A 57,671-nucleotide genomic window follows, 5' to 3' on the forward strand; every position below is an offset into this window, starting at 1 on the left:
TAGAAAAAGTTTTTGAGGCTTTATAGGTCCTACCTTGTACAAGAGTATGAAGTGTTAGAAGGGAAGTCAGAGAATGGATAATTCAAAATATGAACTCTATCAAATGAACACAGAACGTGTGAAAGATGATGTACTTGAGAAAAACCGCTATCTAGAGCGCAAGTTATCTGAAAAGGAGCAAAGTTTCGAGTTGGTCAAGATGGTTCATTTTGATAAGTCTATTGATCTGAAAGTGCTCAACGATATCATCATCGGATGCACTGGTTGTCTGCATAGCGTCATGTTATATCAACACCAGGTCATCACCGATCTTGACAAGCAATCCGACTTATACATGCAGATTATCGACAACAAGGACGAACTAACAGGTCATGATGGATTTTTTGTCGCAGATAATGTGATTCCTGAGTTTACTGTCGTCGTCTATCCGGTGGAGACCTCCGACTTACTGGCAGAAAGCAGCCAAGTGGTCAAACATATCTTCATGCTCTACCCTAATCGGTTTATGAATGTCGAGGTGCTTGATTTTGTAAAATCCTTTATGATTGTAAACGATGTTCTGATCAATATCGTTCTCACACGTTCAAAAATGCTTGATCTGATTGAAACAGATCCTATGACATCCGTGCTTAACCGGTCTTCATGGGCCGATAACCTGACAAATCTCGTTGGACTTAACGAACCCTTCTTCATGCTTTTTTTCGATCTTGACAACTTTAAGAACATTAACGATACCCTCGGCCACCAAGCAGGTGACGAGGTGCTGATCAATGTCAGCACTTGGCTTAGAAGCACGTTCAGAGGTTCCGATAAGATCTTCAGACTAGGTGGCGACGAGTTCGCTGTCACAGGCAGCATCAACATCGAGCAAGTGGATGGATTGGTCACAAAACTAAAAACACTGAACTCGCGCTTCAACCGCTCCATTCAAGCAAAGGTCTCAGAACCCATCTCCGTGTCCATAGGAGCCCTGATCGCTCATAAGAAATACACAGAAAACGAACTCTACACGAAGGTGGACAACTTACTGTATCAGTCAAAGCAAAAAGGTAGAGATACGATCACACTGATCCTTGAACTACCCAACTGAAAATAATTTTTCCGCATTTAAAAGGAGTCATCGATAACTTAGTCGATAACTCCTTTTTTTAGACTTTAGGCCCTAAAACAACATAAAACACAGCGATGCGATTACCGTAAGCGGTAGTGCGTAAAGAACAAGCCAAGCTGCGGATATCCCATTTTTGAAATGATGTTTCAAAAGTGATTGGGCGATAGGATTCGGTGAATTCGCAATAAGCGTCAATCCGCCTCCTGTCACTGCTCCTGCAACCACAGCGTATTTCATCGAGTCAGTCAGTGATGGCACAAGACTGCTTAGGTAGGTGATTGAAGCATTGTCGTTGAACGAGGTCAGAACAATCGCTACCACATGCAAGGGACCTTCGCTGAGATTGCTCAGCACCGGCTGAATCCACCATCCCTGCAGTCCGCCGTGAACGACAAGTCCTGAAAGGAAAAATGCTACCATGAGGGCAGGCTTTAGATCCATCCTGTTCTGATAAAATGCAGACACTTGGAAAAATCCGAGATAAAAGAGAAATCCAGCGATAAAGAGAATGGGTTCGTGTGCGTTTCAAGGGTGCATAACATAAAGAAGATATGCATCGCCATAATCCAGTAAGGCACCTTGTCATCCCTACTGTTCCAGTTGGGGTCCCTATACAGGGGCCGCTGCTCGTTGGGGAGAAGTCCAGGAATCGTTCGTTTCATTTCGTCCAATTTGATATTTTCAAAACGTTGGTCGAGCGTATGTGAAATATTATATCTAATCAGTTCCTCGTCGCTTAACACGTCCATGGCTTCGGACTTGATTTTTTCTTTGATATCCGCACTTACCTGTAAAAACCTGTCGGTAAAACCAAGGCTTTCATCAATTTTGTGTTCTTCAGAGTCAAATATCGTCTCAAGTTTTTTCTTGCTGATGAACTTTCGTTGTATATACTTCTGATACTGGTTGGTCTCAAATGACGTTTTCAAGCCCAGAAGCTCTTTTTTAAACAGGAAAAAGAAGAAGACATTGTTGAGCGTGATCGCTAGAATCGCTTTCCAACCGAAGTTCAAGAGCATGAAGGCATTGCTCCAATCCCATGCTCCTGCGACCATCAGAATCGGCGGTGAAGCGAAGTTGGAGAGCGTTCCCCCTATGGAAATATTGACAAGTAGCAGAGAGAGCATTCCATATTTGATCTTTTTAGATGGATTCAAGACAAAGAACTTTTCAGACAGCAGCATTGCCGTAACAACCATGGCAGCGGGCTCGGTGATGAAAGAACCAAGTAACGGACCAAGCGTCAGTATTGTAAACCACCATGCTTCAAGCGAACCGCCAAATAGCTTGACGACCCTCCACAAAATCAACTCGAACAGTTTCAAAATCGGTCTGCTGGATGCCATGGTCATGATCACAATAATCAGGAGAGGTTCGACATAGCGGGCACTGCTCACGTATTCCACAAATGTGTGCCAGTCATAATAAAAAGTAGTTCCTATACCAAGTACAATGGTCCATATGCCAAAAACAGCTTCAATTTCTCCACAAAAGTGGAGCAGTCCGGCCATCATGGAGGTGGCCATGGGATCCACAAGTCCCTTGATTTTTTTTTCTTCAAACAGGTGGTGGTAATGTTCCGCCTTTTTGTTAAACCAGCTTGTAGAAAAGGAATGAAGGATCGCCAAGATAAACACGACCGTCGCAAAAAGATTGAAGGGCTCTAGTTCTATTCGATGGGCGAGCATCTCAAGTATGCCCGAAAGGTTCGCATCGTCATATGCATCTATGGGTACTGGAATTTTAGTAAGTATCATAACTAAGTTTAACAAGACAATACCTCCAAACCTTCATTTATCGAATATCTGCTTCATTGTTACCCTAAATTAACGGATTAACGTCAATAAAAATAAAAACCAGCAGGTACGTAATCTTAAACGTAACTGCTGGTTCCATATGGTATATGATTGGGACTGGTCAACTAAAGGTGTTCCAACCACAGAGCGGAGCTTATCCTCTTTAGGTGATCAGACTATGAAAGATTTACAAGCTCCAATAAAGTTTCATTGATCGATTTGATGCCTTCTATATCCCTGTTGATTTCATTACTTTGATTGAGCTGAATATGTGTCTGTTGATTTACATTTTCAAAAGTCGCGACATTTTCCTCTAGAATTGCGGCGATCGAAGTCAGATTGCTTTCAACGGAGTTGAACGTCTCAAAGATATGGTCCAAGGACTCGTATTGTGATATCAGTTTACCGTCTACGACACTAAAACTCTCACTCATCTTGATAAAGACGTCTCTGAGTATTTGCATCTGTGACTGCCCTAGTCTTATCGCTTCCTGACCCTTTGTGATACTCTCGATCGCATGCTTCGAAGATTGGTCAAGCGAGTTTACGCTAAGCCTGATGTCACCGGCGAACTTAGAACTTTCATCAGATAGTTTTCTCACCTCATCGGCAACTACCGCAAAACCTCGTCCATGCTCTCCTGCACGCGCGGCTTCGATAGAAGCGTTCAGTGCAAGCAGGCTGGTTTGCTCGGCGATTGCAGAAATTCCATTGAGGAACTCCATGATCTCATTCATTCTTCTTCCCAGTTCAGATGTCGTATCATAAGCGTTTGTAATCGCATCGGTGATCACAGCCATCTGCTGGTCTAGATGAAGGATGGTATCGTCGCTTGAGCTGACATATTCTTTTGTGGCATTAAAACTGATTTCAATCTCCTTAATGGAGTCATGCGCGCCTTTAATCACAGGAGTCGATTGGGTCATCGTCTCACTGATCGCTATGGTTTGCTTAGATGCGTCATGAGCACTTAAGGTCAGTTCATTCATCGCTTCAGAGATTGACGCTGAACTTTCAAGCGACTGCTGGATCGATGTGACGCCTGTCCCTGTCTTTTCTTCCAAATCACTTGAAAGTACTTTAATCTTACTAAAAGTGTCACTTAACTTCTCATGATTCCCTTTGCTTTCGAGTTGTGAAGCTTCAGCCTTCGAAAGTGTCTGCTGGCCCCAATAGGTCAACAGAATCAACACGATAATCGATGAAATATAGGTTCCAAGATAGGCGACGAACTCACCTAATCGGATATCGTCTCCTAAAAGTCCAGTTGGATTGATCAGATAGATGACCAGGAGTGCTATCGAGGTCAGTATACCAAAAATAACTGTATCTTTTACTCTAAAATAAAGGGCCATCATGATGTTTGCCAGTATGTAAGCGTTAAACATTCTCGGTATTCCATCATTCACGATTGAAACACCTATCGCAGCGACAAAGGGAATCGAAACCAACAAGACCTCTTTCACTCGATTTGGTATCGGTAGAGCGAAGAGAATCGATGAAACGATACCTGTGCCTAGGGTGACTTTTAGAATACTTATACCATATTCAACTCCACCGTTTAAAAATGCGACACTAGTCAAGATAACAATGAATAACCAAATAAGACCTAAATTTGCCGCCTGTTGCTTTGTTGGTTTTATCATTTTACGCCTCCGGTAAACAATATTTCCATTGATTACAGTTTATCATAACAATCCGTTCTGTCACCTGTTAATTCTTCACAAAGGATTCGCCTTTCTTCTACCATTCACTGAGCTAATGTAATATTTCTTTTACAAAGCTTACCCCCATCATCATCCCTTCAACTCCTCCAAAATGATGAACTTGGGTCTCTACTTCTTCCTTCACAGCACGACATTCACAAATAAGGAACCTTCATACGTTCACCTCCAGAATTCGAATAGACGCTCCATCGTATAGAGGTGCCCACTCAGCTCCTCTGACAGCCACTGAGGATGAATAAAAGAATACACCTGTGAAAAGTTTATAAGCAAACTCAGCATCACACTCACTGCAAACACCCATGTCACGATATGATTCACGCCCTTGTTCTTCGAATGAATATATAGAGTAAAAATAATGGCAAGTGCACCCAGCACCAACTGCCATGAAAAATCGGCATTATAGCGAATCGCATATCCGAATTTCCAAAGTGTTACGATGATCGCAATCGGAGCGACCACTGAAAACAAACCTACCGAAACGAGCGCTTTTCTCCTCTGCTTATGGGCAATCTTCTGATATGCTTTTCTAGAAAAGGCATAAGCAAACATGGGAAGCCCTCTAAAAAGAATCCCGATGGAGATTGCGTTCAATTGCATATTATCAACATAATTGTATCCGTTAAGATTGAGCCGCTGAAAACTTGAAAATACAAATGGAAACTTTGGCAATAAGCTGGGCATGGCAAGCAAGTAATTGAATAGATTGACTGACATTTGTTGAATGTGGAACTCCATATTGGTTAAGTCGTTAACCGTTAAGTAGTAGTTGACACCGAACTCAAAAATGGAATCAAATCTTGTGTAATTATAAAACATCTGAAATCCACCAAAAAACATATACGGCAACAGGCTTGCAGCTACGTAGCCAAGCACTGAAGGGATTCTGCTTTTACCGGATTTTTCTTGCTCTTTTATCAGTTTAGAAAGCCCCATATACAATGCAGGAAGTGTCGCGATGCAGTAAAGTGCAAGTGTCGGTCTTGATAGAACTGCAAGGGATAACATAGTCGTAGCAATAAAAACGCGAAGTGCTGATATCCTCCCTTTGGACAGGACGTTGGATGCCAGAAAATAATAGATCCCCATCGTTAAGAAGGCGAATCCCGAAGCGATCGAGATTTCATAGATTAGTGGTCTGGCAACACTAAACCATATGCCAGAAGACGCCTGCAATACCAACAGGCCCATCATTGCCATATTGGTTCTAAGACGCCAAAACCACTTGCTTAAAACAAACATGTAGATCTTCGATAAATAAAGTATCCCGATAGCACTAAAAATGAATACGAACCAATTCGATGGAAAATAGAAGCCTGTCAGAAGATGATAAGGCATGAACACAAGCACGACAGGTGCGATGCCAAAATAGGAGTAATAGCTTCCGTCATAAAGCCCGTGATCCCATAAAAAGTTCACTTTTGCATTATTCCTTTGTCCCCAATCATACGGATTTTCAAGTGCAAGCAGTTCATCAGATGGTTTCTGTAGCAACTCGAACTGGCCTGCTTCAAAGGCATCCACAAGTTCTTGAGTGATCTGATTGCCTGATGTTGACCTGAAATCCTCTATTAAGGAACTATCACTTCTACTGTTATACCCTTCAGTAATAAAAAATGCGAGGATAATCATAAAAATAGTTATGTAATCGGCGATACGGTAGCTAAGTAGCTTATTTTTTTCTACAGATCTCTTAAGAATGTTAGAACGCACTGAAGCATGGTAAAGAAGCAAAACGCTTAGCCCTACCAAAATCCTTAGCAGTGAGAAATGAAATGGTATCGGTCTATTGATAATCAGCTGATTTAACAATAATCTTTCATCCTGTCTTAGGTTGAAAATCAATTTCAACTTACCAACATCTCCCGAAAAGTGACATGGGATGATCTGGCTTCTTTCATCGCCCCTAATGATTGTCATTGTTACATTTCCGGTACGGTAGTTGACAGTCGTTTCATCCGAATAATGAATTTGGACCGTATTCAGAATTTTCATATTGATCGTATCCACACCGATAAACAGTGTTTTGACCGGCCTATCCACATCAAGAAATTCAACCGTTACTTCACCCGAAGCCTGGTTCATTATTGAGCCGTTCTCCAAAACAAATGCATTAGTGAGAACTGCACGGTCCAGCAGAAGGTCTTCTTCTTTGGCATCCGTAAAAAGCACCGAATACGCATTAAAATTGAATACGATTACTTCAAGAAAAACTAAGGTAATCATACTTTTCAGTAAAAACCTAAAAAAAGAATTTCTCTTATTTGACTCATTATTCATAAATACCAGCTCCCTAATTCGTCAAATACCCACGTTTTTCTACTTTTACCCTAATTAGCATGATTATATTCCTCAGTTTCATTCCAAAAGCGAAAAAAAAGAACGGGCATGATAGGTTTCGCATGCCCGCTCTGTCTCGTTTTGTCATCAAACATGTATAAATCAAATAGGTGTATTTCTTATCTACGTACGATTCCGTGATAGTTTAAGAACACAATTACCGCTTTATTTCGTTCCTCTTCCAGTTCAAAGTGCGAAGCGAAATAATTATCGAGCACGGTCCACTCATTTTGGTCAACACCGCCTTCTACAAGACCACCAAGAAAATCGATGTCCTCACTGAAAATACTCAAATATAGTTCCTGATAATCCTCTGAGTCCATTTTTTTTGCATTGAATCCACCTAACGAAACCGTTAGCTCATCAATCTTGACAAAATCATCTATCGCAGCACCTACATCCTTTGCGGAGAAGAATTCACCAAATTGCATCGTATCCGGAACAAGAAGTACCAGCGTTAGTACTATGATGATCGTACTTACACTCCAAATAAGAAAAATGTTTGGAATTTTCATGATATCGCCAGCTTTCTGTCTATGGATCAAAATGTAAAAAACTTCATTGATTTGGTATTCTTATATATACCCCTAAGCATTCACCATTAACCAGTCAAAAAATAACAGAACCCCTCACCGATTAGTGTTTTTTTGAACCGTTTTTAGTGTACACTGCAACTATAGGATTTTTGTTTAGACAATATCAAAATGACATCTAGGAGAGAAGTATGAAAACCAACGACAGATACCAGCTGAAAATGGCTAGAAATTTACTCAACGAGCAAGTCTATACCACATCAAAACTGACAGAGGACCATTTCACATCACTAGTTCAGACCAGTCCAAATGTAAGTACACTCATTCATAACTTGATTGCTACCGCACCTGATGAAAACCTGCACCGAATATTCGTTATCATAAAAAGTTTCGACTGGGAATAACAGTCATAATAAAATCCGAGATTTCTCGGATTTCTCTTTTACGGTTAAAACTCGACGGTTACCTCCATGGTTATTAATGAAAGTCGCCAAATTATCGGTCCACGTAAAGATGCATCGTAATAGCGTTCCTGATATTCAACAGCTAACACATCTGTAATGCCTATATCGACACCGTGAGCATATGTACAAGGTCAATCTCGTCACAAGAAACAGGATCATTGAAATGCCCCATTGACTCCGCGGCTCTTAAGATTTGCTCGTACTCACCATTAGCCCTCATCCGATGAAATAGACGCTATGGTGATCTAATATATGGATTCCCCTAGTCGAATACTCAATTTATAGTCGTGAATTGAACTTCTCAAGTAACGATCAAATAGCTTTGCCCCCTAAAAGGCGCCGGATCAAATATCGTATTGACCACATACGTTTTCTCCAATTCCCTATGGACAACGATCAAATCCCCCATCAACAGCTTCGCATTGGAGGCCTTTATCCTTATGCCCTTGCCAACTTGGTCGATAACCTCTATGCTGTGTCTGCCGTCAATTTTAAGCTGACCTAGCTTGGTACCAGGTTCAAAACTGAACACATCCGTTTTCATATTTTCAATGAATGCATCCAGACCTTCACTATAACATTCCTTTATCAAGCTGACAGAATCCGTGATGTCGTCATCATAATGGGTCCCGCCACATACATATCCGTATATCTCACCCGAAAAGCAAAATTTGCAATCCTCACACTTGCCTGACATGTAAAATTACTCCTTTTTTTAAATTCAAATCCACCTAATGAACTAATAATACCACTAAAGGAGCAAAGACTTTGATTTGAAATTTATGAATTAACTATGATGTCTTTTACAATACTATTCAAGAAGATACAAATGTTGATGAGTCACAAGGGCCTACTCCTATAGTTGAATCCTGCTTATAATAAAAAAAAGCTGCTCGGATTCAACTAAGTTTATCCAAACAGCCTTATCGACTAGTCTTACCTATTCCATTTTCTCGTACTTATCCATCATTTCACCCTTGGCGACTTGGATATTCTTAAGCGCCACATTAAATCGGGCGACGTATTTTTCAAGCATGCCAAGCTCATAGTCGTCCACAACAGAAATCGCCATCCCAGGCTTGCCATGTCTGCCGGTTCTACCGATTCGGTGCATATAATCGTCCTGCGATACAGGCATGTCAAAATTGATGACGTGAGTGACCCCTTTAATATCAAGGCCTCTCGATGCCATTTCAGAAGTGACGAGTAGTGTCACTTTACCAGTTGTAAACTCCTTCATGGCCTTTGCTCTTTCTTCTTTGGACTGATTTCCAAAGAGAGATGTCGTAGGGTAATGATGATAGTTTAGTTTTGAAGTCACATCTTGAATCAGTTCGTTCTTATTCACAAAGATGATGCATCTGGTGGGTTTTACCGCTGAAACGAGTTTACGTATGTTCTCCACTTTCTTACGGCTATCGCATAACCAGTAGGCATGTGCCACCAAAGGATTGAGTACGCCAGCCTCTACCACCAGAAGATCAGGTGACTTCATCATTTCCTCAGCGCGGGTACGACTTCTATCAGACAAAGATGCCGAAAACAAGAGCAGCTGCCTGTCCCTTTGCGTCGTCTTGATGATAGCCTTCAGGTCCTTGATATGCGAATCCTCAAGTAATTTGTCGCCCTCATCCAGCACAATCGTCTTCACAAAATGGGTTTTAAGCTTTTTAAGCTTCACAAGATCCAGCATACGGCCTGCCGAGCCTACTAGGATATGCGGCTTTTCCTTTAGCGCATCTGCCTGACGGCTAAGCTTAACGCCACCAATAAGGGCCTGAGACCGAATGTCCACCCCTGCAGCCTTCACAAGCAGCTTAATCTGCTCATTGATTTGCAGTGACAACTCGTGTGTCGGAGTTAAAATTACTACCTGCAGATTCTTACTCGTCACATCGATTTTGTGAAAGAGCGGCAGCAAATAGGCGAATGTCTTACCAGACCCCGTCATCGCCTGCGCGATCAGATCGCCACCTTCACTGACAAGACCAAAACTCTGGGCCTGAATAGGTGTCGCCTCACTAATGTTCAATTTTGCCAAAGCCTCTATCCACGGCGCCTGAGCACCGATAGTTTCAAATCCTTGATTATTCAAATCCTACCTTCTTTCTCTTCCTCTATCTAAATGCAGATATAAATTCATCCACACTAAGCAACTTCACTAATACCTCTTTGCCTAATCGCTTATTATACACCCATACTCCCGCTTCTTCAATCCTAAATCCATAAAAGAGTAATTCCTAGTCCACATTGTCCAGCTAGACCCTGTGTCTCCCCCACACTCCGTACGGGTAGGCCTTGTGTCTACCCTCCTATTTGCACCCAAATTACATCAATCACACAAATCAAATTCCACAACGACCAGTAACATTTTTTCAACTTCAACTCCTCAAAAAAAGAGCCCATCACCTGGACTCTTAATTCTAAGTTCCTAATTCATTAACTCATAAGCTTCACGATGCAATCTAAAAATCTCACTGTGTCCAAAAGTCGTTGGATGTGGATCGTTAAATAGGAAGTTGTCATAAAATCGAACGACATCGATTTTATTTGCGCTTTCAAACTCCGAATAAACGTCTACAACCTTGTAGTTCCCTGTAACAGCATAATCCCAAATCAGAGTATTGATTCCTTCACCTTCATTTTCGAGAGTGAAAATATTACATCCATTCTTCTTGGTTTTACATCTTTCTCAGAAGGAAGCTGATACGCTCCGAGACATATTTTCCGTTTTTTTGAAGTTCTATAAAACTCAGACCATGTCTTCGATGGCGAGGATTGTTTCCCTGCCTAGGTTTTTTAGGACTTTTTTGCATGTATGATCTCGAGTAGCTCGCATGGTCGTCTTGCTGAGCTTTATACTTTTATTAACTAAATGATATTTGTCTCAGAGGCTTCTGCAATTACGTCAATGTATCTATTTACATCACTAGCATTTAATAACTTCAATATCACTTTCTTTTTTAAGAACTTAACATTAGACGATTTTCTAATATAGCGTTCAAAATCTACATCTTCAGATTTCATATTTGCAATATACTTAGTGGCTGACTCATGATGTGACTTTAAAGATGCATAGATGCAATGTAAGCAAATACTGATTATTGGTTTTACGTCATCCTCACCAAAATAGGATATGAAAAACTCAATTTTGCCAGCTCGCATAAATGGAATTATTTCTCGCCATAAGTCTTTCAAGTCTTCATCTTTGATTATTTTATCAACATATAATTTTTGCATGCGCCTAAAAATAATTAGCGTTTCATGAAGCAATGTAGTTCCTACCAATTCAATATGCTGATCAGTATTTCTAATTCGAACAAAACGTTGATTACCATCAATAGAGATATTCTCTTTTTTGAACATGTCCCAAGCAGATTCGTCATGCAGTATTGTTCTATACATAACCGTTTGACATTTAAAATCATTATTCAGATTTGATGATTTTGCTTCCTCACGCATCAATAAATCATTGATTGTGTCTTCAATTTCTTTTACCATAGAATGTCGTTCACGATTATTCTGCATTCTATGGAGCACTATATATGCGACAAAAGCTCCAATAGCTGCGTAAATCCAGTTAATGATATCACCAATGCTAATTAAATTTTCGATTAGTACTTTCATTTAAACTCCTTTACTGAATCGCTAGTTAAAGTTCACTTATACAAGAATATATTGCAAAACATATAGTAGCTGATGAGCTCAGCTACTATCCAAAAGCATATTATCAATATCTACTTAAATTCAATTTCGTATATTTTCCACTGTTCATTGTACCGAATCACAACGTCGATACCAAGCGTGCTCATTATCTCTGTAAAGTTGACCATAGTTCCCGACATCGACTTTGCATCCAGGTCGTAATAGTTCACTTTGTCAAACGCCTCACCATAAGTGGTAGTGCCATTTGTCAGCTGAGTAATTGTCGTATTGAAGGTTTTATCAAATGAGTTATGGCTTATTGCCACATTCATCACCTCACCAATTTTATCAACCCCAGAAAAAAGTGCCGAACCAGTCAATTTCATGTGCTCAGCTTCCTGCTCCAAAGCTGTGCCTTTTACATTTGGGTTCGAGTCTTCAAGGTAACTAATGCTCTGTTTTGTTACAGCACTTATGTTCACGAGAGTCTTCAAATCGTCTAAACTGCTGATCATCAGCTCACTGCTAGTCATATTACTATTAACAAGAACAGCATCATTCAGTTCAATTTTATATAACTCGTCATCTAAGTTCAGATAAATTCTGTCGTTATCCAGTTCGCTAAACCATTTTATATGCTCATTATTCTTAAGATATCTGCTGACTAACACAAGTGCCTGCTCGTTTGATGCAAGCGTGCCAGGTGCAAACTTGTTTTCACCGACACCGCTGATCATACCAAGATTGTAGGCTACTGCGATACTCTCTTTCGCCCAACTGCTGATAGTAATGTCATCAGCAAATACATGTGGCGAAACTTCTCCGTCTATAGTTAGTCCTGATTTAACTAGCGTTCTTACTAAGATCGTCGCCATTTGCTCACGGTTTAGTGCTATATCAGGACCAAACATGTTTTCAGCAATTCCATAGGTAATCCCGATACTTGCAGCCTTTAGCACATTTGGATTTGTAGAATCCTTAAAGCTCACTTCAGGATCTATCATTACCTTTTCATTTTTCAAGAACTCATAAAGCGGAACCATGATATCGATAAAACGTTCTCTAGTAATTGATTCCTTATATAGAGAAAAAGATGAATCATTTAGAATGCTAGACTGGTACAACTCATTGATTTCTCGTTCAGCCCAGCTTGAGGTAGACTTATTGTTACTGAGTGTTGCTTCGTTAGTCGTATTTTTATATCCATCAAGTAGTTCTGACTTACTCGGTATTTTGCCAAAATCAATCTGCTCTGTTCGGATATATACCGACTGGTTTGAATCAGCATCGTCAAACTTTTCATCAAAAAGAAAGACTGTTGTAAAATCACCTTGTTCAAATAGATCTTTTTTCACAGTATAAGTGATCTTCCCCTGCTCATATTGCAAATTCTCATGATCCAACCAAGACACCATATATAAGTCGCCCTGGTGGATTAAAGAATGATGTTTTAGGAACGGTAGTACCGTTCCTGACTACTTCTGCAAGTTTGCCATTGCTATACAACAAGGTGAATACATAGTCGTCCTGATCACGATATACATATACGCCTTCAATTTTAATACTACCTGGATAATCCGAATTGAACTGGAGCCCTGTAATTTCAAACCCATATTTTGATTCATTGTTTAATGGCTGGTCTGCAAATGCAACTGTAGATAATAGAATAATTAGTATAAGTATGATTGCTTTTTTCATTGTGTCCTCACTTGTTATTGTCATTATTGTGTCTAAATTAAGTGTAGTTGTGTAAGATTTGAACTTGCTTCAATTGCCCTATGAATCCTCCTTAAATCATATAATAAAGTAACACATAATATGCCAAATACAACAATTATTGAACTGTTAGTAATGTGCTTTGGCTATTTGATAAAAAAGCCACTGTCTTATAAACATTAATGGTTTTTGTCGTTTTTACGAGATTAAAATTCTTTTTGATTGCTTATTGACTTATTTATGTATCCTATTCGCTTTTTAACATCTCAATTTTTTTATAACAAAATATTACATGTGGCATGTATAAAAAGCCCTTACTTTTTAAGAGTAAGGGCTTTGTGAGCTTACTTGTAGTTTAAATGACCTTCTGGATCTTGCATAAACTCTTTTAGGTAATCCATTACGTCTTCTTTTAGTTCTGCTCTTCTTAATGCGAATTCTAGGGTTGCTTGAACGAATCCTAGTTGATGTCCGATGTCGTATCTTTTGCCGCTAAAGTTGTAGGCGTAAACCGCTTCGTCTTTTGCCTGGCGCTTTAGGGCGTCTGTCAGCTGAATTTCGCCACCTGCTCCTGGTGTTTGGTCTTCTAGGTATTTGAAGATACTTGGCGAAATGACGTATCTTCCTAGAACAGCAGTTTGACTTGGTGCATCTTCTTGCTTTGGTTTTTCAACCATGTCGTTGACTCTGCCAAGTCTTGCGTCGATATCTGTCTTATCGATGATGCCGTACTTGCTTACTTCGCTTAGTTCTACCTGTTGAACACCTAGCACTGTGCCCCCCATCGCTTCGTACTGGTTGATCAGTTGCCCGATAGCGGGTTGTTCTGAAACGACAACGTCGTCTCCAAGCAGTACTGCGAAAGGTTCATTGCCGATAAAGTGCTTAGCGCATAATATTGCGTGTCCTAGACCTTTTGGATCGATCTGTCTTATGTAATGTATGTTTGCCATACCTGTACTCGCCTGGACTGTAGCCAATTGGTCGAGCTTGTTGCCTTCTTGTAGTCTGAGCTCTAGCTCGATGTTTCTGTCAAAGTGATTTTCGATAGCATGTTTGCCGCGACCTGTGATGATGATGATATCTTCAATGCCAGCTGCGACCGCTTCTTCGACAATATATTGAATGGTAGGCTTATCTACAATCGGTAGCATCTCTTTTGGTTGGGCTTTTGTTGCCGGCAAAAATCTTGTGCCAAGTCCTGCAGCTGGAATAACCGCTTTAGTGATTTTCATTAAATTCTCCCTATAACTGAATTTTATTGTCATTCTTTTTTATTGTATGTAAGTATCTAGACCTAGTCAATCGATTAACAAAATTTCATACTTAATTCATACTTTAAGAACTTTTATTACCATTTAAGTATAATCATAACCCAAGTATTTTACAGTTACTTACTTTTCACTGAATACCTTTAGAGAACCGAAATAGACTTCAGACCACGCTTTGATGCAAAATGCTTGTTATTTTTTTGCTGTTACATGCGTTTTTTTGAGTTTGCTTCCAGAAGCAGGGTATAAAATGGTTACAAACTAAATGGACTAAATATACTTTATTAGCCTTGATAGGAATCGAAAGAGAGTTGACTATGGATATTGTCATCATCGTCGGAGCATCCATTTTAATGCCACTGCTATTTGAAACTTTATGCGAAAAAAATATGATTCTTTATCTAAAGAGCGCACTTATTATGCTTTTAGCATCGATGATCTTATATCCATTTTTTGATTTGTCTTTTAATGTGCAACTGCTGTCATTTTCTATTGCAAGCATCTACCGTCTAAAAAATCCGCTTTGGGTATCTAAGGCGCTAATGATTTTAAGTACTGCGGCAACCGCCGAAATGATTCTATTATCTGCAATCGCCATTTTTAGTAATGTACCTGAGCTGATTCAAATGCCCTTCTATTTTTTTATTTTCAGCCCAATCTTCATATTACTCGAAATACACTTTAAACTTTTAGGAAAATGGCACGACCATTATACCACCTCAGCACTTCAATTTACTTTCTTCATTTTTCCACTGCATATTCTCCTGTTGCTTTATGTTGTACCTCTTTCGAATATCGTCATCGCCAGTCTTTCACTTGTTATTTGGTTTACGGACATGGTGATTATTGCTACTGCGCTTAGCATTGATTTACGCATTCGATATTACATCTCGCGCCAGCATCAAGTTTTCAGCAAATTAAATCCTCAACTCCTCGAAGTAATTCAAAGTGAAAGTGAAGTATTGCAAAGGATTGATCATGCTATAAATCAGCAGTACGATACTCCCCCTCCTGCCAATTTGGTTCATGAGTATTTGTCACAAAATATTTTGAAGCATTTAAGCAATAACGATTATATGAATGTAGTCAGCTACGGATTGCTCAATCAATATGACAACCTAAAACTTCATTTGGATTTTCCTGATGATTTTAGCGATTTTGACTTATTTGCAGCTTTTGTAGCACTTATCTCGGATATTTTTGCTGAGGTGTCCGACAGTAGCAGACTGACAATGTCATGGAATTACAAAGAGTCACCCTATTTTGTCGTAACGATTGATAACAATATACTACCAACTGCAGACTTGTCACGATTATTCAGTTCGAGCCTGACTGTTTTTAAAAGTCGCCATCTGAATCAACAGCTTATCAGAGTCTTTACCCTACAAAATGTCACAAGGAAATTAGGTTTTATTGTGGATATCAGCGATACCGATAAAGTGTACCTGACTTTTAAAAGAGAGGTGCGATCATGATAATCTATTCAGTATATAAAGTGATTTTCTTGACACTGATCGCCCAACTGGTTACTGGAGATATTTTAAAGCGGTGGGCCAAGTGGCTGCCCTATGTATTCGCCTATTTGATCTGTGACGGCACTGCAGTTTATTTAGAACACAATTATGTTATCACTGAATTTGTTCCTTTTTTGTTCTTCTCACTTGGTGAATCGTTACTGTTGATGGCTTTGTTCAACGTTCATTTTACTCGTGGATTCTTGCTGCATCTGGTCATCCTACCCGGCTATATTTTTCCTGAGGTCTTGTTTGGATTACTCAGCAGAGTGATTTTTTTACAAACTCGGACTGTAGAGTACTTAAGCCCACTAATTACTTTACTGAATTATATTCCGACTTATGCTCTGATTTTGCTCTTTAGAAAACAACTAAAGAAGTACATTGAGCAAATATTGGCTATTACTCCGGATTTCACGAGCTATATCTTTCTGGTCGGTCTTAATATGTGGTGGCTGCTGATTGTATTTTATGATGCACTTTTCAATTTGGGGTACCAAGAGAATAGAACAATCTATTTTCTGATTCATGTGTTGATCGTCGCACTCATAAATATCATCACTGCGAATATCATCCGACTTAAACATAGTAAGATAACCGATGAATCTATCCATTATCAGTTGAATACTAAAAAATCGATGATGGATGACTATTTAGCCCAAGTACATGACCTGAGAAATGTCGAACAGGTACTCACTGCTTATTCATCATCCGAAACTCCAAAAACCCTTATTGCGATCATGCTAGAACTTAAAGCACTAAAAGCCGAACGTGAAGGAATTAAGGTGTTGGAAGCTGAAGAAATCGCAGAAATGCTACTCGAAACAAACACTTCTTTGATCAATTCAATGGATTTTGCGGTTATTGTCGGTATCATGATGGATAGCGCCATCGACTGTGTGAACACTCATATTGAAGTGAACAACGAAATTAGGGTTGGAGTATCGCTACCTGAGTTGACACTCTTCATTGAAACTCAAGTTACCGAAGAGGCTACTCAAAAGCTACAACAGGTATTTGATGATAATTCCTCCTGTGATATCAGTAAACACGAAACTAATTTTGGCCTTAGCGCTGCAAAGCAATTGGCCGAAAAAAACAGTGCTGAGCTATCACTAAACATAAATGGTCCTTCTGCCCGACTATGCCTAAGTAGTAAAAGAACCTCTCTTAGTTAGGATTTAATATTTCGAAAGTATTACAACTTTATCCATTTTTAACGAAACACCAGTTGATAAATGCTGGTGTTCTTTTATTTTGAACACAGAACGGCAGTTGCGATTTTGTCAATATACCTTTTTGAGCAGTCTGCTTGCTGCATACTTGCAGGGCAAATCGCTTGATTTGCGACGAGCTATTTTATATGATGCCTTACAAAAGGAGGTATTATCATGAATGATCAGTTAAAAGACCCTATTTCGGGCAAAGTTATTTCGGCAGCAATTGAGGTGCACAGACAATTAGGGCGAGGACTAGACGCTAAGTTTTATAAGGTGGCCTTGTTTAAAGAAATGAAACTTAGAAGTGTGGATTGTATGATGGATAAGGAAAGTGATGTGCTATATAAGGGTGATGCGATCGGTAAACAAACCTTTGATCTGCTTGTTGATGATCTTGTAGTCAGTGTAAAAAACAGTCAGGAAACAGTAGATATCTTTATCCCTGAGATACGATCAAAAATTAAGGCGGCTAATAGGACTACAGCGCTTATCCTCAATTTTGGCCATTCCAGAATGCTCGATGGAGTGAAACGTGTCATGATAAAACAGAATTATGGTGACTAATGTCGAATTATTCGACATTCTTTTCACCTTTTTACTTCTTTATATGGACTGTTTTGTATAGCGTTTGCTGTGTTGTTTTGGTAGGATTTACTAAACGCTAAACTCAACCTCGGAGGTTTCTATGAAAAAAATTATTGCACTTATCCTAATGGTCTTACTAGTCAGTTCATCTCTAACCTTTGCACTTACTGATATAGATAGCCACTGGTCCAAACTATATGTAGACGATTTAATCACCCGTGGTGCCATCAATGGGTATCCTGATGGTTCATTTAAACCTGACAATAAAATATCGGTTGCCGCCTTCACAAAAATACTGGTTTCATCCATGGGCTATACAGCAATCGGCAATTCCCCCACAGGACACTGGGCGCAGCTTTATATGGATAAAGCAAAGGAATTAGGACTGATTACAAGATCGGAGACTGAATTTACTAAACTGGATTCTGACATCACACGGGGTCAAATAGCGCGAATGATCAGTAGAGCAATGACAGAAACCTTTGACGATTTAGATAGCTTCAAATCGCAGATTACAGACTACAACACAATCGCCTTTAAAGACCAGGCACCCGTTTTATTAATGTACCGAAGTGGAATTATCACAGGCTACACCGATGGTTCATTTAAAGATACCCAGCTCGCATCTCGCGGTGAGGCATCTACGATGCTTGTGAGATTTTTAGATGAAGGGGTTAGGAAGGTTCCTGAGATTGTAGTTGCTTATCAAAGTGATATTCAAATCGAAGAATTTGATGATCCTAACAAAGTTGCATTTAGTGTAATTATTGATATTTTTAGACCGTTAAATGATCAGTATGTTGATTTAAAATCCTATCTTCTAACAAAAGTTGATCAGAAAACTACATATGAGATTATTGAATATGTTAAGACTAAAACTAATCATCATGATTCACTACCTCTGAAATCGTTTGAATGGGGTAATTCCAAAATTCAAGTTGGTTCTAACATCAGTAACAGCTGGATTACAATAAGAGGATTATAATGCGTAAATGTATAACAATTGTATTTTTTGTGCTTATCTCTATTTCAATTTCTTATGCTACTGTGAACACTGAAATTATTAACCAAGTAAACAAAGAGATTTTTTATTTATATCAAATCCCTGAGTATTATTTACAAAATTCTAATTCAGCTAGTCTAAATGAAAATACGTTTGATCAATATAATACTTTTGCTTATGGCGATATGTTTGGCACCTGCAAATACTCAAATCTAACCAATATATCTGAGTACCGCTATTTAGGTAAATCAATTGATAATCAAAACATACCAAATTACAACTATTCTTACGATATGAAAAGTAGTATTGATTTTTCAGAAATGAATTGGATTTATTCGCCTTATAATAGTCTTATTATCACTTCAGATTCAAGATTTGACTGGGTTTTTAATAATACTTTTAACAGGTATCGTGATTCACTACTCCTAAACTCCTTCCTAGCAGGCATGCACGAACAGCATGGGAATCCGCTTAGGCCAACTGGGGATCATTTTGATGAGACTAAGGATGTGCCGTGGCAAGAGATTTTTCATGTGGTGACTCCACCTACAAAAACTACTTATGGGCTTGCGATGCTTTGGCATATTAGTGATTTGGATGGAAAGTTGTATTACATTGATGTGGCACTTCAGCCCTTTAATAAATTAAGGGGAAATATCATTATCGAGTATAAGGATATGACAACCGGTGCCCTTGTTTATCCCTCTGAAACGCGTTTAGTAGATGATGGCCAATCTTTAAGTATCACTGCAATCGATATTCCAGGTTTTAATTATAAGGGCGCAGGCGTCGATTATATTGCAAATCCAACGATTACAACTGTAAGCAAGTCAGTGGATGTGCATTATGCCTATGAGTATAAAAAGCAGACACTCTATGTTACTTTTTATCTTGAAAAGGACACGGCTAGCCCAAATGCTGATTTATCGGGTTCTATCGAAATCAGTAGTGATACTTTTGATGCAAGTAGAGCGATACCGACAGGTGAACTTGTAACAATAAGTGCTACTATCGACACTCCGACTGTATTCAATTATACAAGTGTTCTCAACACTGGCGTTGAGTCTTATAACGTCGAGGTTGTCAAACCATATACCTTAAAGTGGAATGAAAAGACAAGGCACACTTCATACCATACCTCACCTTGCGCCGATACAAATGGCGACTCTGTCGTTGATGATGCAGATGACCCTTGTGGTGGACATACCACTACTTCGAATGATCCACAATCAGAAAACGGCGTTGAACGTCAAACTTATTCCGTTGACAGAAGTTATTCATATTATACGATTTATGAGCTTAATCACTTTGAACTGGACCTTGTGAATGTCTATAACCCTAAGTTAAGCTACTTAGACCCTGTTTTACTAAGGGCGAGTGCACTCGGATTCGTTCCTGAAGACATTGAAGTTTTGCAGCAGACCGGTTATATTAACAGACCAGACGCTCTAGGGACTAATGCTGCATGGAACGCATCGCTCAATAAATATATCGTCACTCTCCCAAAATCGACTTACCGCAGATCGTCAAAACCCAGCTTTGATTTTTTTGATGAGGCTGATTCTGCTGTAGGTAAGATAAAGGTTCGAAACGATCGAATACTAGTTAATGGCATCCATGTTTTAAATGATGACTGGCACTTAGGAAGTACTCCTCTACCGGCACCAATCCCTAAACTAAGGAGTGCTGTTCTGACACTTAAGGATTATCTGATCTCACATAGAATTTTTAATGGGTATGGTGAGACGACCGGGTTTATAGAGTATACCTTCAAGCGACAAATCAATTCGACCCTACCCTTACCTTCTGTCGCAGTAACCGGCAATCCCCTAAACATTCATACGCCCGTTGTTTGCGATGTATCCGCAAACCCTGAAGACGACTATGATCAGCGAAGTGATTTATCTGGCGGGCGTGTGAATGTTCCCCTTGATTATGTGATGACTGTGAATTTTGATACTGAAAATTGGCACATCGCAAATAAAGGGTATGGCTACAGGGACTATGGTATTTACAGTAAGTATAAACGAATTAGTTTTCCATTTGATGTGTATGTAAGCAGCAACAAAAATGAGTTAATCGGCACGCCCGATACTCTATTTTACCTAAAGAAGAACAACTGGCATGTGGTGCCGATTAGCGAAAACGCAGTATATTTTAAAGTGCCTCATTGGTGTGATGAAGGAGACTATGTGATTAATACGCAGGTGGTTTCCCTTAATCACCGTAGTCCTTCAGGATACGAGCTTAGGGCCAATTTAGATTTTGGCAATGATATTGCTGCACAGCAGATACCGATTGTTGTCAGCGGACGGATTTTTGATTTTGTCGTGACCGGTGTCAGTGATAAAAGATGGTTGAACCAGTTTAGTGATCTATCGACTTACTTTACTGTCGGATCTAACAACAAGAATGGAAGGCTCAGTAACCGATCAATCGGCGCTGGCGGCGCTTGGCCATATACACTGCCGATAGCACCAGGTAAGAACACGGATACCGGCCTAGAGGATGCAAGTGTCAAGTTGGGTTATCCGGTTCAATTTGCCTTAAAGACGATTGGCGATTATTTTGGTATTGATGACCTGATCATCCTGCGTCCCGAATTTTATAGAGTCGATCAAAACGGACTGAATAGAGAACCTGTCGACTTATACTATCTGACAGGTCAGCAGTATGTGAAAGTCGGCAGCGTCCATGATCAGCTGAAGCATCGTATTTCGCTAAATGGATTAGCTAGAAAGGTCAGTGCTACTGAACTAATTCGTACTGCCGATACGATAAAAGCGCTTGGAGAATCCATCACAGGACTTACTAAGGAAGCCTATTTGAAGAGCACTCTCGATACGACCTATGTTTGCAAGCCAAAAACCATCGTTCTTTCGAAGGCTCTAAGAACCTTTATCGGATCATATGCAAACTTGCCTGCCGGGGTAGACAAGCATAGAGCAATCGCCGGTGTTCAGATGTGGTATGGAGAGTATCTTTTACCCAATAGCGCTATTGTCGTTCCAAAGGGTGCTGATCTTTTTGCAGGTTATAGGGATAATACAACCTCCATATTTGAAGATGGTTTTCTGATTGTCCACATGAAGATTGATGCTGTGAAGGATATGAAGGTGACTGATCCTAAGTTAAGCTATGTTACAGATACAGCGAATGAATGGCTTATAGAAGGTTATGATACTTCCAGTCTGACCTATGAAGCGGTTGCCGGCGATGTGATTCTCTATGAGATCGATAAGCACGCTAGCGATGATTTGGTCTCGGAATAGACAGTCGATAACGCTAAGGGTTAACAAGTTGAATTGTCCGAATTGATCGGTAATTATACCTAACTGACTGGACAACCGCATTTTGAAGGATTACAATAGATAGTAGGTGCATGCAAACATACCTTAAGCAAGGGGGTTTTTTAATGAATGATGAAAAAAACAAAGTATTAGCGGCGTTGGCTTATCTGCTATTTTTCATTCCGCTGATCGCTTGTCCAGAAGATGAATTTGCCAAGTTCCATGCAAATCAAGGTCTCATTCTCTTTATTATCGTAATGGCCAACTCGATTGTGATGCCATGGATTCCAATTTTAGGATGGATCGCAATGCCAATCATCGGAATCGCTTCTTTCGTATTGTTTATCATAGGAATCATTAACGCACTTAACAGCCAGAAGAAAGAGCTACCGTTTGTAGGTGGATTCAAAATTTTGAAATAGAACTTAAAAGCTGATCCTATATAGGAGCAGCTTTTTATTTTTAATGCTTTTTAAACTGAGGAAGGTAGGCTATGTTTTGCTCGATTACCTGATCTAGCGTCTCTTTTAAGATTTGACCTGACCTTGTAAGTGGATGTATTGTCAGTGCATGTAGCGCTTTTCCGTAATCACCTGTCATGGCTGCTATGATTGTCTCGCGTTCATAGGTTTTTAAGAGTAGCAGTTCTGCCTGAGCCGATTCGGGCAAGCTAGCAACGTTTAAAGGCAGTGCGCCCGCATTGGTGATCATGCATGTTGTTTCGATGACTGCGTCATCCGGCAGGCATGACAGCGTGCCGTTGTTTTGTACATTAACTATCATAAGGCTTCGTTTGTCGTTGTAGATCGCACTGATAAGCTCACAAGCCGCTTCTGAGTAATAAGCCCCGCCGCGCAGCTCGAGCTGCTTTGGCTTAGTATTCAAGTGCTCATCCTTATAGATTTCGAAGAGCTCCTCTTCTACACGCTTTACAACTTCTCCTCGAGTTCCATTCTTGTTAAAGTCATCGATTGCATGGCTTAACATCTCATCTTGAAGGTAAAAGTACGAATGATAGTAACAAGGCATCAGCCCAGTCGCTAAGATCTGTTCTTCCATATACGGTGTTGCACCGATGTTCTTAGGATTGAAAGAATCATCTGCCAAGAGCTTAGGAAGCAGTTCGGGCATGATATCTTTACCGTCCACATAGACATGTCTGCCCCAGACATAGTGGTTGAGGCCGGTGGCGTGAAATACAAAGTCGTCTCTTTCTAATATGCTGGCAATCGATTTGCGCATGTTTACCGGAACATTACATAGCCCAATGGCTTTGATTTTTGTGTGCCTGAGCACCGTTTCAGTAATCACTCCCGCAGGGTTTGTGAAGTTGATAAGCCATGCGTCAGGGCAGATTTCTTCCATGTCTTTTGCAATATCGAGTATGACAGGAATCGTTCTGAGCGCCTTGGCAAAGCCTCCTACGCCATTGGTTTCTTGACCTAGCATGCCATTTGAAAGAGGGATTCTCTCATCGTGGATACGAGCGTCCAATTGGCCCACTCTAAACTGGGTTGTTACAAACGAAGCGCCTTTTAATGCTTCTCTTCTGTTGAGTGTAAGGTAGACCTTGCAGTCTATACCAGCTTTTTCTACCATTCGTTTAGCCAGATTCCCTACGGTTTCAAGCTTTTCTTTTCCGTCCTCAACGTCCACAAGCCAGATTTCTTTGATTGGAAGCTCGTGATGGCGTAGGATGAATCCTTCGATGATCTCAGGTGTATAACTGGATCCTCCACCGATGACCGCGATTTTAAGCGGAATATTCTTTGTTTGATTCATAGACAACTCCTCCAAACTCGTTTACGTTTTTCTTGTTTTCGTCTTATTTACTTCTTGTTTTCATTGTATATAAGCTCAAATGAGAAAACAACAATAAAACCAAGACGTTTTTATGGTATAATGCCTATGAATAAGAAAACAAGAAATGGAGCGTTGGATGAAAGCCAGTGATCGATCCACAGATATCATAAAAAAACTGAATAGGCACGGTCGAATTTCTGTAAAGGAGCTCGCCATTGACTATAGGATTACAGAAGATCTTGTACGCAAGGATCTCAAAAAGCTTGAAAAGCAAGGACTGCTTGATAGGGTTTACGGGGGTGCGGAAAGAAAGAAGAATAAATTTGAAGCCCAGAGCATTCACTACCGAGTGCAGGTGGATGAAGAGGATAAGGCGAGTATTGCAAAAAAGGCTGTCCAGATCATTACAAACGGCGAGTATATTTTTTTAGATACATCCAGTACAAGTGTTCATATCGCAAAAGAACTGGCCCGTTCCAACCTCGAGGTGACTGTTGTGACCGACATGCTTGAGATCACAAATATTTTAAGTGTCTGCGAAGATGTTACACTCATTGCCATCGGGGGTATATATAATACGTATACAGGTGGTTTTGAAGGCCCAGAAGCCATAAGTCAGATTCGAAAGTACGCTGTGGACAAGGCATTTGTCAGCTGCAGGAGTGTGGATCTGCACGGCGGTGACCTTATTGAAGGCTTTGTGGATATCGGAAACACCAAGAAAGTGATACTCGATATCGCTCGAACCAAAATCATTTCTACTACTGCCAATAAATACAGGAGTTCGGGTATCTTTAAATTTTATCGACTTGAAGCTATCGACTATGTGATTACTGAAAAAGAATTCGACATGGCTCAGCTTAACAAGCTTAAGGAATATAAGATAAAGGCCATCTAAGTTGTGCCTTCACGTTTAAGGATGTGATAATATGAAACATTTCAGTTTTATAGCGATACTCACAATCCTATTATTGTTCACCTTCACCTTTGCGGACGATTTTACGATTATCGAGGATCTTCCCATCGATCCAGATGATGATCTGCCAGAATTTATGATCATCGAAGAGCTACGTATTCCTGTAGGTTCAATTGACTTTGGTGCAGGGTATGTCATCGGCTACCCCGACAACACCTTTAAACCGGACAAGCAGATCACCTATGCGGAGTTTAGCTCTATGATTGCAAGAGCCATCGGAATAAACGGCTCTGCAGCTGTAAACAGCACCTGTGTTACTCCAGACCACTGGGCATACGAAAGCCTTTCAGCAGTTGAATACTATCATATTCTAAGCCATGTGGAGATTCCGGATGCGACCCTACCAAAGCTAGCTGCTGAAAACACCTTATTAAGGACGGCTGATTTTTTAGGCATCGATGTCGACTTTAGACCTTTCCTTGAGAAGATGCACAGTGAAATCACAAGAGCGGAAGCAGTCGCACTGGTCAACCATCTACTCAGCATTCAAGACAACTATTTCAAACTCGTCCAATTCAGCGATGTTGCAGTGGACCATCCTTATTATTTTACAATCGCAGCCAGTACAGAATAAAATAACCCTTATGAGCACTATAAATGCTCACAAGGGTTATTTTTAGGTTCAATCTCATCTATTCTTCCAGTCGACCGAAGGTCTTTAACAGAACCAGCGTTTTGACAGTGAGTATGCCTTCCCATGCGCTTTTGGCTTTTGGCCAGGTCTCAGGATAAGTTCCCCATTCCCAGTTTGTCGTCAGACGTCCGTTTTGTATTAGTTTTTCGATGATGTATTCCATATGTACTGTTATCTGATCTGTCGTGATCCCAAACATCTCACTGTCGGGACTCTTAATGAAATCCAGTGGCCTAGGTACGTAGGTGTTCCATTCTTCTACGTTCATGTTGAGCAGTTTTTTTACGTGCCTTGTAATGACTGGTCTTAACTGATCTTGTCTTTCCTTATTGAAATATGGATATGCGGAAATATAGCAGAAGAGTTCATGTTCACTTGTTTCTGTAGCTTCCAGCAATTGTTTTACTGCATAATCGAGCTGTTCTTTAAAGGTGACCTCTCCCCTATCGTGTTGAAGGCGAATGAAATGACCTAAAATTTCTACTGTCGGATTGCCCCAACGAGCGTCCACAGCCGTAAGTCCCTTTTCATCGGCATGCCACCAAGGGGCATGAGGATAGTCATTGACAAAGATATTGGCTGCCGTCCAACCCATGCGTCTCGCATGGTAGCTTCTGCTTAAGTAAGCAAGGCATTTGTCCACTATCTCAGCTACTTCATCTTCTTCTGTCGGTAATTGTTCGAGTATCTGTAGTGCGACTGTCGTGCCAATTGCAGAAGAGTTGGGCATTTGAATATCAGGCTCGATCGCGTGACCGAATCCACCATCTTCGTTCTGAAACACTTTCAGCGCTTCAATGACAGGCTTGTAGGAGGCTCCATCAAAATGGTAGTTGAAAAGAGCGATTTCAAGCGGCCTTGCATAGGTTTTTATATCGTCCTTAATCAGGTCGACGATCTGCTTTGGAAGTTGTAACATCTCAATTCTCTCCTTCAAAGTAATCTTTAGTCTCGTTCTTGACGACTTTCATTAAAGCAAACAGACCAATCATATTTGGAATAATCATCACTGCCGTTGTCGTATCGGATAAATCCCAAATGATGCTCATATCCCAAAAGCTGCTTGTAAGGACCATCACAACAAAAGCCAACCTAAAAATCCTTACCGCCTTTTCTCCTTTTAAGTATCTTGCACATTCAGATCCAAAATAGCTCCATGTGACAATTGTGGTAAATGCGAAAAATATCAAGCCAAGAGTAACAATGGTCTTTCCAATGCCAAACTTGTCTAAATAGGCCGATTCGATCAGACTGATGCTTTCTCCAGCTATCTTGTAAACGCCTGTAATGATAAATGTCAGCCCTGTCAACGTATTGATTACAAATGTATCAATCAACACTTCGAGTATGTGGACATATCCTTGTTCGACTGACTTGACTTCTATTGCCTGGCTCGATGCGAACGTCGCGCCACCAAGTCCCGATTCACTAGAAAAGATTCCTCTCTTAACTCCATTTTCTACTGCATACTTTAGCGCATAGCCTGCACTCGCACCAGCAACCACCTTCATCCCAAAGGCACTTCTTACAATCAGAACAAATGCTTGAGGAATTTGATTCGCATGGAGCAGCAAGATATAGAGGTTACCGGTCACAAATAGGATCAGCATGGCAGGCATGATGATTATCGCCATATGCTTCACATTCTTTAAACCGCCAAACGCCAGATAAGTCACTACTCCCGTTAATACGAAAGCTGTAATCACAAGTGGTGTCTCAAAAGTGGTAGTGAAAATATCCAGCACCATATGCGCCTGTGGAATAACACCGACGCCCAACATGATCGATATCAACATGGAAACTGCGTAAACTCTAGGTAAAGTCTTGTTCTTAAACACATGCTGCAGGTACATCATCGGGCCACCCAAATACCTGTTTTCGTGAATCTCACGGTATTTATGCCCTAACATGGTTTCTGCATATTTGATGGAAATACTTAAGACCCCAAGTACCCACATCCAAAAAAGTGCGCCTGGCCCGCCTAATTGAATGGCTAGGAAAACGCCTGCGATATTACCTATTCCAACAGTGGATGACAAGGCCACCATTAGTGCTGTAAGTGGTGAGATACCCATTCTTGTTTCTTTAAATGAATACTTCTTGAGTACTTTAACTCCATAAAACAGTTTAGAAATCAGTTTACCTTTAGTGATGATATGAAGTCGTAATCCAAGTATTATCAGTAAGATCGGGAATACGTAAGACCAAAGCAACGAGGTCACCTTAAAAATCATATTCATACTCGATCCTCCTCATTGTAAGGCAAAGCAATTGTAAAACAAGTGCCAAGTTCACCGCTCTCATGGTATAGGTTACCGCCAAGTGCGATGGTTTGACTTCTTGCGATATGAAGCCCAAGACCGGTATGCTGCAAGGATCTTTCGGTGGTGAAAAATGGATCGAATATGGTATCGATAATAGAACCGTCAACTCTTTTGCCATTATTCATGATTTTTATATAGATCATATCCGTATCAAGTTCAACCACAAGCTTAATGATCGCATTTTCCAAATCATCAAACCCATGTATCTTTGCATTTTCTATAATCGAAGTGATGATTTGAAGTAGAATCACCGGCTTGCTCCTCAACTTAACCTCGCTGAGACATTCAAGTTCAAAAGTCAACCTTTTGTTCTCAGGTGAGATGGATAAGAAATCAATCAGATCTCTTGTAAACTCACAAAGATCGATTAGCGAATCCTTTTCAACATGCTCATAGATGGATACGTTTTTCAACCTATCCACGATATTGATGGCCCTATCCATATTTCTGCCAATGGTATCGACGGTTGCGAGTATGTTTGCTTTTTCCATGCACTCACTTTTTTCAATTAAGGAAAGCAGATAGCTCATGCTGACTTTTACGTTTCCTAGCGGTGTGTTCAAGTGATGGGCCATACCCCTTACAAGATCTGAAATCGCGACTTGTTTTTGTGTGTTAACCAGCATTTCCTGTGTGCTTCTAAGGTTTTCTATCGATATTTCAAGTTCTGTATTGGTATCAAGCAGCTCTCTTGTCCGTTCGTCAATCTTTTGCTCCAATGACTCGTTCAACTGATTGATTTCATCAAAGGACTGGTTGGTTCTTTCCCTAAGTCTTTCAAAGGCCCTGGCCAAAACGCCAAGCTCGTTGCTACCACTTGTGAGCTGGGCATCCAGTCCCTTTTCTAAGCTGCCGTAGGCCATATCATTGATTTGATCGGTCATGTCCTTTAGTGGATTTACAATTCTTTCACTCGTGCGCTGGGCGATAAATATGCTTGAAAACAAGGTAATAAACAATAGGATCAGTATATTTTGGTTAAGCCTATTTTGAACATTGCCAAATCTGCTGAGTATCGCCTCAACCACGATGATTTCAGTAGGTCTCTCCAGCACCAAGCGATAGGTTGGGAACTTGCTTTTTTCTGCCGTCTCCACCTTTGAAAACAGATAGGAATCTGCTGATTTATTTAGTTCTTCGAGTTCAGTTTCGCTTAATTCGTCAAAGGGATAATTCAACTTCAAATATTCAGTTTGCTTAACTTTTCCTGTTTTAGTATAGGTCGCAACAACGTAAAAGACATTTACATAGTCATATTGCTCTGACTGATACTTGACCCTGTCAAATATTCCCTCTGACGTGAAGAGCTGACTCAATCTTTTGCTTTCTGTTATGTATTCGTTGACCATGGACTGTCTGACTTGGTTGACTCCTTGGTTGGCGATAATCGCTACTGCCATGATCACAAGTAGGATCGAACTAAGGGAAAGTGCGATGATTACTTGAGTAAACAGCGAAAAACGTTTAAAATTGAACATTTACACTCCCCCTTTCCACGGTAAAGTAACTTATTTCAGCTTAGGGCATTTTAGATAGGCGGAAATTCTCGCCAGTAGTTCTGAACTTGTCAGAGTATTCATTTCAATACCCTCATCTGTAGCATTAAATGCGACAATATCCTTTAGACCCGCCTGTAAGATCACATTGCTTGCTGCCACAACCGGACCCTCGTGGCTTCCGTCGAGCGTTTCCAGTATGATTTGGGTATCAGGAAGTAAGAAGTTCATTGCAAAATTCGAAAACTCCTTGCTAAATGAGATGGCGTCGCCCTCAATGCCTATCAGTTTTTTTTCTACCAGTACATTTAGGGCTTTCAGCTTTTGTTCATGGTCAGGCATTTTTATTTCGTATAACCCGGCTAATAGTCCTGCAATGCTGTTTTTCATAGGAATTAGCAGGTACCTTTCAAACAACTCGACAGTCAATGCCGGCATCTCAATTACCTCAATGTAATTCAGCAGTGTTTGCTTTCTCAACCAGTCGGCCAGACTTAGCGCGACAAGTAATTCATCTGTTTCCAATATCGTATCCAGCGCGCTGTTTTTTTGTACTGACATTCCTATGTGGTCTGCTATTTCCTGTTGTACCGATTTTGCTTCATCATCATAGAAGCTAATGACGATTTCGCCTTGCATGTTCTCCACCAGGATTCGTTTGTCATTGAAACTATAAACCCCTTTTTCCATGACGTTATTCTGATATTTAAGCACGAATCTCGCGGATTGGTTCGCATGTGCCAGAACATCGAAAACGGTGTTCATCGGTTCTGTCAGCTGACCGTTACTAAAGACACCCTTTTCCTCAAGTGACTTTTCTTCTGTTCCTGTGAGTCCCTTTTTAACAAATGTAAAAAAGCTAAGGTCTGATACTGTAGGATATTTTGTTCCTATAAAAGTGAGTTCGCTTAAAGTAAATTGCATAATAAGCTCCTTTCGATAAGTTGTTTAATTGATGGATCTCTTTCTTTTATTTTACTAGACTTCCCAGACAGTCGCTAGTAGTATCTGTTTTAAAGGCATATTCTTTGTGGACTTTGTTGTCATCGGTTGATGCAATTGAATCACCAGCGGATTCTTTGGTACCGTATATCTACTGTATTCACTCAGTACACTATATATATACCAAATTCTAGGCACTGAAAACGGTTTTTTATTTACCCCTGGCTTGTATTTGAAGCAATTACCTGTTATAATTTTAACAAGTTGCGGAACTAATAAGGGGGTCTAACTATGAGCACTAAAGATTGTCAACTAGAAGCTGCGGCATGTCCTTTATGTGGCGCTGATCTAAACTTTAAAAAAAGCGGTAAAAATTTTTGCAATTGTAAAAAATGCGACTGGGATTGTTCGGGAAACTGTGAACATCAGTAGCACTGATTGATTTGACATATTTGAAAAGGGATAATTCATTCATTGAATTATCCCTTTTAGCTTTAAATGATGCTGTTCTTTATTAAATTGAGATTATACATGACTTCAAGCAGTTTTTGAGTGTCTATCGGCTTTGAAGCATATGCGTCGCAGCCATATTCAAAAGCTTGTTTTACGATATCCGTTTCTCCAAGCGCTGTCGTCATGACAATTTTCGCCTTGTGTTCCGATTTCACATTCAGTTTTTCTTCAAGGTCTCTCATCGTCTTTAGCACTTTTATACCGTCTACTCTGGGCATCATGATATCAAGACAGATCAGGTCGTAGTATTCTTCAAGCCTTAGGCTCATCATAAAAGCATCAATCGCTTCGATTCCATCGATGACAAGATCACAATCGCCATATTCGTTGAGCAGCTTCTGTAAAAACCTTCTGCTCACAAGGTCGTCCTCAGCAATTAGTATTCTCATTACACTCTCCTATCATCATTTTAAATATTTTATGATCGTATGTGCAATCAGTTCAAGCGATGCTTGCTTTGTTACTGCACCAACTTCAAAAGCCGCTTTCGGCATGCCGTATACGACTGAACTTTCACTATTTTGACCTATGGTAACCGCTCCGTACCGCTTCATCCTAAGTAGGCCTTTTGCCCCGTCATATCCCATGCCTGTAAGTATCACACCTATGGCCTTTTTTTTGCACACTTTCGCTACCGAATCAAAAAGTACATCGACAGACGGACAGTGACCACTTACTTTAGGACCCTTTTTCAACTTCACCCGAAGCGACCCCGATATGTCGGTCAGTTCGAGATGTTGATCTCCGGGAGCAACAAGCACCATTCCAGGTAAAACCAGGTCGCCTGTTTTCGCTTCTTTTACGTTAAAATGCGTATTCTTGTCAAGCCTAAGGGCGAACATTGTAGAAAATGCAGGTGGTATATGCTGTACAACCACTATGCCAGGCGAGTTTTTCGGTAGTCCTTTAAGTATATGATAGATGGCTTCTGTACCACCAGTGGATGCGCCGATCGCTATGACGTTGATATCCTTTGAGACCACGTGATCCACAGCATTTGGAGAAGGATCTTTATAGGTATGCACACTTGCTTGTGACGCTTCCTTGACTTTCTTGATGACTTCATCAATGAATTGCCTATGGCTTATTCCCGCATTCGTATCGGGTTTGGTCACAAAATCAACTGCACCCACACGCATGGCGTCAAAAACCGCATAATCGATTGCACTTACAACAATAACCGGTACCTTGTGCTGGGGAAGCAGCTGTCTTATAAATTCAATACCATCCATTTTAGGCATTTGGACATCACAAGTAATCACATCTGGATCAAACAATTCAATTTTACCGATCGCATCATATGGATCATTCGCTTTAGCTACGACCTTAATAGCTGCATCGGATTCAAGTCCACGCGTCAGCGCTTCTCTGAACAACATGCTATCGTCGATTACCAATACTTTTATCTTTTGCAAAGTATCCCCCTTGTGTGGATTGGATTTATTCTAACTTGCGGTATACTGCCGGACGTATGTACTTAAACCTATTTGGATGCCTGGGGATCGATTCCGAATGGCCGATAAAGAGATAACCGCCATTCTCCATCGAGTGATAGAGCTTTTCAATTAACCTGGTTTTTGTATCATTGTCAAAGTAGATCATCACATTTCTGATAAAAATCACATGAAATTTCTTTTTAAAGGGAAACTTGGCATCCATCAGATTGAATCGTCGATAGATGACTTCGTTCCTGATTTCCGGTTTAAAGACTAAACTGTTTTTATCGTAGTCGTCAAAATAGCTGTGCAACCAATATTTAGGAAGCGGTTCCACTCTTTCTTTTGAATAGATACCCAGTTTTGCAGTTTGTAGAGCCTCTTCCGATATATCGGTCGCAAGTATCTTCGTGTCCCAGTATTTACCCTCCTGTGCGAAGAATTCCTTAAGCAGTACCGCAAGGGTATACGCTTCTTCTCCTGTGGAACTAGCCGCACACCAAATCCTCAAGTCCCTGTCCCTTACCTTGCCGACTACATAAGGAAGAACGACTTTTGAAAAATAATCAAAGTGATCTTTCTCCCTCATAAAATAAGTATGGTTGGTGGATATCTTATCCACAAGTGTTCCGAGGGCTTTTCCTGTGATATCGCTGGTAACATAAGAGTAGTAGTCGCTAAAATTGTCGATTCCAAGCTGAGCCAAAACCTTCTGCAATCGCCCGAGTACAAGCGCTCGCTTTTCAGATTTCAAATTGATTCCGTATTCCCTTTTTATAAGAGCTGTTATTTTGTTGAACTCTTCGTCTGTAATTGTTAACATACTCTCTCCATCAACTAGTATTTTCCGAACTCTTGATCACTTAATACTATTTTGACCGATTCCCTGATTGGGTGTTCGTTTTCATCCGTCGAGCCATCCATTCGGTTATAGTCGTCGTATTGATCGTGTCTTGATAATCCACCTTGTGACCGTCTTAGCTTAAATCTGGCCACCTGTTGTTTTAACAGATCCGCCTGAGAGGATAGCTCTTCGCTTGCAGCGGCAGTTTCTTCAGAAGTTGCCGAAGTGGTTTGCACCACATCCGCAATTTGTGATATGCCTACATTGATCTGGTCGACACTGATTGCCTGATCATTCGATGCGGCGGCGATATCCCCTACAAGATGTGAGACTTTTTCAACGCCTTCAACGATCTGCACTAGTGCAACAGCGGTTTCATTGGCGATTTTGGTACCACCTTCGACTTTTCGGATGGATCCTTCAATCATAGCGGTTGTCTCTTTTGCAGCATTAGCAGACCTTGCTGCAAGGTTTCTTACCTCTTCTGCCACTACGGCAAACCCTTTACCATGCTGTCCGGCCCTAGCGGCTTCGACTGCGGCGTTAAGAGCCAAGATATTGGTTTGGAAGGCGATCTCGTCGATGACCTTGATGATTTTTGAGATATTATTGGACGATTCGTTGATTTCATCCATCGAGCTCAGCATGTCCTTCATCTGCGAATTTCCTTGATTGGCGTTTAGCATCGCGCTTGCAGCCAGATTGTTGGCTTCATTTGCATTATCCGCATTCAGTTTTGTTTGAGAAGCGATCTCCTGGATTGAAGCGGTCAGCTGTTCGATTGAACTCGCTTGCTCAGTGGCACCCTGAGATAGGGACATGCTCGAATCAGAAACTTGCACAGAGCCAGATGCCACCTGCTCTGAAGCCGCGCTTATGTTCGACATGACTTCATTGAAGTTGAGCGTCATCTTCTTGAATGCTTTCGCAAGTGTTCCGATTTCGTCCTTGGATGTCACATTGATCGCCACATCCAGATTGCCCTGTGCCAGCTGCTCGGATGCGATAACCATTTCATTGATCGGTTTTTTAATAAGGTTGGAGATAAAAACACCTAAAATGACCGATATGGTGATGCCCCCTACGATGAAGCCTGTAATCATGATCACGGCTTTAGAGACTTCTTTGTTCGCATAGTCGATATTCAGGTCTGCTAGGTTCTCAATATTAGTTGCTGTCTCTACAAAGGCAGGATCCAAGTCTTCTGACATTTCTATTGTCAGTTCTGTATAGATTTCGTCAGCCGATCTGGCTATCGCTTCCATTTGATCAAGGATTGCAAGCACCTCAACCATATATTCTGAGGATTCGTTGTCATAAATGGCCTGTGCTTCATCTAAACTCACCTGATCGCCTTTTTTGATCAGTTCATTGATTCGTTTGCCAGTATCGTGGACAGCATCATGAGGTGTTCTTATCTCTTGCATTAGCGCTGTGAACGACTCACTGTTTGTTTCATAACTTCCTAACCACACACCGAACGCGCACAGATTTGAATCAAGTCCTCCTGTAAACTCCTTTTCGCTTTCAATGGTCTTTTCAAGTCCCCAGATCCAATTGATGTGATCTTGTTTTCTCATTGATATTTCAAGCCTTAAGGATGCTGGAACATCGATGCCTATGCTGTCCAGCTTGTTGAGTTCCTCTTTAAAGTCTTTGTAGTGTCCTTCCCATACTTCATAGTTGCTGCTAATCTGGTCCCAGTGCTCCTGTTCCTGATCTGTCAGTTTACCGCTTAAGAATTCACTGATAAACTCATTGTAAAGCGTCGTGTTCTCCTCGATATCCTTATAGAACACCAACCTGTCCTCATAGATGGACAGGGGATTGATCAGTTCTTCCTGCAAGACACCGATATTCGTGTAGTGCATGAGCGCCTGCTGTAAATTCACCACGTTCGGCAGGTTTTCTTTTCCTATCTTATTGATGGAGCTAAGACCCACATAGCCGATGATTCCGGCAATGACGGCGACCACTAAAAAACCGATGATCAATTTCTTACCAATATTCATATTCCGATACCAATTCATGTTATCCTCCTTGTCCAAATCATCAACTAGTCAACTGGCTGAAGTTTTCCTCATTCAACAGTCTTTCACAGTCAAGCAGCAATTTCACATGATCCTCGACTTTCCCCAAACTTTTAATATACCGGTTGTTGGTACCCGTGCTTAACATCGGCTGTTCTACGATGTCTTCCTCAAGTATTGTTGTAACCTCTGAGACGCTGTCGACAATCAGCCCTACAGCGTAATCCTTCATGTCTATCACAACGATGCAAGTGCGCTCATTATACTGCACAAACTCCTTGTTGAATCTCAGCCTCATATCCATCACAGGAATGATTCTGCCTCTGAGATTGATGATTCCTCTGATATACTCGGGTAAATCTGGAACAATCGTGATAGGAAGTATTCCAATGATCTCTGTCACGTATTCGATTTCCAGGCCATATACTTCTTCTTCAAGGTCGAAGGTCAGGTACTTCCCCTTAATCGTATCTTCCTCCTCCAATAGGAGCATGTTATTTTCCTGTGTCATAGAAACTCCTTTCCTTACCTAAGTCTAAGACTTGTCAAGCTGTTGATATCCAAGATCAGACTGATGCTGCCATCACCCAGCAGCGTGCATCCCGCAAGACCTACAATCGCTTTTGTCTTTGTTATATATTCAGGTAAGGTCTTTACAACCACCTGTTGCTGTCCTAGCAGTTCATCTGCGAATAGGCACAGGGCCTTGTCATCCTGTTCGATCATGATGAGAATTCCACTGTCAAAATTCGTAATCGCATCTGGAACCTTGTACATCTCATGAAGCCGCAGAACCGGGAAGCTTTCACCCCGAATCATCACCATTTCGTTTCCTTCAGGATCCTTGATACATTCTTTCACGCTCGGCCTGAAGGATTCTTTGATGTTCACCAGCGGAATGGTATATCTCGCTTCACCTACGCGCAGGTTCATTCCTTCAATAATTGCAAGGGTCAAAGGTATTTTTAGCGTCATGGTGGTGCCGTGGCCGGGAGTGCTGTCGACAACCACAACTCCACGGACCGCTTCAAGATTTTTAGCAACCACGTCCATGCCTACACCTCTTCCTGAATACTCGGATACCTCCTCTTTTGTAGAGAATCCAGGTAAAAGAATCAGATGGTCGATTTCATGGTCTGTCATCTCATGCTCTGGCTTACTCAAGATGCCTTGCTCCTTAGCCTTATCGAGTATCGCTTTACGATTTAACCCCTTTCCGTCGTCTTTGATGATGATCAGAACATCCGATCCGACGTTTCTCGCTTCAAGCGTGATTTGCCCTCTAGCTGGCTTTCCAGCTTCTTCCCTCGATTCACGAGCTTCAATCCCGTGATCTATTGAATTTCTGATGATATGCATCAGGGGGTCTGAGATATGTTCGATGATATTCTTATCCACTTCTGTTTCTTCACCGCTAAGTATGAGATCCACATCCTTGCCGAGGTTCTTACTCATGTCTCTCACAATTCGGTGCATCTTCACAAAAGTGCCCGATAATGGAACCATCCGGACTGACATCACCATATCCTGAAGTTCACTTGTTATTTTATGTAGTTGTTGTGATGCTTTCTGATAGCTGATGGATTCAATCCGTTCAGCTTCAGGATTTCGTGTCACCATCGCTTCAGCGATAACCAGCTCACCCACAAGATCCATCAGTTGGTCCAGTTTTTCAACATGAACGCTAATCATTGAAGGCAGGTGTTTTACCAGTTCCTTGTCCTCTTTCTTTTCAGCGGCTTCGATCACCGGTTTCTTTATCTGCTTCGATTCGATGATCACAGGTTCAGGTACTTCTTCTCTTGAGTTTGTATACTCCTCGATACCGATGTCTTCTAGTTGAAGCCGCTTTAGAAAGAAGGTCGTGTTCAACTGTTCTTCTATGGCATCCCTTGATTCGACACTCTTTATCCAAAGCTTAAATCCGTTTTCTCTTATGACCTCGCTTGTATTCTCGTTTTCTGCGATATCGGTTGGGATATGATGGATCTCTGTCGCCTTCTCATTGAGTCCGAACACAACCGTATAGGCACGGACATTCTCCATCTCGCACCCGTCATCGAAATCAATTCTCGCATAAAAGTAATTAAAGGAGTCATTGCTTTCTTTTACATGCGGGATATAGAACTGTTGCTTCTGTTCCACTTGCTTTAGCTTATCGGACTTTACTGCGTCATTTGACTTGATTTCTTTTAAAAATGCCGATAAGGTCTCATTGAGCGGGTCAGGATTCCCATCAGGTTCATCTCCATTCTGGATTTTCACGACTTCTACTTTGACAAAATCGGAAACATCCAGAACCAAGTCGACAAGATCGGAATGTGAATAGACGATGTTCAAGTTTTCGCGGATAATAAAAAAGATGTCTTCAAGCTTATGCGCGAGCATAGTAATGCCGTTGAACATCATCATGGAAGATGAACCCTTTATCGTATGCATATGCCTGAATATGTCATTGACTGCCTTTTCATTGAAAGTGCCGGAGCTTTCATTGGAAATGATCAGCTGTTCCAGCTGTTCTAGAATTTGCATTGTCTCATGTATGTACAGTTCGAGCATGGGATCATTCGTATTGATTGTTGACATATGGTCACCTCCTCTTGAGGGTTACAACGACTTAATTATCGATGTTCAGTTAGTACCCCTACAACAAAATAAGCAAACTAAAATAAAGAAAAACAAACCTAACTGGTTTGTTTTTCTGCATAAGTGGTTCACTGTATTTGCAATCGTTTAATAGATTGAAGGTACTTGATCATGGAGTCAATCTGGTGTTGTCTCTAGGAAACAAAGTGGCTCTTCTGATGTTCTTGTAGCCTAGCAGCTGCGCTGTGATACGCTCCAGTCCGATTGCCAGACCACCATGCGGAGGCGCGCCGTATCTGAAGGTTTCCAGGTAGCTCGCATAGTTTTCAGATTCGAGACCCTTATATCGCATACTGGCACTCAGCGCTTCCTCCTCGTGGATTCTAAGCCCGCCAGTCGTTATTTCAAGCCCTTTGAACAAGAGGTCGAAGCTATGTGTCTCTGACTCACCGCACGCCTTTGTATACATGGGCCTTTTAGTCCTTGGGTAATGGGTCAAAAACAGAAAATCAGATCCTGTCAGTTCCTTGACATGGGCGGCAATCAGTTTTTCACCTTCGGGGTCCAGGTCTCCCTCAAGCTCAGTTTTGCCGTAGTGGTCTTTGAGTATCTCAATCGCCTGTGACAACTTCATTCGTGGAATCGATTCTGGCACGTCGGGCAAAGCGACTTCAAGCAGCTCAAGCTCGCCTTCGCATGTCTTCCTAACATGTTCGAGCATGCTCGAAAGCAGCTGTGTCTCAAGGTCCATCAGATCGCCTTCTGAGGTGATGAATCCCATTTCAAGGTCCATGCTCACGTATTCGTTCAGATGCCTTGACGTGCTATGGGATTCGGCTCTAAAGACCGATCCTATCTCAAACACCCTTTCCATACCTGCCACAACCATCATCTGCTTATAAAACTGGGGGCTTTGCGCAAGGTAGGCGGTCTGTCCGAAATAATCGAGACTGAATACTCCAGCACCGCCTTCCGCGCCTTCTTTTACGAGCTTCGGGGTGTGGATTTCTGTAAATTCGTTGGCTCTTAAAAAGTTTGCGAATCCTTCACACAGAGCCGCTTGAATTTTGAAAGTAGCCTGTTCCATCTGATGCCTTAAGGCGAGCACCCTATGATTCAATATTGTTTCAAGTCCCGCTTCAAGTGTTTGCCCGTTGATCTGTATCGGTAAGTCCTCACTGACTTTACTCAGTACTTCTATCGCGGTGGCTTGTAGTTCGATCGGTCCTAGCTTATTCTGATTTTCAACAACGGTTCCAGTGACACTGACAACAGCTTCAAGCCTCAGGTCGGCTTCTTCAACTACTTGGGGCGACATTGCGACTTGAATAAGCCCTGTACGGTCCCTTAAAATTACAAAGACAACCGCTTTCAGCTTGCGTATACGGTGTACCCATCCGCTGATTTTAACCGTCTGGTTCACATGTTCATTTAGGCTTTTGATCATTGTTCTTTTCATGAGGTTCCTCCATCACATTTTTCACTAGGTTCAAAAAGCTAAAAAGCCCCTTGAACAATGCCTGTTCAAGGGGCGTAATCTACGCGGTGCCACCCTTTTTTAACTTTTGCCAGGTTCAGGTAGGGTCTACAAAAACAAAAAATCCGCTCCTGTATAGGAGCGAATGCTGTATTCGCGGTACCATCCTAGTTGACTCTGACAAATAGTCCTCTTAAGCCCCTATAACGTGGGAATACGGTTTGCGCTAATAGACGTTCACACAAACACCTCATGGATGTCTTTCCTGACAAAACGTCGCACAAGGCTCTCACCGTCCCTTGTTCGCTTAAGCTTGTTCTTGTCGGTACTTTTCCAGTCATTGGTTTTTTATGAGTATATAAAAGTTTTTTAGTGTTGTCAAGGGGGATTTCCGTATGTGGCCTGCGGCCACGCTATACCAGAATTGTGGTGGCCTGTGGCCACATACAGCCATAGCGCAAGCTATGTACAACCCGAGTGCGTAGCACAAGAGTATGGCCCGAGCCCCGCGAGGTACAACCCTGTTTCCCCCAAAAAACTCAAAAAAAACGCCATTTCTCAAGAAACAGCGCCTTTACATCCATCTTTACTCTCCAAATATATTTTCTCAAACTTCTCACCGTCCACAGGTTTTCCAAGCAGATAGCCCTGAATCGTATGGCAATCGAGTTCTTGAAGAAGTTTTAGCTGCATTTCGGTTTCTACACCTTCTGCTATGGTTTTAAGCCCCATTCCTTTTGCAACCATGACAATGGCATTCACGATCAAAAGGTCATCTTTGTCCGTCGCTATGTTGTCGATAAGCTCCTTGGCGATCTTGAGCGTATCCACATCAAATCTCTTGATATAGCTCAGCGAGGAATACCCAGTACCGAAGTCGTCAATTGAGATGTTGACTCCCATATCGCTTAACCCCATGAATATTTCTTCCATTCTTGTGGAGGAGTTCATGGCGCTGTGTTCTGTTATTTCAATATCAATCCAAGATGGCTTCACGCCAGTCGTTGCCATCAACTCTTTAATGTCTTTGAAGAAATCCACACCATCCAGACAGATCGGTGATGTGTTGATCGCGATGGTCAGTTCCATGCCGTACTTCTCGTTCCAATTCTTAATCTGTAAACATGCCGTTCTGCTCACCCACTCGCTGATGTCAACAATCAGTCCGGCTTCTTCCGCAATCGGTATGAATTCCGCAGGCGAGATAAAGCCTTCGACTGGATGATACCATCTGATTAGCGCTTCCATTCCTGTAAGGACCTTGGTTTTAGCATTGAACTGTGGCTGGTAGTAGAGCTCAAAGTCGTTATTTATCGCCGCGTTTCTGAGAAGTAGCTCAAGATGGTTCCTACGCTCTATGCGCTCGATCAGCTGCGAGGTATAGAACACATAGTTTTCATTGGAATCGGAAGCTTTCGCATGATACATCGCTATATCTGCGAACTTCATCAGCTCTTCCGACGTCAGGGCATCTTTAGGGTATCTGGCGATACCGATACTGACATCGACATTGAAGATGTATTTGTCGATGACGATACCTTGACTCAGGCAGCCGATCATGCGCTGTGAAACATCTTCAAGGATGGCATTGCTGTCGGCAGTCAAGGCGACAGCGAACTCGTCTCCACCGAATCTAGAAATCATGAATTCGCCTTCTGACAATTTACTTAAGCGTTTTGCAACTTCTTTGAGTACAGCGTCTCCCATGCTATGGCCGTGTAAATCGTTGATCACCTTAAACCTGTCAAGGTCCATGAAAAACACAGAAAAGGCGGTCTTATTCTCCTCTATCAAGCCCTTGAGATACTCTAAAAAGTAAGATCTGTTATAAAGTCCGGTCAAGTAATCTGTAGTGGACCTCTCGAACAACTTGTTGTTAAGCGCGACCAGCTCTCTGGTTTTAAGGTCCACGGTTTCTTCAAGAGTAGCCTTCTGCAAGGTTTCTCTTTTTAAAAGTGTTTCCACAAGATAAGACTTTTGAACATAATGTGAAAATGCCAGATTCAAGACAATCGCCAGAAACATGATCGCAAGATAGTGTAGATCGATCACCTTTAAAAGGAATGCTGCGATCGGCACCATCGAAATCACCCACACCGCTTTTGTCTTACCGATATTCTCAGGTGCCCTGAAGAGCGTATCCGCAGTTGGTTTATTGTTCTGATAGTCGATAATCCCGACAATGACAAACAGCGTGAAGCTCGCTAAGAACATCACATCCGAAATTGAATTGGCGATATAGGTATCATAGTAATAGCTGAAGATGAATATCTGATCTGAAACGATATAAATTAAAAATGCAAGCGCACCCAATAAAAGCTCGATAGGTATTTTTTTCATTCTCGATGAAAAGAGCATCGCAAGTATGACAACACCTGTGCACACATCTGTCACCATGTAAATCACAAGACTGATAAAATCCACATTCGATAGAATCGTCAGATCGATGTTTTTCAGCAACATGCTGCTCGCCAAACCGAGCAATATGATAAAGACAAGCCCCATATCAAGCAGTAGTTGCATACGGTGCCATTTAGTTATGTTTTTGTAAAAATAGTCTATGATCGCGAATACCATAAAGATATTGGGTAGCGCATAGATGTACAGCAGCAGGGTCGATTCATTAGGATCGATCGACGTAAAATGTTCGTAGTAAAGCCATAGTGTATCCGCAATGGCCCATGCAAATGGCATAAGAGCCACCAAAAACCATGTATACTTAAATTTACCTGCCTTTTTTGCAAAGTAAAATAGCACCCCTGCTGCAAAGAAGTTATGCAGCAGCGATACTGTATCCGTTGTAAATTCAGATATATTGATAAAATAGACATATGCCATTAAAAATAAAATTTGTATTGCGCCAATTAGTTTTAGCTTCATTCGAGTCCTACACTTTCTGATATCACGCATAGGTATAATTTACATTATCGTAATACAAATAGCAAGAAGAACTCAACCGATTCAATATTATTTATGCGAGATTCAAAACCACCTTGAACATATCTCCATCGATACTTAACCTCATATCCGCCTGAAGTACTTTTGAAAGACTCATCGCAATCGAAAGTCCCAAGCCGTTTCCAGCTGTCGACCTTGCTTCTTCACCTCTTGTAAATCTTTGAAGCAGTTCCTCTACAGGCATGTTGAGCGGTTCTTTGGAAATGTTTTTCAGTTCTACTTCAAAAAGATGGTTTTCCTTTTTCAGGTTGATATAGACACGGGTTCCCTGCATGGTGTACTTGGTGATGTTGGATAGCAAGTTGTCAAATATCCTATGAAGCAGCACAGGGTCTGAGGTAATGCTCGCAGAAGAAAGCGTAGTGTTGACGATTAGATCAATACCTGCAGCGTGCGCTTGTTCTTCGTATTCGCCGCTTACTTGGTGGACCAGTTCGAGCAAATCAAGTGTCGTCTCATTTACCTCGATATGTCCACTATTGACTTTTGACGCTTCGACAAGCTGATTGATCAGGTGGTTTAGTCGTTGGGCCTTATCCTGTAGGATTCCGACGTATTTTCCTGCTGTTTCGTTGTCGAGGTCTTCCTTAGCAAGCAGGTCCGTATAGGCGACAATCGAGGTCAGAGGATTCTTGAGGTCGTGCGTCACGTTTGTGATCAATTCGGTTTTCAACTTTTCACTTTTAACCGCTTTTTCCACAGACAGCTTCATGCCTTCATTAAGCGTGTTCAACCTCTGGGCGATAGGAAGAAAAGTAGCTTTGATGTCTCCAACTGTGATCTGCTCTTCCAGATTGCCAAAGGACTGATTCTCAATGAACTGATCGATGATTTTTACAGATTCCAGATGCTGGTATAGTTTTACTGTGGCTATCGTATTGAGCGTCAGAGTCAGAAACATCGCTAGGACCCCGACATCTTCTGTGACCAGAAGATAGGCGGCTAGGATATTGATCATCAGGAGCCCGTTAAGATAAAAGATCCACGAAGGTTTAAAAATACGTTTCCAAGTCATTCGATCGAATAGGTTGAACACCTTTTTAAACAGCCAGTAGATAAACCAGCTCCTCCAAAACGTACGTGATTTGATTCGCCTTGCCAGTGACAATTCAAAAATGACGAACATAAGCATCGAAAAGACGACCGCAACCGCTACCAGAGGAAAACTCTCCACTTCGATCAAATTGACGATGAAAACAAGCGGAGTGATTGAAAGCGTGCCGAATAGAATAGTCAACCATTCAAAAGGGACCCTGTCAAGACCTTTTGACTCAACTTCACCGTGAGGATGCTTTTGACCGGCGACCACATTGAGAAAAGCAAGCGATAAGAACCATATCAGAACATATGCAATCAAATTTGCTATGACTGAGGTTTGCCTTGCTTTGAAATAGGTAAACTGCCGATATATCCGCCCGATTTCGCCTTTATCACTAATGGGCGAGACCTTCATATAGATCTTTACAGGTCTTTCAATCTTCCAGTCCAACGTAGTCGCTCTTAATTGATTGTCCCAGTTTCCGAAGTGATAGTATGTGCCAACTGCATCATAGTCGGAATAGGTCATCTCCTCTTCGCTTACAAGTAGCGCGAACTCGCCGGAATAATAGGTGTCCAGATCTGATCCATAGGGTTCGTTGCCCGTGATTTTTTTGCCACTTGCATCAACAACCGTATATCTGAACGATGTTGAGACATCTGCTCCTTTAAGTCGCTCACGATCATATTCAAGTGTCTGCAAAAGATCATTGAAAAGACTGAAATAGGTACTTCTAAACTCATTCACTTCAATGAGGGTGTTGCTAAAAAGATTATCCAAGTTCATCACAAGCGATCTGCCTGTATCCATTACCACTGCAAAGGTAACAGCGATCATGATCATAACTACCGCTAGTTTTACAGAAGTCTTATACATCATATTTTTCAATTTTATAACCAATTCCCCACACCACCTTCAAGTATTTTGGATTTTTGGGATCTATTTCGATCTTTTCCCTGATCCTTCGTATATGCACAGCCACCGCGTTGTTTGCAGCGACTGCCACATCGTTCCAAGCTCTTTCATAAAGCTCATCGATTGAAAACACCCTACCTAGATGGTTCATCAAAACTGATAAGATCTTCCATTCTGTGGCCGTTACAGAAATCACCGCACCATCGACTGTCACAATCTTCATATGGGTATCCATTTCGAGCCCGCCTGTTTTTAGGATATGTTCCTCTACAGTCCTGTTTCCAAGCTGAGTGTATCTTCTTAGCTGCGCCTTGACCCTCGCGACCATTTCAAGCGGATTGTACGGCTTTGTGATATAGTCGTCCGCTCCAAAGTTGAGTCCGATGATCTTGTCCGTGTTTTCCGACTTAGCAGATAGGAAGATGATTGGCACATTGCTTGTCTCACGCATCTTTGCAACCGTTGTAAGTCCGTCCTGTTCTGGCATCATGATATCCATCATGACAAGGTGAACCTCGTTTTCATCAAGTATCTCCACTGCCTGCTTGCCGTTATATGCCTTATAGGCGTCGATGCCTTCATGCTTTAGGTAGATACATATGGCATCCACGATATCCTTGTCATCATCGCACACTAATAGTTTATACTTCATAGGTCCCCCCTTTTTATCTAGATAAAAATCACTTTGCTTTCTGAAAGCAGATAGCGATTTTCTCAATTATAACATCCTGATTAGTGTTGATGTAGGTCTATTGTAATATTTAGTTTTAACAGAAAGCACAGGCTATTTCTTACAAATTTCTTACTTTCATAAAAAAAACACTTCTCATTCGAAAAGTGTTTTTTGATAAGCTGTCTTTTATCGATTGTCCATACTCATCATCAGAAAACCTGAAAAGCTGGCGTTGTTGGGTGCGAGTGATGAATGGACGTATGTTTTCATCTCGTTGATGACTTTCCTGTAGGTTTTAAAAAACTCATAGTTGGGCTTTGGCGTATATTTCAAACCCTGTAGCTCAAAATAGTCGATGACGTTCTTCACAGTCGTCGGTTTAAAGAGAAGGTCTCGTTCGGGATAATAGTAACAGCTGAAAACCGTCATGATGGTCCACTTTGCCATTTTATATGGCGCAAGCACCTCTAGCATCAAGTTGAATCCCTCTTCTTCATTTTCATGCAGCAGTTCTTCAAGCCCGATCGCAAGTCTTTGCTTTTCTTCTTTTGTCATACTTCTCACTGCATCTCTGAACTTTGGTTTTTCAAATAACGAAACCATCGAGGACTTGTTTACCATTGCGATCATATCCTCGATTACTGTGTCGACGTCTTCAAAAGCACCGATATGAAAATGCTGATGTGCGAATTCAATAAGCTTGTCCATCCTGTGCTTTTTACCGATTGCGATCATTTCGGGTGAATCAAATCCGTCCGGATAGCGCATAAAGAACTGTTCCTCAGCTTGAGAAAGCTTTTGAGCATTCATGTTATCCTCCCATGATGAGCTTTAAGTGTTTGTTTAGCCTTATTTATTTTTATACACAAGACCTCAATCTTTTAAACATTCTAAAATAAATAAGTCGGTCAACCTCATAGGGCACTCTTTCCTTTATTTTTGATTAAGTGCGTTCCACAGGGACTCACTGGTGATCGGCAGAGAGCGTATCCGTACACCCGTCGCATTGAAAATCGCGTTTGCAATGGCTGCAGGCGGTGTGTCGATTCCTATTTCGCCTACCGATTTTGCACCGTAGGGTCCACTTGGCTCATAGCTTTCTTCAAAGCTGACATGCATCGGCCCGACGTCCATCCTGGTCGGAACCTTGTAACGCATGAAGGAGTTGTTGAAGACGCTTCCGTTTTCAAGGTAGTTCACTTCTTCATATAGGGTCATGCCGATTCCCTGAAGCAGGGCTCCTTCGACTTGAATGCGCGCAAGATTCGGATTGATCGGCGTACCGCAATCTACGGCGCCATGGTATTCAAGCACCTTTATTCTGCCTGTTCGTTTGTCGACCTCCACTTCGCAGGCTCCCACCATATAAGGCGGTGGCGACTTTGTTCCCACGTAGGATCCGTGGGCGACCAACTGTTCCTGCTGCTGGGAATAATAGAGTGTTGTCGCGAATTCCTTAAGGGAGATGACCGTATCTGCAGCTGTGATGTTCTCTCCATCAAACTGGGCATCCGTGACCTTAAAGAATCGATTCGCCTTTTCAACGATCGCTTCTCTCATTCTTTCAGCGGCAATCCTCACACTATGTCCTGATATATAAGTCGTGCTCGAGGCGTAAGCTCCAGTATCAAAAGGAGTAAGATCGGTATCGGACGAGTAGACGATGATCTTATCATCAGGCACACCAAGGGTTTCAGCAGCGATTTGCGAAAGTATGGTGTCAGATCCCGTTCCAAGATCGGTGGCACCTATGAGCAGGTTGAAGAATCCGTCATCGTTGAGCTTAAGGATGGCAGAAGCCATATCGATGTAGGGAATACCCGACCCCTGCATCGCAAGCGCCAGCCCCACTCCCCTTACGGTATGTTCATCCACCTGGGTTCTGGGGTATTTCTTTTGCCAGTCCAGGGTAGTTAGCACGCTGTCGAGGCACTCTTCCAGCTTGCATGATTCGACAGTCATGGCAGTACCTTCTGTGCCCTCGCCCATTACTTCGAATATTTTTGAGGTCTCCCCTTCATGGATCATGTTTTTTCTTCTTAGTTCAATCGGATCAAGCTTAAGTTTATCGGCCAGCTCGTCCATGATGGATTCAAGTGCGAAATTGCCCTGGATTGCTCCGTAGCCCCTAAATGCACCAGCTGGTGTCAGATTGGTGTAAACCACATCACCTCTGAACCCGACAGCGTCCACATGGTTATAGAGCGGGAGGGTCTTCGAGCCTGCCACCATGAGTACCGTGAGCGCATGCTCTCCATAGGCTCCCGTGTTGGACAGGATGTCGACGTCGATCGCCTTTAGCGTACCGTCGTTCATGGCGCCAAGGGTGATATCGATGCGCATCTGGTGTCTTGTATAGGACGCGGTGAAGACTTCTTTTCTTGTATAGATAAGCTTGGCTGGGCGCTTGGTCATCTGCGTGACAAGCGCTACAAAAAACTCACCGTGAATCGCCTGTTTGCCTCCGTAACCTCCACCGATTCTGGGTTTTATCACACGAATCGTCGACAAGGGGATATTCAAGTTCTTGGCCAGTATCCTCCGTACGTGAAAAGGAGTCTGTGTCGCTGAGATGATGGTGAGCCTGTCCTGAAAATCGTAGTAGGCGACAGCGCTGTGGGGCTCTGTCATGGCATGTGCCTGAGCCTGTGTGAAATAGCGCTCTTTAATGACCACATCGCACGAATCGAGGGTTTGGCCCATATCACCGATTTTCATTTCGTACTGTGCCGCAAGATTTCTTTTGGCATCATGACCAATCGGAAACATGCTGGACGTCTCATCATTTGCGTGGATCAGCACCTTGTGGTCCATCGCTTCTTCAAAGTCGATAATGGCTGGTAGCACTTCATAGCTGACTTTGATCTTTGACATCGCAAGGTCCACTACTTTTTCAGTGGCACCTGCGATGACTGCCACCGCGTCTCCGATATACCTGACGGTCTTGTTTAAGATTCTTGCATCGTATGGCGAAGGTTCCGGGAACCCTTGTCCAGCTCTTGAAAACACGTGATCCGGTACATTCTCATGGGTCAGAACACATTTTATTTCAGGGATCGCAAGCGCCGAACTCACATCTATCGATGTGATTTTTGCATGGGCATGTGGTGATCTTAAGACCTTGACGATTAGCGCATCCCTTGGCGCCAAGTCGTCCGTGTAGGCTGGTTTTCCAAGCACAAGCCCCATGCCGTCCACTTTGGGAATCGAGGTTTTGATGCTCATCGGTTGTTCACCTCCAAGTAGTTGGCAAGTGCGCGGTGCTGGCCTTCATATCCGGAGCACCTACACATGTTACCGGCCAGATAGTGTTTGACTTGCTCCATCGTAGGATGTTCAATCTCTTTGAATAAGGCGATCAGACTCATCATATGTCCTGGAGAGCAAAAACCACACTGCTCGACTCCTTCGGCTGTTATGTAGTTGGCTATTTCACGTACTTGTTCCTGCACTCCCTCAATTGTAGTGATCAACTTATGGTTGGCCCTGACTGTGAGGAATCCGCAAGAAGGAACCAGTTTGCCGTCGACAAGAATTTGGCATACTCCGCAGCTTGTGCTGTCGCACCCGCGTTTTACGCTCTTATAGCCTAGTTTTCTAAGTGTATCGAGTAAGATTTCGTCCGGAGTCGCCGAAAAGGAAAACCGGTCGCCATTGATGATTAAGGTCACTTCCATCTACTTACCTCCTTAAGCGCATCTTCTAATAGCGATTTGGCAAGCGCATGCCTGTAAACACCGCCAGCTCTCTGATCCGACCCAAATCTGAAGTGCTCCAAAATGAGATCGACAGAAGGTAAGTCGACACAGACGAGTGAAGCTGCCCTGTAGGGGGTGGCACCGAAAGCTATCGTATAGTAATATTCTTTGGCAATCGAGCAGTTGACCAGTGAAAAATCCGTATAGACAGGCTTAAATGCGCTAAACACGCTTTTCACCTTTAAGGGAATACCCACACTCAACAGGATGTCTGCTTCCTCTAGCCCGTGACTGATAAAGTCCTCGATCCTGATGTCGCCTTTTCGATGAAACCTAAGCACCGCTCCAAGCGCCAGTAGGGCTGTGAGGATATCTGAGAAGGGATACCTTCCCATGACACTGCCGCCTATCGTAGCCATATTTCTTACGGCGACACCTGCAATCTGCATCGTACTTTGCCGTAGCGCACGTGGGATATCCTTATTGTTTTCGATCTCATGCAAGGTCACCATCGCTCCTATGGTTATTTCATTTTCGCTTAGGATAATCTTGTTTAGACCCAGATCCTGCAGATCGATCGCAAGTGGGAGGCTTCTGTGCTGTAGTCTTAGGAACACACCCCCGGCGATCAAGGTCGAGTTTTTTTGACTGATCAGCAGCTCGTATGCGGCAGCAACGTCAATCGGTTTGACATACTCTTTGATTTTCACATTAACCTCCTATTGCAGAAATGTCTTTAAGGCCGTTGCCGGTGACAAGGATCACTACCTTATTATGCGGTTTGATCTTACCTGACCTTAGCATATTCTTTAGGCCAGCAAGCGGCGTGGCACCCGCCGGTTCTGCAAAAACACCGGTCATGGATGCAAGATCCCTGATCGCTTCGACGATTTCCTCGTCATGGACAGAGATCATGTCTCCGCCGTTCCTATTAAGAAACTGACAGGCCTTGATGACATCGCGCGGATACCCTACACTGATGCTGTCTGCGATGGTATCCACTACCTCTCTTATCGGTGTATAGGGTTTGCCTTTTTGGAATACATGCTTCAGTGTCGACGCCCCCTCAGCTTGCACTCCGATGACAGTAGGAACCTTATCGACAAGTCCTAGAATCTTGAATTCTTCAAATCCCTTGATGATCGCGCTGATCACAGTTCCATCACCTACGCTTACCAATACATAGTCAGGGACCTGATAATCAAGTTGTACGAGAATTTCATACGCTGCGGTCTTTTTACCCTCAAGCAAATAAGGATTGACCGCTGAATTTCTGCAGTACCAGTGTTTGCTGAACCCAAGCGTCATGGACTGGTCAAAGGCATCGTCATAGGTTCCGCTGATCCTGTTGATCTTGACACCTGCGACCTTCAGCTGGGCGAGTTTTCCCGCGGGCATTTTTTCAGGTACGAAGATGACGGTTTTCAGCGGACTGCTTGCGCTGATAAGTGCAAGCGATGAGGCGGCGTTTCCTGTTGAAGCGCAAAATATCGTCTCATATCCTTCTTCCACAGCAAGGTTCACTGCAATGAGACTCGCCCTGTCCTTCAAGGATGCCGAAAGGTTCATCCCATCGTTTTTGACATAAAGCTTGTCCATACCGAGTAAGTTGTCGAACTCGAGTAAGGGCGTTCCACCGACGGCATCAGCAACAGAAGAATAGTTTTTAACAGGAAGAAGCATCTCAAACTGGTACATGGGTGCGGTTTTTGAAAAGGATGCCAGCATGGGCCTTATCTTGTCGTAATCGTACTTCACTACGAGGGTTCCGAAAATCGAACCGCAATTGTCGCAAAAATAGCGGTTCTTCTCTTTTTTGTAGGTTCTACTGCAGCTTACACAGGTTAGATGGATCACGTGAGCACCCCCTCGATGGCATTTGCCATACATCTGGATTCGCACAGACCGCACCTGATGCAGCGCGACTGATTGAAGACTGGACGTTCGGCCGCTTCATAGGCCATAAATGGACATACCCTGACGCATACCTGGCAGCCGATGCACCTGTCTGTGATTTCCGGATAACCTCCTCGACCTTTCACGCTAAAGTCAAGTCCGGTGTTTCTAAGATCTTCCACCGACTCGATAGCGTTTTCAACCATCACATCGTCCATTGCTTCCACAATGGAACTATAGCTTGCCCTGCCGTTTATCAGCGCCGTCGATAGCATCTGCACAAGATCAGCTCCTGCAAGGATCATTTCGAGCACATCGGTGGCTGTTTCTATTCCTCCGCATCCGATAATCGGAACATCAGGAAAGTTCTTTCTGAGTCTTGCGATCCTTTGAAGGGCGAACGGCTTGATGGCAGGACCCGAAATCCACGAATGGCCGTCCTCGTTTCCTATGAGGAGGGACCTGTTTTTTAAGTCGATCACAGCGCCTGGTCCAAAGGAGTTCAGGGCAACGATTCCGCTCGCACCGGCCTTCATGACGGTTTCGACAAAATGGATGTCATCCACCACATGCGGGCTCATTTTGATCAGTACGGGCTTATCGGTGAGACCTGTGACATGCCTTACCATGGATTCAAGCGAAGCCTTGTTGTAGTGCGTGCTGATCTCGAAAAAGTCCGCGAACCCTTCTAGTTTAGGAATGACGATTTCGAGCTGTTCCTTCGTGTAGCCCACACTGATTCCCAGCGGCTTCGTCTTTTGACTGACTAGCGTCGGGAGCACACCGATCCAGTAGTTCAGATCGTGTTCGCTCCATAGCTCGGTGTTGTACACCATATGTTTGGTCGCCACAATGCACGGCTTTTTAACTTGAGCGCCTTCGACAGAAATCGTTTTTGTGACCAGACCGCCTAGCAGAAGCTCGTTTAGGCTAAGTAAGTTTTCGAGCCCTTCGCATAAAGGGCCGGATGCCGGTAAGAGCGGATTGTCGAATGCCAGTCCGAAGAGATTCACTTTTTTATTCATGTTCAGCCTCTATTCTTTGCCACAGGTTCCCCACTATTGTTTTAGGGATCTTTTGCTCCCTTACAAGCTTGTGATGGTCGACTAAAAGATTGCCTCCATTCCACATCTTGATGATACTTAAGTCATCGTAAATTCCATAAAAGACATGCGAAAAGACATTTTCATCGGTAACGGGACTGGATGCGCTGTAATCCAACAAGACCGCATCAAATCGATATCCCTTGTCGAACTTGCCTAGCTTGAGCCCTGTGATTGTTTCATAGTATCGGTAGCTGTTTCTGATTTCATCTTTAAGTTTTTTGAGCGTCATCGCCTGAGCGCTAGGTCCGCCTTTTGCCTTTTCGCTGTAGTACAGCTCCTGCCAGCTTTTTGCCACATCGGCGCCCAGCCCGTCCGTACCGACGACGACTGGAACCCCATACCTATTCAGCAGCTCATAGTCGACTGTTCCCACACCGTTGTTCTGATTGCTTCTGACATTGGCAACGACCGTGCATCCGCTTTCCTTTATGATCTTGGCATCTAGTTCTGTGATATGCACACAGTGTGCGAGCAAGCTATCTTTCACAAGCAGCCCATTCATTCTAAGCCGTTCAACCGGTGATAGCGCAAAGGCTGTCTGGTCTTCAAGGCTCTCTGCGATATGGCAGTGGATAGGCGCGGATGCGATACTCTCCACTATTTTTTTTAGGGTGCTGTCACCAAGTGTCATCGAGGCATGCAGTCCTAAAAACCCGCCGTACTTCGAAAGATGCATGCGGTTCTCTTCAATTGCGTGGCCTGTATCAAATCTATCACTCACTTCAAAACAAGTGGAACCGTGCAGCCCCATATCCTTTATGGCTTTCTCCACAGCCTTTGTAGACCCTAGGATCTCACCGCTTGCATGGTGGTCCATGACACCTACGACGCCCTTTAGCAGCAGCTCCTGGCCATGCGCTACCGCCGACCAGTACACATCCTCCAGGGTCAGATTCCGGTCGAGTCTCCACCAGACCTTTTGGAGCATCTCCCTAAAGCTCTTGGCATCGCTTTTAAAGTCAAATCCTCTTGCAAAGGAGGAATACATATGGGTGTGGAAGTTGATGAAACCAGGTAGAAGAAAACTTCCTTCACCGTCAATGCAGTTCTTGCAGGACTCAAAATCCTCCATCCTACCCACATCGACAATTTCTCCATGGTCAAAAATGAGGTAGCCGTGATCGATATAGGTCTCATAATCGTATAGCCTAATATTCGTCAGTGCGATCATTAAAATCACTCCTTACAAATTGTCCTTTGTTTTCAAACACGCGCCCGTCATCCATGACGACTTTGCCGCTGACCATGGTGCGGATCACAGCTCCCTTTAGCACCATGTCCTGATAGACCGAGTAGTCACTTGCCCCCATATGGGCTGAAACCACCGTGTGCTTTAGGGGATCAAAAAGGAACAAGTCGGCCCTATGGCCTTCTTTGATTTCTCCTTTGTCCTTTAGTCCGAAAACCGCCGCTACATTTTTGCTCATCTTGTCGATGATGCCTATTCCGAACTTGTTGTACATCAACAAGAAGCTATAGCTGATGCTGCCGATCCCCTTTGGAACCTTCGCCGCATCGCCGTACTTAAGCTTTTCTTCTTTTTTGAAGGGGCAGTGGTCGGTGCCGATCGTCGTCAAGAGGCTTATCCGCTTATTTAGCTTATCGCGTTCCTCTCTAGACCTAAGCGGCGGAGCAAGCAGGTAGAGCGCCCCCTGCTCCTCTTTAAAGCTCTCCTTTGACAGGTAAAAGTAATGCGGGCAGCTTTCTATCACGACATGCTTCATATTAGAAAGCAACTCCACACCGCTACCGCTTGAGACATGCACCACATAAAGCACGCCCCTTCTTTTTAGTGCAAGCAGGTCCTTAAGGGCGCTAAGTTCGGAGGTCAGCGGCCTGCTGTTCTCGAAGGTCGATATTTCCTTGTACCTGGCGTCCACCAGCTCATCGTCCTCCGCATGCACCATGGTGACAATCTCTTCACCTAGTAGGGCCTCTAACACTTCTTTAGGAACTTTACGGTCGGATTCGGAGTAGGTCGTAAACACCTTGATGCTTGAAAGACCGCTACGCTTCACTTGTCTTACCAGTTCTTTCACGTCACCTCTAAAGTTGCCGAGGGTCGCATGAAAACCGTAGTCGATGATCGACGCCTGCGCCTTTTCCATTCTGCTTTTAAGGGCATTGGCGTATTTCATCTCGCTTTCAATCGGATCCAGAAAATCGAGGATCGTCGTCACACCGCCAAAAGCGGCGGCGACAGATCCCTGATAAAAGTCGTCACAGCTTGTCACATGACCGAGGTTCAGTTCCATATGCACATGCGGGTCGATGATCCCTGGCAAGATGAACAGGCCTGAGCAGTCCACCACGTCCTTAGAAGGATGCTCTTCAAGACCTATCAGGCGAATCACTCCATCTTTAATGAATACGTTGCTTTTAAAAAGCCCGCCGCCTGCATACACCTCTCCCCCTATAAGTGCCGTATCGTACATATCAGTACCCCAGTACTTTTTTAAGGGCTTCCTGATGTTGCGTCCTATACTGGATGATCTTCTCGTCCATCTCTTTTACTTTACCCGCCTCATTCAACCAAAACTCCTGATCCTTCATGCGGTTCAGCTCTTCGATGGTTTTTCCCTGTTGTTCTATCCAGGTGTAGTATTTCAAATTATGCCATCTCAGACGGTTGTGTTTGTCGCCTTCATAAAAATCACTCTCGCTCTGATAACCGATGATCCGCTCATAGACGGCCTTGGCCTCATGCTCGCTGTACTCAGGCATGTTTTTCATCACCGAATAGTATCTGTCGATTCCGTCCGTTGCGACAGTGAATACATTTTCACCATCCTTGAGGTCATAATATTTTGCCGTTTTAATCGCCGCGATAATATTCGCACAGCCCGAAATCCCAAGGCAGGTGGATAGTTTGTCTATAAGCGCTTCAGGGATAAACCGGCTCAAATAGGCTTTTCCGGTCTCTGAGTGGAACAGCTTTAAAAGCCGTTTGGCGTCCATGTCGTCAATGAGCACCACACCGTCTGTGTTCATCACATTGTGTATCCACGTGACATGCTTGTCCCCGATGCCTTGAATGTCATGCCCGCCGTAGCCGTTTAATGCGAGTGTCGGACACTGGACAGGTTCTCCTGCGACCACCTTGGCTTTGGGAAAGACCTTTTTGATCCTGTCACCACTTGCGATGGTTCCAGCAGAACCGACAGTAAGTACGACCGCTGCGATCTCTTCGTTTCCTATTTTTTCGTCCTTCACCAGTTCGACCATGGTGCCGCCAGTCACGTACTCATGGAATCTGTAATTGGCAAAAGATTCGAACTGGTTGAGTATTCTGATGGTATCCGGCGACTCTGCCACAAGCTCGTGGGTCTTGTCGTAGATTTCCTTCACATTCGATTCGCACCCCGGCGTGGCGATCACATCGGAGCCGTACCTTCTTATGATCTCAAACCTTTCTTCGGACATCTCTTCTGGTAGGATCACAAGCGACTTATACTGCATACGCGCGCTCACCCACGCTCCGCCCACACCGTAGTTACCTGTAGATGGCCACACGAGCGTGTGATGGGTAGGGTCCACTTCACCACTTACCGTTTTTTCTGTAAGGACGGAATAGGTCGGACCCACCTTATGGGAACCTGAGGGAAAATCCTTGGCATACATCACAATGATGTTGGCGTCCACTCCGGTAAAGCTTGGAGGCAGTATGAAATACCTGTAGGAGTCGTCGGCATTGCGCCAGTTGATATTATACAGATTTACGGGATGCAGCGGGTCCTCCTTTGCCATTTTCAGCGCCATCTTCCTGATGTCCGCATCGATGGTCGAAGGGTGCAGCATTTCTTCGTAGGTAGGTCCTATGACTGGAATTTTCATGAGTCGCCTCCTAAAGGGTCAGAGCCATAACGGCTTTTGCGGTGTGTAGTCTGTTTTCAGCTTCCTGATAGACGATGGAATGTTGCCCGTCGATCACCGAATCCTCCACCTCGTTGCCCCTGTCGGCAGGCAGGGCATGCATGTAATGGACATTGGGATGCGCTGTGTCCATCAGCTTTTCCGTGCATTTCCAGTGCTTATGGTCTTCGAGTCTAGGTTCTGGACCTTTTCCGCTCCATGAGCCCCAGTTTTTTGGAATGACGATGTCGGCATCTTTAAAAGCCTCTTCGATATTTCCTATTACCCTGAAGCTTCCGCCGTGCTTGCTTGCGTTTTCTTTGGCTTCTTCAATCACCCAATCAGGCAGCTCAAATCCAGGAGGATGTGCCAAGGTGACATTCATTCCGTATCTAGGGAAGAGCAGGGCCTGCGTGAGGGGTACGCTGATGGGTTTTTTATGGCTTGTGGCAAATGCCCAGATAATCGATACGTTCAAACCCTTTGTAGACTCGTGCTTTTCCTTGATGGTCATGAGGTCTGCTAGTCCCTGCATCGGATGATACAGGTCGCACTGCAGGTTCATGACGGGTCTTGAGGCGTACTTGGCCATCTCGGTGATGTACTTGTTTCCGATCTCCCAGTCGCAATATCTGCAGGCAAGTCCGTGTCCGAAACTCGACAGGATGACTCCGGTGTCCTTTGCCACTTCACCGTGGCTGATCTGCATGGTGGAGGTATCCAGATAGTTCGCATGCCCTCCAAGTTGGGCGATGCCCATTTCCATCGAGTTCCTTGTCCTTGTGGAGGCCTCGAAAAACATCAAGGCGATGGTCTTGTATTCGAGTATCGGTGTCTTGATGTCCATGTAATGTCTTCGTTTTAAATCACTCGCTGTTTCAAGCGCCATATCAATCTGATCGTTGGTCCAATCCCTAAGTGTGATGAAGTGTTTTCCTTTAAGTGTTCCGTACATGTGAGTACCTCCGGTTTTAAAGTAGTGGTCGATAAATGGCTTTATCCTTTTAAATCAGCGACAAAACACGCATAGGTCGTTATCGCTTTTCTGATATCCTCTTTTCTGATCTTTTCATTTGGAGCATGGGCCTCTTTCTCATCACCTGGTCCGTAACCGATACAAGGAATCCCGTTCATTCCCATGATTGCCACGCCATTGGTGGAAAAAGTCCATTTGTCAGTGACAGGGGCTTCTCCGTGCATCTTTAGATGCGCATCGTTAAGGTGCTTGACAAGCATATGGTCCTCAGGGATCGTCCAGGTCGGAAACTCGCAGGGCACATCCTGCACAAGTCCCGTATAAGAAGCCTTATCGTACCTGTACATGTCAACCACCGCGCCGTAGTCCTTGACGGTTGCAAGGGATCTGATCTGGTCGACCGCGTATCCTGGGGATTCTCCTGTGGTGAGTCTTCTGTCTATCGAAACGGCGCAGCTGTCGGCCACAGCGCACCTTGAAGGCGAGCTATAGAATATTTCAGACACAGCAAGCGTTCCTTTTCCTAAAAAGTCATCGTGGATCAGCTTCTCGTTGAGTGCTTCGAGCTCGTTGATTATCTTTGCCATCTTGTAGATCGCGTTGTCTCCACGTTCGGGCGCAGAACCGTGGGCGCTCGTACCCGAGACATCCACCCTGATCTCCATACGCCCGCGCTGGCCCCTGTAAACCCCCAGGCTGGTCGGTTCAGTAATGACGACAAACTCAGGGACAATCACCTTCTCGTTTAGGATATGTTGCCAGCAAAGTCCGTCACAGTCCTCCTCTTGGACGCTTCCAACGACCCAAAGGGAGACACCTTCAAGTAAACCCATGCTTTTGAGCATTCCCGCGGCATAAACAGCACTGATAAATCCTCCGGTCTGGTCCGAGGCGCCTCTTCCGAATATATGTAGGTCATCTTCTTTTCCGGTAAAGGGATCAAAGGTCCAGTTGGTCAGGTTCCCCACATCCACCGTGTCGATATGACCGTCGAATGCGATGATTCTTGCCCCGGATCCCACACGACCCAGTATGTTTCCCATTTTATCGATGATTATTTCGTCAAAATCGAGTGCCTCCATTTCCTTTGCAATCCGAGACACCACTTCTTTTTCGTTACAGCTTGTGGAGGGAAGTGCGATCAGGTCTCTTAAAAACTTAAACGTGTTCTTCTCATTGGCTTTCATCCATTCCATCATCTTTTGTCTCATTCTTCATCCTCGATCCATTTTCTGAGTAGGTTCACTGCCACTTTTTCCCTGTAGTTCTTCGTCGACCTTTTATC

49 protein-coding genes and 1 other annotated feature (2 of these 50 cut by a window edge) are annotated in these 57,671 nt (G+C 42.9%); of the genes, 11 read left to right on the plus strand and 38 right to left on the minus strand.

Annotation, left to right across the window (positions count from 1 at the left end; genetic code table 11):
* A protein-coding gene (locus tag DWB64_RS00495; RefSeq protein WP_129486213.1) for a phosphatidylserine/phosphatidylglycerophosphate/cardiolipin synthase family protein crosses the window boundary here: on the plus strand, positions 1-26 show its 3' end. It extends 1,123 nt beyond the left edge of the window; 26 of the gene's 1,149 nt are visible here — the last part of the coding sequence; its start codon lies beyond the left edge, outside the window; the stop codon is at positions 24-26.
* A gap of 47 nt (positions 27-73) precedes the next feature.
* Positions 74-1,090 (plus strand): GGDEF domain-containing protein, encoded by a 1,017-nt coding sequence (locus DWB64_RS00500; protein ID WP_129486214.1) that lies wholly within the window; start codon positions 74-76, stop codon positions 1,088-1,090.
* Between the two features lie 72 nt (positions 1,091-1,162).
* On the opposite strand, the gene DWB64_RS00505 is transcribed toward DWB64_RS00500, so the two are convergent.
* The 5 genes from DWB64_RS00505 to DWB64_RS00525 all read right to left on the minus strand — a co-directional run bounded on the left by DWB64_RS00505 (position 1,163) and on the right by DWB64_RS00525 (position 7,486).
* Positions 1,163-1,576 carry a putative Na+/H+ antiporter gene (locus tag DWB64_RS00505; RefSeq protein ID WP_243118929.1) on the minus strand — a complete coding sequence of 138 codons (414 nt, stop codon included), beginning with the start codon at positions 1,574-1,576 and terminating at the stop codon, positions 1,163-1,165.
* Positions 1,543-2,883, minus strand: a complete 1,341-nt coding sequence (locus DWB64_RS00510; protein WP_129486216.1) for a putative Na+/H+ antiporter — start codon at positions 2,881-2,883, stop codon at positions 1,543-1,545. The genes DWB64_RS00505 and DWB64_RS00510 overlap by 34 nt, the downstream gene beginning before the upstream one ends.
* Before the next feature lie 200 nt (positions 2,884-3,083).
* A complete protein-coding gene (locus DWB64_RS00515) occupies positions 3,084-4,553 on the minus strand; it encodes a methyl-accepting chemotaxis protein (protein WP_129486217.1) in 1,470 nt (489 codons plus the stop codon).
* 240 nt (positions 4,554-4,793) lie between these two features.
* On the minus strand, positions 4,794-6,911 hold the full coding sequence (locus DWB64_RS00520) for a hypothetical protein (RefSeq protein ID WP_129486218.1): 2,118 nt from the start codon (positions 6,909-6,911) through the stop codon (positions 4,794-4,796).
* A gap of 179 nt (positions 6,912-7,090) precedes the next feature.
* Positions 7,091-7,486: a hypothetical protein gene (locus DWB64_RS00525; protein WP_129486219.1), complete on the minus strand. Its 396-nt coding sequence runs from the start codon at positions 7,484-7,486 to the stop codon at positions 7,091-7,093.
* 209 nt (positions 7,487-7,695) lie between these two features.
* Between DWB64_RS00525 and DWB64_RS00530 the strand changes: the two genes are divergently transcribed.
* Positions 7,696-7,908: a hypothetical protein gene (locus DWB64_RS00530; RefSeq protein WP_129486220.1), complete on the plus strand. Its 213-nt coding sequence runs from the start codon at positions 7,696-7,698 to the stop codon at positions 7,906-7,908.
* A 361-nt stretch (positions 7,909-8,269) separates the two neighbouring features.
* On the opposite strand, the gene DWB64_RS00535 is transcribed toward DWB64_RS00530, so the two are convergent.
* From DWB64_RS00535 to galU, 6 genes are all read right to left on the minus strand, one after another.
* On the minus strand, positions 8,270-8,665 hold the full coding sequence (locus DWB64_RS00535) for a hypothetical protein (RefSeq protein WP_129486221.1): 396 nt from the start codon (positions 8,663-8,665) through the stop codon (positions 8,270-8,272).
* Between the two features lie 243 nt (positions 8,666-8,908).
* Positions 8,909-10,063: a DEAD/DEAH box helicase gene (locus tag DWB64_RS00540; protein ID WP_129486222.1), complete on the minus strand. Its 1,155-nt coding sequence runs from the start codon at positions 10,061-10,063 to the stop codon at positions 8,909-8,911.
* A gap of 776 nt (positions 10,064-10,839) precedes the next feature.
* On the minus strand, positions 10,840-11,595 hold the full coding sequence (locus tag DWB64_RS00545; protein WP_129486223.1) for a hypothetical protein: 756 nt from the start codon (positions 11,593-11,595) through the stop codon (positions 10,840-10,842).
* A gap of 110 nt (positions 11,596-11,705) precedes the next feature.
* Positions 11,706-12,968, minus strand: a complete 1,263-nt coding sequence (locus DWB64_RS00550; protein ID WP_164980144.1) for an S-layer homology domain-containing protein — start codon at positions 12,966-12,968, stop codon at positions 11,706-11,708.
* A gap of 37 nt (positions 12,969-13,005) precedes the next feature.
* Positions 13,006-13,311, minus strand: a complete 306-nt coding sequence (locus DWB64_RS00555; protein WP_129486225.1) for a hypothetical protein — start codon at positions 13,309-13,311, stop codon at positions 13,006-13,008.
* A gap of 362 nt (positions 13,312-13,673) precedes the next feature.
* Complete coding sequence (gene galU, locus DWB64_RS00560; protein ID WP_129486226.1) at positions 13,674-14,564, minus strand: UTP--glucose-1-phosphate uridylyltransferase GalU; 891 nt, start codon at positions 14,562-14,564, stop codon at positions 13,674-13,676.
* A gap of 353 nt (positions 14,565-14,917) precedes the next feature.
* On the opposite strand from galU, the gene DWB64_RS00565 reads away from it, so the two are divergent.
* The 6 genes from DWB64_RS00565 (at position 14,918) to DWB64_RS00590 (ending at position 22,634) form a co-directional block, all read left to right on the plus strand.
* Complete coding sequence (locus DWB64_RS00565; RefSeq protein WP_129486227.1) at positions 14,918-16,075, plus strand: hypothetical protein; 1,158 nt, start codon at positions 14,918-14,920, stop codon at positions 16,073-16,075.
* Entirely contained in the window at positions 16,072-17,292 is a 1,221-nt protein-coding gene (locus DWB64_RS00570; RefSeq protein ID WP_129486228.1) for a GHKL domain-containing protein, read from the plus strand. Before DWB64_RS00565 ends, DWB64_RS00570 begins: the two co-directional genes overlap by 4 nt.
* A 213-nt stretch (positions 17,293-17,505) precedes the next feature.
* A complete protein-coding gene (locus DWB64_RS00575) occupies positions 17,506-17,898 on the plus strand; it encodes a GxxExxY protein (protein ID WP_129486229.1) in 393 nt (130 codons plus the stop codon).
* Positions 17,899-18,019: 121 nt separating this feature from the next.
* Positions 18,020-18,904, plus strand: coding sequence for an S-layer homology domain-containing protein (locus DWB64_RS00580; RefSeq protein ID WP_129486230.1), 885 nt, complete (start codon positions 18,020-18,022; stop codon positions 18,902-18,904).
* A gap of 203 nt (positions 18,905-19,107) precedes the next feature.
* Positions 19,108-22,194, plus strand: a complete 3,087-nt coding sequence (locus DWB64_RS00585) for a DUF5704 domain-containing protein (protein WP_371682590.1) — start codon at positions 19,108-19,110, stop codon at positions 22,192-22,194.
* A 143-nt stretch (positions 22,195-22,337) separates the two neighbouring features.
* On the plus strand, positions 22,338-22,634 hold the full coding sequence (locus DWB64_RS00590; protein WP_206736632.1) for a DUF4870 domain-containing protein: 297 nt from the start codon (positions 22,338-22,340) through the stop codon (positions 22,632-22,634).
* Positions 22,635-22,674: 40 nt separating this feature from the next.
* Here the strand turns inward: DWB64_RS00590 and DWB64_RS00595 are convergent, their stop codons facing one another.
* Complete coding sequence (locus DWB64_RS00595; protein ID WP_129486233.1) at positions 22,675-23,994, minus strand: 6-phospho-beta-glucosidase; 1,320 nt, start codon at positions 23,992-23,994, stop codon at positions 22,675-22,677.
* 157 nt (positions 23,995-24,151) lie between these two features.
* Between DWB64_RS00595 and DWB64_RS00600 the strand changes: the two genes are divergently transcribed.
* Together DWB64_RS00600 and DWB64_RS00605 are read left to right on the plus strand one after the other, a co-directional pair.
* Positions 24,152-24,913 (plus strand): DeoR/GlpR family DNA-binding transcription regulator, encoded by a 762-nt coding sequence (locus DWB64_RS00600; protein ID WP_164980145.1) that lies wholly within the window; start codon positions 24,152-24,154, stop codon positions 24,911-24,913.
* A gap of 31 nt (positions 24,914-24,944) precedes the next feature.
* A complete protein-coding gene (locus DWB64_RS00605) occupies positions 24,945-25,565 on the plus strand; it encodes an S-layer homology domain-containing protein (RefSeq protein ID WP_129486235.1) in 621 nt (206 codons plus the stop codon).
* 58 nt (positions 25,566-25,623) lie between these two features.
* Here the strand turns inward: DWB64_RS00605 and DWB64_RS00610 are convergent, their stop codons facing one another.
* The 26 genes from DWB64_RS00610 to DWB64_RS00735 all read right to left on the minus strand — a co-directional run.
* Positions 25,624-26,544 (minus strand): hypothetical protein, encoded by a 921-nt coding sequence (locus DWB64_RS00610; protein ID WP_129486236.1) that lies wholly within the window; start codon positions 26,542-26,544, stop codon positions 25,624-25,626.
* Position 26,545: 1 nt separating this feature from the next.
* On the minus strand, positions 26,546-27,865 hold the full coding sequence (locus DWB64_RS00615; RefSeq protein WP_129486237.1) for a sodium:alanine symporter family protein: 1,320 nt from the start codon (positions 27,863-27,865) through the stop codon (positions 26,546-26,548).
* Positions 27,862-29,427 carry a sensor histidine kinase gene (locus tag DWB64_RS00620; RefSeq protein ID WP_129486238.1) on the minus strand — a complete coding sequence of 522 codons (1,566 nt, stop codon included), beginning with the start codon at positions 29,425-29,427 and terminating at the stop codon, positions 27,862-27,864. Before DWB64_RS00620 ends, DWB64_RS00615 begins: the two co-directional genes overlap by 4 nt.
* Before the next feature lie 30 nt (positions 29,428-29,457).
* Positions 29,458-30,369 (minus strand): hypothetical protein, encoded by a 912-nt coding sequence (locus DWB64_RS00625; protein ID WP_129486239.1) that lies wholly within the window; start codon positions 30,367-30,369, stop codon positions 29,458-29,460.
* A 512-nt stretch (positions 30,370-30,881) separates the two neighbouring features.
* A complete protein-coding gene (locus DWB64_RS00630; RefSeq protein ID WP_129486240.1) occupies positions 30,882-31,289 on the minus strand; it encodes a response regulator in 408 nt (135 codons plus the stop codon).
* 15 nt (positions 31,290-31,304) lie between these two features.
* On the minus strand, positions 31,305-32,315 hold the full coding sequence (locus DWB64_RS00635; RefSeq protein ID WP_129486241.1) for a chemotaxis response regulator protein-glutamate methylesterase: 1,011 nt from the start codon (positions 32,313-32,315) through the stop codon (positions 31,305-31,307).
* Between the two features lie 25 nt (positions 32,316-32,340).
* Positions 32,341-33,159, minus strand: a complete 819-nt coding sequence (locus DWB64_RS00640) for a protein-glutamate O-methyltransferase CheR (RefSeq protein WP_129486242.1) — start codon at positions 33,157-33,159, stop codon at positions 32,341-32,343.
* Between the two features lie 14 nt (positions 33,160-33,173).
* Positions 33,174-35,210, minus strand: a complete 2,037-nt coding sequence (locus DWB64_RS00645; RefSeq protein WP_129486243.1) for a methyl-accepting chemotaxis protein — start codon at positions 35,208-35,210, stop codon at positions 33,174-33,176.
* A gap of 22 nt (positions 35,211-35,232) precedes the next feature.
* A complete protein-coding gene (locus DWB64_RS00650; protein WP_129486244.1) occupies positions 35,233-35,721 on the minus strand; it encodes a chemotaxis protein CheW in 489 nt (162 codons plus the stop codon).
* A gap of 14 nt (positions 35,722-35,735) precedes the next feature.
* Positions 35,736-37,796, minus strand: a complete 2,061-nt coding sequence (locus DWB64_RS00655) for a chemotaxis protein CheA (RefSeq protein WP_129486245.1) — start codon at positions 37,794-37,796, stop codon at positions 35,736-35,738.
* Between the two features lie 169 nt (positions 37,797-37,965).
* On the minus strand, positions 37,966-39,255 hold the full coding sequence (aspS, locus tag DWB64_RS00660) for an aspartate--tRNA(Asn) ligase (RefSeq protein ID WP_129486246.1): 1,290 nt from the start codon (positions 39,253-39,255) through the stop codon (positions 37,966-37,968).
* A gap of 152 nt (positions 39,256-39,407) precedes the next feature.
* Positions 39,408-39,623, minus strand: a binding site (T-box leader).
* A 208-nt stretch (positions 39,624-39,831) separates the two neighbouring features.
* The gene (locus DWB64_RS00665) at positions 39,832-41,967 is read right to left on the minus strand and encodes a bifunctional diguanylate cyclase/phosphodiesterase (RefSeq protein ID WP_164980146.1); all 2,136 of its coding nucleotides are present in this window, start codon (positions 41,965-41,967) and stop codon (positions 39,832-39,834) included.
* A 277-nt stretch (positions 41,968-42,244) separates the two neighbouring features.
* Positions 42,245-44,170: a HAMP domain-containing sensor histidine kinase gene (locus DWB64_RS00670; RefSeq protein WP_129486248.1), complete on the minus strand. Its 1,926-nt coding sequence runs from the start codon at positions 44,168-44,170 to the stop codon at positions 42,245-42,247.
* Entirely contained in the window at positions 44,139-44,837 is a 699-nt protein-coding gene (locus DWB64_RS00675; protein ID WP_129486249.1) for a response regulator transcription factor, read from the minus strand. The genes DWB64_RS00670 and DWB64_RS00675 overlap by 32 nt, the downstream gene beginning before the upstream one ends.
* 207 nt (positions 44,838-45,044) lie before the next feature.
* Positions 45,045-45,668: a hypothetical protein gene (locus tag DWB64_RS00680; protein ID WP_129486250.1), complete on the minus strand. Its 624-nt coding sequence runs from the start codon at positions 45,666-45,668 to the stop codon at positions 45,045-45,047.
* Positions 45,669-45,791: 123 nt separating this feature from the next.
* Complete coding sequence (locus tag DWB64_RS00685) at positions 45,792-48,083, minus strand: xanthine dehydrogenase family protein molybdopterin-binding subunit (RefSeq protein ID WP_129486251.1); 2,292 nt, start codon at positions 48,081-48,083, stop codon at positions 45,792-45,794.
* Complete coding sequence (locus tag DWB64_RS00690) at positions 48,080-48,535, minus strand: (2Fe-2S)-binding protein (RefSeq protein ID WP_129486252.1); 456 nt, start codon at positions 48,533-48,535, stop codon at positions 48,080-48,082. The genes DWB64_RS00685 and DWB64_RS00690 overlap by 4 nt, the downstream gene beginning before the upstream one ends.
* A complete protein-coding gene (locus tag DWB64_RS00695) occupies positions 48,526-49,266 on the minus strand; it encodes a xanthine dehydrogenase family protein subunit M (protein ID WP_129486253.1) in 741 nt (246 codons plus the stop codon). Before DWB64_RS00695 ends, DWB64_RS00690 begins: the two co-directional genes overlap by 10 nt.
* Before the next feature lies 1 nt (position 49,267).
* On the minus strand, positions 49,268-50,413 hold the full coding sequence (thrC, locus tag DWB64_RS00700; RefSeq protein WP_129486254.1) for a threonine synthase: 1,146 nt from the start codon (positions 50,411-50,413) through the stop codon (positions 49,268-49,270).
* Positions 50,410-51,477 (minus strand): 4Fe-4S binding protein, encoded by a 1,068-nt coding sequence (locus DWB64_RS00705; RefSeq protein ID WP_129486255.1) that lies wholly within the window; start codon positions 51,475-51,477, stop codon positions 50,410-50,412. Before DWB64_RS00705 ends, thrC begins: the two co-directional genes overlap by 4 nt.
* Positions 51,470-52,729, minus strand: a complete 1,260-nt coding sequence (locus DWB64_RS00710; protein WP_129486256.1) for an amidohydrolase family protein — start codon at positions 52,727-52,729, stop codon at positions 51,470-51,472. Before DWB64_RS00710 ends, DWB64_RS00705 begins: the two co-directional genes overlap by 8 nt.
* Positions 52,707-53,993, minus strand: coding sequence for a dihydroorotase family protein (locus DWB64_RS00715; RefSeq protein ID WP_129486257.1), 1,287 nt, complete (start codon positions 53,991-53,993; stop codon positions 52,707-52,709). Before DWB64_RS00715 ends, DWB64_RS00710 begins: the two co-directional genes overlap by 23 nt.
* A gap of 1 nt (position 53,994) precedes the next feature.
* On the minus strand, positions 53,995-55,392 hold the full coding sequence (locus tag DWB64_RS00720) for a PLP-dependent cysteine synthase family protein (protein WP_129486258.1): 1,398 nt from the start codon (positions 55,390-55,392) through the stop codon (positions 53,995-53,997).
* Between the two features lie 10 nt (positions 55,393-55,402).
* A complete protein-coding gene (locus tag DWB64_RS00725; RefSeq protein ID WP_129486259.1) occupies positions 55,403-56,365 on the minus strand; it encodes an ornithine carbamoyltransferase in 963 nt (320 codons plus the stop codon).
* Between the two features lie 41 nt (positions 56,366-56,406).
* Positions 56,407-57,597, minus strand: a complete 1,191-nt coding sequence (locus DWB64_RS00730) for a YgeY family selenium metabolism-linked hydrolase (RefSeq protein WP_129486260.1) — start codon at positions 57,595-57,597, stop codon at positions 56,407-56,409.
* On the minus strand, positions 57,594-57,671 hold the 3' end of the coding sequence (locus DWB64_RS00735; protein WP_129486261.1) for a xanthine dehydrogenase family protein subunit M. It continues 744 nt past the right edge of the window; only the last 78 of its 822 coding nucleotides appear in the window; its start codon lies beyond the right edge, outside the window; it ends in the stop codon at positions 57,594-57,596. The genes DWB64_RS00730 and DWB64_RS00735 overlap by 4 nt, the downstream gene beginning before the upstream one ends.

The organism is Fusibacter sp. A1, assembly GCF_004125825.1.
GTDB lineage: Bacteria > Bacillota > Clostridia > Peptostreptococcales > Acidaminobacteraceae > QQWI01.

Coding starts and splice junctions, on each gene's coding strand:
- DWB64_RS00500 (WP_129486214.1), top strand. CDS start 74: ATGGATAATTCAAAATATGAACTCTATCAAATGAACACAGAACGTGTG.
- DWB64_RS00590 (WP_206736632.1), top strand. CDS start 22,338: ATGAATGATGAAAAAAACAAAGTATTAGCGGCGTTGGCTTATCTGCTA.
- DWB64_RS00610 (WP_129486236.1), bottom strand. CDS start 26,544: ATGTTACAACTTCCAAAGCAGATCGTCGACCTGATTAAGGACGATATA.
- DWB64_RS00620 (WP_129486238.1), bottom strand. CDS start 29,427: ATGTTCAATTTTAAACGTTTTTCGCTGTTTACTCAAGTAATCATCGCA.
- DWB64_RS00585 (WP_371682590.1), top strand. CDS start 19,108: ATGTTTGGCACCTGCAAATACTCAAATCTAACCAATATATCTGAGTAC.
- DWB64_RS00725 (WP_129486259.1), bottom strand. CDS start 56,365: ATGTACGGAACACTTAAAGGAAAACACTTCATCACACTTAGGGATTGG.
- DWB64_RS00645 (WP_129486243.1), bottom strand. CDS start 35,210: ATGAATTGGTATCGGAATATGAATATTGGTAAGAAATTGATCATCGGT.
- DWB64_RS00535 (WP_129486221.1), bottom strand. CDS start 8,665: ATGTCAGGCAAGTGTGAGGATTGCAAATTTTGCTTTTCGGGTGAGATA.
- DWB64_RS00640 (WP_129486242.1), bottom strand. CDS start 33,159: ATGTTAACAATTACAGACGAAGAGTTCAACAAAATAACAGCTCTTATA.
- DWB64_RS00705 (WP_129486255.1), bottom strand. CDS start 51,477: ATGAATAAAAAAGTGAATCTCTTCGGACTGGCATTCGACAATCCGCTC.
- DWB64_RS00570 (WP_129486228.1), top strand. CDS start 16,072: ATGATAATCTATTCAGTATATAAAGTGATTTTCTTGACACTGATCGCC.
- DWB64_RS00625 (WP_129486239.1), bottom strand. CDS start 30,369: ATGCAATTTACTTTAAGCGAACTCACTTTTATAGGAACAAAATATCCT.
- galU (WP_129486226.1), bottom strand. CDS start 14,564: ATGAAAATCACTAAAGCGGTTATTCCAGCTGCAGGACTTGGCACAAGA.
- DWB64_RS00730 (WP_129486260.1), bottom strand. CDS start 57,597: ATGAGACAAAAGATGATGGAATGGATGAAAGCCAATGAGAAGAACACG.
- DWB64_RS00710 (WP_129486256.1), bottom strand. CDS start 52,729: ATGATCGCACTGACGAATATTAGGCTATACGATTATGAGACCTATATC.
- DWB64_RS00575 (WP_129486229.1), top strand. CDS start 17,506: ATGAATGATCAGTTAAAAGACCCTATTTCGGGCAAAGTTATTTCGGCA.
- DWB64_RS00595 (WP_129486233.1), bottom strand. CDS start 23,994: ATGAATCAAACAAAGAATATTCCGCTTAAAATCGCGGTCATCGGTGGA.
- DWB64_RS00545 (WP_129486223.1), bottom strand. CDS start 11,595: ATGAAAGTACTAATCGAAAATTTAATTAGCATTGGTGATATCATTAAC.
- DWB64_RS00565 (WP_129486227.1), top strand. CDS start 14,918: ATGGATATTGTCATCATCGTCGGAGCATCCATTTTAATGCCACTGCTA.
- DWB64_RS00630 (WP_129486240.1), bottom strand. CDS start 31,289: ATGAGAATACTAATTGCTGAGGACGACCTTGTGAGCAGAAGGTTTTTA.
- DWB64_RS00520 (WP_129486218.1), bottom strand. CDS start 6,911: ATGAATAATGAGTCAAATAAGAGAAATTCTTTTTTTAGGTTTTTACTG.
- DWB64_RS00665 (WP_164980146.1), bottom strand. CDS start 41,967: ATGCCATTTGCATGGGCCATTGCGGATACACTATGGCTTTACTACGAA.
- DWB64_RS00690 (WP_129486252.1), bottom strand. CDS start 48,535: ATGGAAGTGACCTTAATCATCAATGGCGACCGGTTTTCCTTTTCGGCG.
- DWB64_RS00685 (WP_129486251.1), bottom strand. CDS start 48,083: ATGAGCATCAAAACCTCGATTCCCAAAGTGGACGGCATGGGGCTTGTG.
- DWB64_RS00555 (WP_129486225.1), bottom strand. CDS start 13,311: ATGAAAAAAGCAATCATACTTATACTAATTATTCTATTATCTACAGTT.
- DWB64_RS00650 (WP_129486244.1), bottom strand. CDS start 35,721: ATGACACAGGAAAATAACATGCTCCTATTGGAGGAGGAAGATACGATT.
- DWB64_RS00600 (WP_164980145.1), top strand. CDS start 24,152: ATGAAAGCCAGTGATCGATCCACAGATATCATAAAAAAACTGAATAGG.
- DWB64_RS00525 (WP_129486219.1), bottom strand. CDS start 7,486: ATGAAAATTCCAAACATTTTTCTTATTTGGAGTGTAAGTACGATCATC.
- DWB64_RS00615 (WP_129486237.1), bottom strand. CDS start 27,865: ATGAATATGATTTTTAAGGTGACCTCGTTGCTTTGGTCTTACGTATTC.
- DWB64_RS00605 (WP_129486235.1), top strand. CDS start 24,945: ATGAAACATTTCAGTTTTATAGCGATACTCACAATCCTATTATTGTTC.
- aspS (WP_129486246.1), bottom strand. CDS start 39,255: ATGAAAAGAACAATGATCAAAAGCCTAAATGAACATGTGAACCAGACG.
- DWB64_RS00580 (WP_129486230.1), top strand. CDS start 18,020: ATGAAAAAAATTATTGCACTTATCCTAATGGTCTTACTAGTCAGTTCA.
- DWB64_RS00655 (WP_129486245.1), bottom strand. CDS start 37,796: ATGTCAACAATCAATACGAATGATCCCATGCTCGAACTGTACATACAT.
- DWB64_RS00680 (WP_129486250.1), bottom strand. CDS start 45,668: ATGAATGCTCAAAAGCTTTCTCAAGCTGAGGAACAGTTCTTTATGCGC.
- DWB64_RS00675 (WP_129486249.1), bottom strand. CDS start 44,837: ATGAAGTATAAACTATTAGTGTGCGATGATGACAAGGATATCGTGGAT.
- DWB64_RS00515 (WP_129486217.1), bottom strand. CDS start 4,553: ATGATAAAACCAACAAAGCAACAGGCGGCAAATTTAGGTCTTATTTGG.
- DWB64_RS00715 (WP_129486257.1), bottom strand. CDS start 53,993: ATGTACGATACGGCACTTATAGGGGGAGAGGTGTATGCAGGCGGCGGG.
- DWB64_RS00720 (WP_129486258.1), bottom strand. CDS start 55,392: ATGAAAATTCCAGTCATAGGACCTACCTACGAAGAAATGCTGCACCCT.
- DWB64_RS00530 (WP_129486220.1), top strand. CDS start 7,696: ATGAAAACCAACGACAGATACCAGCTGAAAATGGCTAGAAATTTACTC.